We start from the raw sequence: 57,671 nt of genomic DNA on the forward strand, positions 1-57,671 counted from the left end.
CAAAATTAATTTAGCCTTTAACGCCATTAGAAAGAATTAGTGCCATTAGGCAAGACTGAATGGCAAAGCGCCTGCTAAACAACAAAATTAAACAGAATCATTAAGGAATACCCATGACAAAGCTTAAGTTAGACCCTTATTTTGGTGAATATGGCGGCATGTATGTGCCACAAATTCTAGTACCTGCTCTTAAGCAACTAGAAACTGCTTTTGTTGATGCTCAAGAAGATCCTGAGTTTCAAAAAGAGTTTACTGATTTACTGAAAAACTATGCAGGCCGCCCAACCGCGCTGACATTAACCCGTAATTTAAGCCCTAACCCGATGGTAAAAATTTACCTAAAGCGTGAAGACTTACTCCACGGCGGCGCCCATAAAACTAACCAAGTATTAGGTCAGGCATTACTTGCAAAACGTATGGGTAAAAAAGAAATAATTGCAGAAACCGGAGCCGGCCAACATGGCGTGGCATCGGCATTAGCCTGTGCGTTATTAGGGCTTAAATGTAAAGTTTACATGGGCGCGAAAGACGTTGAGCGTCAATCACCTAACGTATTTAGAATGAAGTTAATGGGCGCGGAAGTTATCCCTGTCACCTCAGGCTCAGGCACCCTTAAAGATGCTTGTAATGAAGCCATGCGTGACTGGTCTGCAAGTTATGACAAAGCCCATTACTTATTAGGCACAGCTGCTGGGCCGCATCCATTTCCGACAATTGTACGTGAATTTCAGCGCATGATTGGTGAAGAAACTAAACAGCAAATTCTTGAAAAAGAAGGCCGTTTACCAGACGCAGTGATTGCCTGTGTCGGCGGTGGTTCAAACGCCATTGGCATGTTCGCTGACTTTATTGATGAAAAAGACGTTGAGCTTATTGGCGTTGAACCGGCAGGTAAAGGCATTGATACGCCAATGCACGGCGCGCCGTTAAAGCACGGTAAAACCGGTATTTTCTTTGGTATGAAAGCGCCGCTAATGCAAAATAGCGATGGCCAAATTGAAGAATCATACTCAGTGTCAGCAGGTCTTGATTTTCCATCTGTTGGCCCACAGCATGCTTACTTAAACTCAATTGGCCGCGCTCGATATGAGTCAGCAACCGATGATGAAGCCTTAGAGTGTTTCCAGTTATTGGCTCGCGCCGAAGGGATTATCCCAGCATTAGAGTCAGCTCACGCGATTGCTTATGCTGTGCGATTAGCAAAAGAAGCAACCAAAGAAACCATTTTAGTGGTTAACCTTTCAGGCCGTGGTGATAAAGATATTTTCACCGTCTCGGATATTTTAGAACAACGTGCTTCAGCTGATGCTGCGAAATAAGGAAATCAACATGTCTGTCAATAATACCAATCGTTATCAAGCTGCTTTCGCTGAGTTAGCCGCTAAAAAACAAGGCGCTTTTGTTCCTTTTGTGACCTTGGGCGATCCATCGGTTGAAGTATCACTTAACATCATTAAAACCCTAGTGGATAACGGCGCTGACGCATTAGAGTTAGGCTTTCCGTTTTCAGATCCATTAGCAGATGGCCCAGTGATCCAAGGCGCAAACTTACGTGCCCTAGACTCTGGCACCACAGTGGCTGATTGCTTTGCCCTGCTCACCCAAGTGCGAGAGTTATACCCAGATATGCCTATTGGCTTATTGCTATACGCAAACCTTGTGTTTGCCAATGGCATTGATGCGTTTTACACCAAAGTGCAACAAGCCGGTGTTGATTCTGTGCTGATCGCAGACGTGCCCGTTGAAGAGTCGGCTCCCTTTAGTGAAGCGGCTAAAAAACACGGTATTTCGCCAATTTTCATCGCCCCGCCTAATGCTGATAACGACACCTTAAAAATGGTCAGCGCTGAAGGTCAAGGCTATACCTATTTGTTATCTCGTGCTGGGGTTACAGGTACAGAGTCAAAGGCTGGTCAGCCTATTGAGCAAATCTTGGCAAAGCTTGCTGAATATGATGCGCCGCCACCGTTATTAGGTTTTGGTATTGCTGAGCCAAGCCAAGTCAGTGAAGCCATTAACGCTGGCGCTGCTGGCGCTATCTCTGGTTCTGCTGTGGTGAAAATCATTGAGAAAAACCAGCACGATGAAGCGGCATTGCTACAACAGTTGGCTGAATTTACCCGTAATATGAAAGCGGCGACTCATAAAGCCTAATTGAGTGAGCTTACAAGTTAACGGACAGAAGCTAACGTTAAATAAAGCAAAAAATTGAAACTAAAAATGCCGTAATCCAATAGGATTACGGCATTTTTCATATTAATGGCGCCAAACACCCACAGCGCCAATACCAGTCCTCAACGATCAATAAAAACTTATCAAAATTTCCCCAAGTTCAGCCGAACGACGGCGAATCAACTTCATATCAGTTGCGGTAACTGCTACACTTTGAGCCATTATTTTCCTGTAGCAAACGGACTGCTAACACTTACTTTTAGGTTATTGCATCTAATGAAACAACTGCTTGATTTTCTGCCATTGGTTATCTTTTTTACCGTCTATAAATTTTATGATATTTATACTGCAACAGGTGCGCTAATTGCTGCCACAGCCGTGCAGCTTATTGTGACTTATTTGCTCTATAAACAAGTCGAAAAAATGCATTTAATCACCTTTGCCATGGTGACCTTCTTCGGCACCTTAACCTTAGTGTTCCATGATGACGCATTCATTAAATGGAAAGTCACCATAGTCTATGCCTTCTTCGCCATCGCATTACTTGTCAGCCAGTTAATTGGCAAGCCAATTTTAAAAAGCATGCTTGGCAAAGAAATGAAGTGTGCAGATAACATTTGGGCCAATGTCACTTGGTATTGGGTTACCTTCTTTGTTGCCTGTGGTTTGGCTAATATCTATGTTGCCTTCAGTCTGCCGCTAGAAACTTGGGTCAACTTTAAAGTCTTTGGCTTAAGTGCATTAACACTGGTCAATACTGTTATTACCGTTGTGTATCTGTATAAACATATGGAACATGACGAGTCTGAACAAGCAAAATAAACTTAAGGAAACTTACTTATGTGGTACATGATTTCGTCACAAGATGTTGAAAACAGTTTAGAAAAGCGCATGGCTGCCCGCCCTGCTCATTTAGCTCGCCTAGAAGCTTTGGCTGGCGAAGGTCGTTTACTTGTTGCAGGCCCTCATCCAGCTATTGATAATGAAAATCCAGGTGAAGCAGGTTTTACTGGGTCATTAGTTGTTGCTGATTTTGAGTCATTAGTTGCTGCACAAGCTTGGGCAGATGAAGACCCGTATATTGCAGCGGGCGTTTATGAAAAAGTTATCGTTAAACCATTTAAAAGAGTATTGGTTTAATGAAAATAGTCTCATTTAACATTAATGGTCTGCGTGCTCGGCTTCATCAATTGCAAGCATTAATAGACAGCCACCAGCCAGACGTTATTGGTCTGCAAGAAACTAAAGTACATGACGAAGCGTTTCCTGTGGCTGACGTTGAAGCCATGGGTTATCACGTACATTATCACGGTGGTAAAGCCCATTACGGTGTAGCAATGCTCTCAAAGGCTGAGCCAGTTGAAATTATCAAAGGCTTTAGTGGCGATGCAGAAGATGCCCAGCGCCGGATGATTATGGGTAAGTTTACTCAAGCTAATGGCAGCATTCTTACTGTGATAAATGGCTATTTCCCACAAGGGGAAAACATCAGTCATGATACTAAATACCCTGCTAAACGCAAATTCTACCAAGACTTAATGCAGCATTTAGCTGACAACCATACCCCAGATGAAGATATCGCTATTATTGGTGATATTAATATCTCGCCAGTTGATTTGGATATTGGTATTGGTGAGGTTAACGCCAAGCGCTGGCTTAAGAGCGGTAAGTGCAGTTTTCAACCTGAAGAGCGTGAATGGTTAGCTAAGCTTAAAGATTGGGGCTTTGTTGACAGCTTCCGTGAATTGCACCCTGAGCGCAGTGAACGTTACTCGTGGTTTGATTATCGCAGCAAAGGCTTTGTGGATAACCGCGGCCTGCGTATTGATGTGGTGATGGTGACCAAATCTATGTTACCAAGATTGACTGAATCTGACGTAGATTACGATTTACGTGCTATTGAAAAACCATCAGATCATGCGCCGATTTGGAGTACGTTTAGCGACTAATTTAAGTCTTAGAACGTAGATTAATTAAAAATGCTCAAACCTAGGTTTGAGCATTTTGTTTTGCGGCATACATTGGCTAATTTAAATAAGCCACTCAAATTTATTTTTAATAGCTCGCTACACCTTCAACACTTTATTCAGTGGTAAATCACGATAACGCTTACCGGTAGCAGCAAAAATCGCATTGGTTAAGCTGGGCGCCACTGGCGGCACGCCAGGCTCACCCACACCAGCGGGTTTTGCACTTGACGCCACCACAATGGTTTCAATTTCAGGTGATTGGCTCATACGTAATAGTGGGTAATTATGGAAGTTTGATTGCTCCACTTTACCATCTTTGTAACTAATTTCGCCCATCATCGCTAAACTTAAACCAAATATAACCGCGCCTTCTGTTTGAGAGTGCGCTCTATCAGGGTTAACCACTGTGCCAGCATCAATAGCAGCGATACTTTTTAAGACCTTGAGGTTATCGCCGTTTACTTCAACTAATGTCGCGACCGCCACGTAACTGACAAAGCTACGATGCACTGCAAAACCCCAGCCTTGTCCCGCTTTGACTTTAGGCTGCTTTGCCATTGCCTTTTCTACCGCATCGATAACCCCAAGAAAACGGCCGATATCGATGGGGAAATCATCTAAGGTTTCGCCATAGTTACCGTATTTGACGACTTGGTTCTCAAGCTTTTCATAGCGCGGCGTACCGAGCAGCTCACGCCACATTGCAATACAAGGTTTACCTGCATTGACCGCCAGCTCATCGACAAAGCTACCAATACCAAACCCGTGTTGAATATTACACACAGAGCGCATCCAACCGATACGAGAGTGAGCCGTGGCTTTCACTGACTCTAATTGAATTTGAGGTAAATTAAACGGCATATCGGAAAAGCCCAAGTCCAATTCGCCAGCCGATGGCATATCAACCCCTTCAGCAAAGGTTGAGCTAATAGACGGGAAACCACTGCGAGCCAGTAACGCCTGCGGGGCTTTGTTGCTATCTAACTTAGCTTGATAATACTGAGCGCTAATTGCATGGTAATAGCCATTTTGAATTTCATCTTCACGGCTCCAGCTGACTTTTACTGGTTTATTCAGTTGCTTGGATAATATCGCCGCTTCTACACTAAAATCGGGCTTGGACTTACGCCCAAAGCCACCACCAAGAAGGGTGACATTGACTTTAACTTGCTCGTCTTTAAGCCCTAAAGTGCCGGCAACATTTTTCTGAGTGCTTTGGGGCGTTTGAGTTGATGCCCATAGCTCGCAGCCTTCTTTGGTAACTGAAGCGACAGCCACTGGAGGCTCCATCATCGCATGGGTGAGATACGGCACTGTGTACACCGCTGATAAGCTATTATCTTTATCCCAATCAGTAACGCTGTCACCCAATTGGCGAATAACTTGTCCAGGTTGGCCAACCCGAGTCACTAGTTGCGCTAAATCTGCATCCGAGTCATAACTGCTATTAGCTGATCCGGTCCAAGTTACTTTTAATGCTTTACGACCTTGAATTGCGCTCCAGGTGTTACTCGCAATAACAGCTACCCCGCCAAGGGCTTGAAATAACGGCGCGCCTTTGGCAATAGGAATTTGAATAACATCTAGGACTCCTGCAACCGCCCTTGCTGCGCTGTCATCAATGGAGGCAACATCGCTGCCTAAAACCGGTGGGCGGGTGATTGAGGCGTAAACCATGCCTTCAACCTTAATATCATAACCAAACACCGCTTTACCGCTGAGCATGTCATCCATATCAACAATTGCCGGAGATTTACCAATGTGGGTAAATTTTAACGCAGGTTTTAAAGTCACACTATCAAGTGCTGGAGTAGTTAATACACTTGCTGCTAACGCTAAATCACCAAAGCTTAACGACTTTGAGGAGGACTTAAGATGGACTTTACCCGCCTTGGCATACACTTGCGATGGCGCTACTTTCCACTCATTCGCAGCGGCTTGCTCAAGCATAACCCGGGCAGTAGCGCCCATTTGACGCATTCGCTGATAATGCTTACGTATACTGCGACTGCCATCGGTATTTTGACTGCCAAACTCTTCGTTAGCTAAACCCTGAACCACAACGATTTGTTCCCAGTCAGCTTCTAATTCATCTGCTAATACTTGAGGAATACCCGTTCTGATCCCTTGGCCCATTTCAGAGCGGTGACAGGTCAAATACACTTTATTGTCTTCACCAATGGCAATAAACAAGTTTAGCTGCGCTTGTTTGCCTTCTGCCATGGCCATTGGGCTCCAAGCAAGCCCTGATGCACCAAGGGCTAAACCACCTCCTACGGCGCCAAATAACTTCAACACCCCACGGCGACTCATATTTTCTACTGCGGTAAAGGTAGTCATAATTACGCCTCCGCTTTGCTGTTAGCGGCAGTAAAAATAGCTGCCTTAATACGTGGATAGGTGCCGCAACGACAAATATTACCGGTCATCGCTTTATCAATTTGTGCTTCTGTGGGATTGGCTGTCGTGGTTAATAATGCCGCCGCCGACATTAACTGCCCTGCTTGGCAATAACCGCATTGCGGTACGTTATGTTCAACCCAAGCCGCTTTTAACTTGTCAGCTTCAAGGCCTTCAATGGTGGTAATTTGCTTACCTGCTGCTTGCTTAATACTGGTCAGGCAGCCTCTAACCGGTTTGCCATCAAGGTGAACAGTGCAAGCGCCGCATAAGCCAGCGCCGCAACCAAACTTAGTCCCAGTTAAGCCTAAGATATCGCGCAGCGCCCATAAAATGGGCATATTCGGGTCGGCATCAAGGCTAAAATTTTTGCCATTTACCTGCAACGTTTGTGTTTGTTGTGTCATAACTTACTCCTTGTTGACCAACCACTGCTTGAGATCGGTTTGAGTATCAATATCAATTGCCGCTTGCGCTAATGGCAACACAGTCAATTGTTGCTGTTCTAAATGTCGTGTTAATATTTTTTTCGCGCCGCTGTCGCCTTCAAGTTGCTGTAATGCTTCAAAGTCACTGGCGAGAAAGATGGCTGGTACACCGGGGCTTTGCTGGTAATAAGCCGCTGTGGTTTTACCAAATTGGCAAAAAAGCCCATACAGGCTTACATAATCTGAATGAGAGATGGCAACTTGATCCGCTAATGTCAGCAGTAGTGCATCAGCCTGTTGTGATTGCGCATAACTTGCCGCCATAGCCACTGAACTTGCCAAACCTGATTGCCAGTTTTGATTGGTTAATATCTCAATATCATTGGCGAGTAATGGGCTAAGTACGTCTTTATGGCCGCCAAGTACCAAAACTGGAGGCGATAGAGCTAACTCGGTTGTCGCCTTACTCAATATTGCATAACTCTGTTGAATTAGGCTTTGCGAGTTATTATCAGCGCTTAACGTTGCGGCAAGTTTTGCCCCATTAAAGCGAGTACTGCCCCCTGCGGCTAACATCACGGAGACCACATTAGCGGGAGTAGAAAAAATATTCATCAAAGCATGACCTTATCAAGATTACTTAACTCACCTTGCCGCTTAAGCCCGTGGTGTAATACCCCGTGGCATTGAGACAAGATGCTTAAGGCCACAGAACTTGGTAGTTCTCCGCCTAATGCCAGCCCTGCAGGGGCAGAGAAAAAGCCACTAAAATCATCAGTTGAAAGCTGACATTTTAGCAACACCTTATCTCTTCGATGAGTTGGCCCTAAAAGCGCGATATAAGCGAGGCTTGTTCCTTGCAATAAGCTTAATGCTGCAGCGTCCATATCCAAGTTATGATTCATGATAACGGCCGCATCAAGATGTTGTAATTCTGACGCCTCTATTTGCGTCAGTGTTTTTTTACAAATCTTAGCATCAGGAAAGTCATAGCCTCTTGCATATGCTGAGCGGCTATCAAATACGCTAACTTGCCAGTCAAGCTGCTGCGCCATAGCCACCAAAGGCTGTGCATCCAAGCCGCCACCAAACACTCCTAAATGAAATGGGCTTCTAACAGGGATACGTAGCAAATTGAGTTTATTGCCAGTACTCACGTCAGTAACAATATCAGTAATAATATCTGCTGCCGTTTGCTTGTAAGCTATGTCATCAGCAACGAACTTACCTACGACTTGGCCAGCATGGCTATGATGCTCAACTATCGATAAATGGTACGAGCCTTTTTTACCTAGCGTCAGCTGCTGATGCAACTCGGCTAAGCCAAGGTAATGATTATCACTTAATAGCGGCACCATCATGATGTTGACCAAACCACCACAGCCTAGTTGGTAACTGGTATCATTTTCATCAGTGGCATCATAGGTTAATTGCTGAACTTGCTGGGTTTGTATGGACTTTTGTGCGTGACGACGTAAGTCTGCTTCCAAGCAGCCACCACTTAACATGCCTAAGGTTTTTCCCATAGGGTCAAACAGCATAATGGCGCCAGGTTTGCGGTATGAAGAACCTTCAACAGAAGTAATGACAGCTAAAGTCCAGTCTTGCTGCGGTTTATCAGCCCAAGTGTCTAACAATGATAATAAATGATGTGCCATGAGTCCCTGCCAGCATGCTGATTGATATGAAAACACCGCTCAGCAGTAATTAATCAAAGCAGCATAAGTGCTTTTAGTGACTATAAGCTAGCAAAGCCGCTAAAGAATGCAAAGCCTTATGGCACTTACTAAAGTATTAACTGTATTGATTTAAGGACTGGGATAACAATGTCTGAACCAGCAAGTCAGGCTAGTCGCTGGTTTAAGGGATATGAAGCTAGTTTAAGGGATGTGAAGCTGGTGTAAGATAAAATGTAACGGTTTATGCCAATTTAGCTAGCACTCTGGTTTACATTACAGTGAGTGCTAGCTTGCTGGGTAAGCGAGCGCAAAATATTCCCAGCAGCTAAATGAATACGCTTGAGCCTAACCCAATAATTGATCAGCCACAAATGGGTTATGTTGACGCTCTTCTTCAAAAGTCGACATAGGGCCATGACCGGGTATAAAGGTGACTTTTTCCCCTAAAGGCCATAATTTTTGAGTAATTGAGTGGATCAGTTGTTGATGGTCCGATTGCGGAAAATCGGTGCGGCCAATGGAGCTTCTAAATAGCACATCACCAACCCATGCAAGGTTTGATTCATTAGAGTGAAACACCACATGCCCTGGCGTATGACCGGGACAATGCACTACCGATAAACGCTCTTCACCAATGCTCACTTCATCGCCTTCGTTTAAATATTGGGTCGGTTCAAACGAGTCAACATGCGCAAAACCAAAGTTCTGGCTTTGCTTTGCCAGCCCTTGTAACCAAAATTGATCAGCGATATGCGGGCCAATGATAGGAATATTAAGCTGATTAGCCAGTGTTTTCGCACCGCCAACATGATCAATATGGCCATGGGTTAATAGGATCTTATCTAAGCTAAGACCTAACTTATTCACTTCAGTAATAATACGCTCGATGTCACCACCGGGATCGACAACTGCCGCCAGTTTGGTTTTTTCACACCAAATAACACTACAATTTTGTTGAAACGGGGTGACTGGAATGATTTGGTACTTCATTACTTCTATCCTCAAATTGAGAAAATACTCGCGACCAAGTTATTATGCGTTAAAGCTTAATAAAATGTTTGATCTATCTATAAGAATCAAAAAATAAAACCAATTAGTTGGCTTGAATACAAGTATTTTCACTGAGCTTGTATCGCAGCCCAAACAAATGAATGATTTAACATCACCACTTCATTTAATTAGCATCATATTTTCATTGTGACCAAGGACTAACCTTCATACAATACTACCTTTCTGAACTCTATTTTCACAGGCACACCATGCAAATTGACAGTATTCTTTCTGGGATCGTTTCCACAAAACACTTTTTTAGCGTTCCATTAGATTATCAGCAGCCCGAAGGTGAGCAATTATCAATTTTTGTTCGGGAAATCGTCAGTACAGAAAACCAAGAGTTGTCCTTACCCTATTTAGTGTATTTTCAAGGTGGACCGGGCTTTGGTGCAGTGCGCCCAATTGAAAATAGTGGCTGGATAAAACGCGCCCTAAAAGAATATCGAGTGCTGTTACTTGATCAGCGCGGCACCGGTCTTTCAAGCTTACTAAATAGCGCCACACTGGCGCATTTAACCGCGCAAGAACAAGCCGATTATGTGTGCCACTTTAGAGCTGATAACATTGTTCGTGATGCTGAGGTGATCCGAGCTAAATTAACAAATAATCAGCCATGGAGTATTTTAGGCCAAAGTTTTGGCGGATTTTGTGTTTTACGCTATTTAAGCGCAGCGCCACAGGCACTGACTGAAGCCTTTATCACAGGTGGGATCCCATCATTAACCCGCCAAGCAGATGATGTTTATCAAGCGACCTATAAACGGGTACTTGCCAAAAACACTGATTTTTATCATCGCTTTAAAGATGCTGAGTCATTAACAGCAGAACTGGCTGACTATATTGCAGAAAATGACGTTTATCTGGCCACAGGTGAAAAACTCACCGTTGAGATGCTACAACTGCTAGGGGTTAATATTGGGATGGAGCAAGGCCCTGAAGCCATCTATTACCTACTTGAACAAGCCATGATTGATACTGCCCAAGGCCGCACAATCAACCCGCTATTTTTACATCAATTTAGTCAGTTTTTAGATTACAACACCAACCCAATTTTTGCGTTATTACACGAATCGATTTATTGCCAGCAGTTTCACCAACAAGGGGCTAATTGGTCAGCCCATAGAGTCAGAGCGCAGTTTCCTAAATTTAATTATCAACAAGGGCAGCGCTTACTGTTTACTGGCGAGATGATTTATCCATGGTTCTTTGAGCAATTTAACCAGTTAAAGCCTCTCAAAGAGGTGGCAGAAATCATTGCGAAAAAATCAGATTGGAGCAATTTATATGATGTGGACGTGTTACTGCAAAACACCGTCCCGGTCACCGCGGCTATTTACAGTGAGGATATGTATGTTGATATGAATTACAGCCTTGAAACTGCGCAGCTAGTGAATAACCTCAGCTACTGGATAACATCAGAATATGAGCACAATGGCATTCGTATGGATGGCGAGCATATTTTAGATAAGCTCATTTCATTGAGCCGTAAAAATAGCATTCGATAACAAATGTAATTCAATGTTCAGTTTTAAATTGATTAATATTGAAGTCGATCACACTCCACAACACGTCGACAGATTAAATTAATCTTCAGTTAAGTAAGTTCGGCCATAATCTAGCCTGTTCCGCCCTTTATGTTGTGAACTAGTGAATTTTTATGAGTAAACCTTAATTCGGTTTACTCATTTTTTTTACCTAAAATTCCGCTATTCCCTTTAAGAACAATCGAGTGCGAGCGATGCAATACCTGTATCCGATGATGTATTCATACAAACTCTCTTGTATCGGCTTATTTACTCGAGCTGCGCTTACGGGAAGTTTTCGCCGTAGAGGTTTTGCTTGCTGCACCTTTGCGCTTATAGCCACTACTGGCGCGGCGTTTTTTATAGCCTGGCCCTTTAATGCCCTCAAGCGCAGTAGGTAATTGATTTGAAGCTTGCTCAATCAACTGCTGTAATTGCGCTAACAATGGCTCCATAAAGGCATCATACCTAAGCTGCTTTTGACTAATGGCATCAAGGCTACTTTCCCACAGCGCAGTCATGTCGGGAGTGGTGGCGGTTTCAGGTAATGAATGTATCAAGCCAACGCCAACAGGGGTGGCAATGATTGATTTGCCCTGCCTTAATAAATAGCCGCGGTTAAACAGTAATTCAATAATGCCAGCTCGGGTTGCTTCGGTGCCCAAGCCATCAGTGTCTTTTAGGATCTTCTTCACTTCAGGGTTAGTGACATAGCGATTGATCCCCGTCATGGCGCCAAGCAAGGTCGCATCAGTAAAGTGTTTTGGCGCTTGAGTGATTTTTTCTAGTAATTCACCACGCTCACAATGGAGTTGTTGGCCTTTTTTAAGCGGCGGTAAAGTCGCTAAATTGTCGTCATCACTGCCATCTGCATTATCTTTACCCTGCATTTTCGCAAACAAACACTTCCAACCTAAAGACAGTTCTTGCTTAGCTTTAGTGGTGAACAAGCCACCCGCAATGATCACTTCAACTTGGGTTTCATCATAAATATAGGCGGGGTAAAACTGAGCTAAATACTGCCGTGCAATATGAGAATATAACTGCGACTCTTTGGCTGATAAGTTTGCCAAATTAGTGGTTTTTTCAGTGGGGATTATCGCGTGGTGAGCATCCACTTTACTGTCATTCCAAGCTTTGGACTTAAGCTTGGCATTAGGAGCATCTGCTTTAGCGGTTAAACCGGCATCATTACTTAATACTGCGCGAATAACTTGCGGCGCAAGGCCATGTTGCTCAGCAGGTAAATAGCGGCTATCTGAGCGCGGATACGTAATTAATTTATGTCTTTCATATAGACTCTGACAGGTATCAAGCACCTCTTTCGCGCTCATGCCAAAACGCTTGGCCGCATCTATTTGCAGGCTAGATAAACTATATGGCAATGGCGGGTTTTGACGCTTATTTTTTGACTCAAGCTTAGTCACTTCAGCAGGTTTATTGGTTATCCGTCCCACCACATTTTCAGCTAAGCCTTTGGCGAGCACTCGCCCTTCTTCATCCATATATGGCTGGCATGCTTCACTGGGTTTCCACTTAGCCGAAAAGCCTTCTTGGTTATCTGTCAGTAAATGCGCCAGTACTTCATAAAAAGCTTTGGGCTGAAAATTGGCAATTTCTTCATCTCGCTTTACCACTAACCCCAGTACCGGGGTTTGCACGCGGCCAACAGACAATACTCCCTGATAACCTACTTTTTTGCCTTGAATGGTATAAGCGCGGGTCATATTCATGCCATATAGCCAATCTGCGCGGCTGCGGGCTAAGGCTGAGGTAGATAAGGGCACAAACTCTTTATTGGTGCGCAATTGCCCTAACGCGCGTTTAACGGCCGAAGGGTTAAGATCGCTAATAAGCAGGCGCTGAGTTTTAGCAATCTTATCGGCCTTTACACCAGCATAGGAAATCACTTCATCCACCAGCAACTGCCCTTCTCTATCAGGATCGCCCGCATTGACTAAGCTCGACGCTTGCTTGATGAGCTTTTTTAAGGTGCTCAATTGTGAGCGAGTATTCGTTTTCGGTTTTAACTGCCATTTACCCGGCACTATGGGTAAATGAGCTAATTGCCATGATTTAAAAGCGGGATCATAAACGTCAGGCTCGGCTTGCTCTAACAAATGCCCTATACACCAAGACACGCAATCACCATTGGCGCTCATGATAAAACCATCACCTTTTTTATGGGGCTTTGGTAATACATCGGCAATCGCACGACCTAAACTGGGTTTTTCAGCAATATAGAGGATCATAGAATTAGCGGCTTATTTAAAACACTGTATGAAATTACAGTGTAATTTAGCGAATAGCAAAAATAAGTGCAACTGTTAATGCAATGGCAGGTTCCTTAGAAAGATAATCTGCCACGCAAAATACTAGGCTGAAGCATCAAACACCACGCTTATAAGGCGCTAAATTTAACCAAAAACAACCAATAAAAATTTACTTTAAATTGTGATCTTAATGCAAAAACACTTCGTGATATTAAGTTTAACTTCAGAATAACCCGCTAGGCGAGATACATTCAAGTTGCTGAATATAAAGAATTAAACCAGGAACACCCCTAATTTGTGACCGAGTCAACAGTTGCTAAGCAATCTTTACATTACGCTCCAATTGCCCATTAAGAGGTAAATAAAAATATTTTGGAGTATGAGATGAAATTAGTAAGCAAATGTCGTGTTGCTTTACTTGTTGCCGCAGCACTGGGGATGAGTGCTTGTAATGACGGTAAAGATGGTAAAGATGGCCTACCTGGCGAGCCTGGCGCGCCTTGGGTACCACCAGTAGTGACCACATCAGCAGTAGCAAAAGTCATGGAATGGCAATATGCCGATGGCGTAGTCAATGTTGAATTTTCGGTTGAGAACCAAGATGGGCTTCCAGTAGAAGATTTAGATAAAGTCCAGTTAATGTCAACAATCAAAAATGAAGCAGGTTTACTTGCTGACACTGTTGATGTGACTTGGGTTGCGGGTGATGATAACGCACCAGGTACCTTGACCCATGCTGGTGAGGGTATTTATAACCTTTCTATGCCACATGAAGCGGCCACGTCGGAGTCAATTGGTACTGGTTATATTCGTCCAGGTAATGGCGCAAATGGTATGCCACGTACTAAGCGTGTGATGTTTACTAAGAACGATAATTATGCACAAGTGAGCACCACTGACGATGCTAAATGTGTGGCTTGTCACGGTGAATTTGAAGATGCGACAGGCAACGCAACGTGGGGTTGGCATCAGCATCACCATGCAATCGACAATGACCAAGAAGTTATTGTTGTTGAAGCATGTCTAGTTTGTCACACTCAAACTGAACAAAAAGATGGCGGCTGGGCAAATAACACTATGGCAATGCTGGGTCATGGTTTGAAATATATTGATGGTGTTAAACAACCTTCTGGCCACGAAGCATTAGCTAAGAGAATGTCCTCAGAAGATCAAAGTAAGAGTGCTTACTCAATGGATAAGTACCGCTGTTCAACGTGTCACATTGATGATGTGGTATTTACAGCATCTCTCAATGGCTGTACGACTTGTCATGCTGATTTACAAGATGCAGATAAAGATTTAGCTGTTAATCACAGTAACTTTACCGATCTTGATTGTGCAAGCTGTCACAATCAGTACCAACATAAACATGAAAATGGTGCAAACCGTGATGAAGCATTAAACCGCTATAACTTTGAAGTTATTTCTGTTGTTCGTAGTGAAGATAAAGCGACGATTGAAGTCACTGCAAAAGCGACTGATAGCGAAGGTAAGGTTGTTGATATCTTAGCAATCGAAGCCACAGATGCACAACCAGCAGGTTGGGCTACTGTCATGAAAAACGGCGAGGCAATGTTGCCTGGTCGTGACGCAGGACATGTAGCACGTTCTATATCGACTCGTGCTGGCGACGACAATACCACGGTTTATATCATCGAACACGCTCTACCATATGAAGAAGGTGAAGTATTATTTGGTGGTGTCGATGGTAGTGTTCATTACACTCATCGCTGGGGATACCCTGCTAAAGCACCTATTTCAGTATCAAACGTTAAAGACGTACGTCGTACTAGCTCTGACGGTCTAAAGTGTCTTTCTTGTCATACTGAAGGTCTAGATGGGCACGGTAGTAAGCGTGGTGGCTTCGATTTAGGCGGTGACTCATGTGTACAATGTCATTCCGCTTATAACTGGGAACCTGCTAAAGAAGGTGAAGATTATGCGATGGCATGGGGACCATTGGTTCATAACATGCACTTTGGTGACTACAAAAAAGGCCGTGGCCTAAATGATATGCCAACCACAGACACAGGCATGCCGGTAGACTGTCAAGCTTGTCACACCGGTCAAATTGACCTTGATGACGTAGTGCCAGCGGTTGTGTTAAACGGTATGGATGAGAGCAGTGTTTACGGTATTACAGCCATTACCGCTAACTGTTCTACATGTCACACGGGTGACTCTGCTAAAAACCACATGATCCAACAAGGTGGTGATTTCAATGTGGCTATCACGCCAGAAGCTGATATGCACACGGGTGAAAGTGGCGACTTTGCCGTATTTAACCCTGCACCTATCACAGAATCATGTTCTGTATGTCACTCCCCAGCACGACTTGCAGAAGCTCATAATTATTAATATTTTTAATTAATGAGTTGATTTTGATTCATCATCAATAAACCGAGCAAAATGCCTGAAATTATTCAGGCATTTTTTTGGCTTTAATTTACCTACAACAACGTTGCTTTAAGCCGTTACTATTTTATTTAATAAGCCTATTTTATAAACTCATTTGATAAACCTAGTTTATTAACCTAGTTGATTAACCTAATTAATAGACCCACTCAATAGCCCTTTTACTGCTAATTTCTTGCTTAAAAACTAATGCCCTCGCTTACTGTTCTTTAATACCTGCTCTAATGGGTTATAGCCATCAGGAACGGGGACCAAGGCATTTTGTTTCTCATACTCGCCATAGGCGTTAATCAATTCATTGACTAACTTAGGCATTTTTGTCGCGAGATTATTCATTTCAGATGGATCAATACTAATATCATAAAGCTCCCAATCACCATTTCCTTTTGGTGCAGGGTTTTTAGACAGCTTGTATTTCCCTTGGAAAACCGCGCTACTGCCGGCAAGTTCGTAACCGATAATGGCATCATCGGCATGAACCTTCTCTTGTTTTCCGGTTAATACTGGCCAAGCGCTGGTGCCATCAGGGGTATGCACCTTTTTACCTTTATAGCTGCCATTAGGTTTTTCAACACCAGCAACTTCCAATAAAGTGGGATAAATATCTTTTACAAAGGCAAAGGTATTAGTTCTTTTACCGGCAGGAATACTACCAGGGAAACGCGCTATAAAAGGCACTCTTAAACCACCTTCGGTTGAAAAGGTTTTGTAGTAACTATTTGGGGTATTTGCCGCTGCAGCCCAGCCTGGACCATAATCCGCATAAGAGCCTTTTTGACCCATTTTGGAGTAATCACCCTTGTAATCTTCCATATAGGTATAAGGATAGTTTTTTTGATACCAAGGGCGATAATCATCTTTGGCAGACAGTAAATTAGGGTCGGTGCCGTTATCCGCCATAAAGATGATTAAGGTATTATCCAGCTCACCTATCTCCTTTAAATAAGCCAATAATTTACCAATATTGTGATCCATATTATCGGCCATACCGGCATAGGTTTGCATCCGTCGAGCATTAAACTTTTTCTCTTCTGCGGTTAATTTGTCCCAATCCGGCAGTTGCCAGTCTTCAAATGAGGTTTTTTCAAACTGTTGATCGAGTTGCACCGTCTCAGGAAATAGTCCCATGGCTTTTTGTCTTTTTAAACGAGCCTCACGCATCGCCGACCAGCCGGCATCATAAACACCGTTGTATTTATCAATAAACTCTATGGGTGCTTGATGAGGGTAATGTACTGCTTGGTATCCCAGCCAAGCTAAGAAGGGTTTGCCGTCTTTTCGGTTGGATTCAATATTATCGATAATACGCTGGGTATAAAAATCAGAGGAGTAATAGTCTTTGGTGGGCAGTTTAACTTCTTTGTCATTTTCAAAATAATGAACGCGTTCATACATTGGTGCGTAAGGCATTTCGACCCAATTATCAGCGCCGCTTTCAGCTAAAGCGAAAGACTGATCAAAGCCGCGCGCATAAGGAATTGACTCCTTGTTACTGCCCAAATGCCATTTACCCGCCATGTAAGTATGATAACCCGCATCGCGCAGCACGGTTGCAACTGTCACCACACTGGTATTTAAATAGCCTTCGTAGCCAGGCTTGCCAAATTGGTTATCGGCCATGATTTCATGCATATTGCCTAAACCCGCTAAATGGTTATCTACCCCACTGATCAGCATGGTGCGTGTTGGTGAGCAGGTCGCGCCCACGTGGAAATTAGTAAAGCTCATGCCTTCGTTGGCTAAGCTATCAATATTGGGGGTTTCAATTTCACTGCCATAGGCACCGATATCGCTATAACCCATATCGTCTGCAATCAATATGAGAATATTAGGGCTTTTAGTGTCGCTTTTTTTATCACTGGCTCCCGCCTCTTTAGATCGCTCTACATTTTTGAGTACTGACTTCTCAGTTGTAATATCAATGGCCTTAGCTAGATTTATCGTTCCGACAGGTAGCACCAATAGCGCTATTAGTCCCAATTGTATTTTCATGTGTAATCTTCCTTAATTAGTGTAAAAGCTGTTAGCTAATGCTTTCAGAGGCTGAATTTGCACACCATGACTGAAACTAACAATGAATAGACTGCAGATAATGTTTTCGCTGACAGGCAACCTACTTGGTTAAACCAGAGCATTCACAGTAGCAACATGAAAAAGTCGAAACAATCAGTCTTTTGTATACATAGGAAACAGTGCTTATCATTGAGTGAATTGATTACTCGCAGATATAAGTGAGGTGATTGAACGTTTTTGGAGGTATTTATAGCATTTAGTATGGCGCATAAAAAAGCCAGCGAGATGCTGGCTTTAATCAGTTACTTAGAAAGTATCTTTTTAGAAAGTATCTTTTTAAAAAGTATCGTTTATGGATGACAAACGTTATGCATTTCTAAGTTGGTGCCAATGTCTTTATTATTGGCTTTGGCATCATCATTTCTAAGTTGAGTGAGGTGATCCAAGTACGCTTGATCAACATCGTTAGTGATGTAGTTTCCATCAAATACTGAGGTTTCAAAGCGCTTAATTTCTGGGTTTTCCATTCCAACCGCTTCAACCAAGTCTGATAAGTCTTGGAAGATAATCCCATCAGCGCCAATGATTTTAGCAATTTCATCAGCATCACGACCATGAGCAATCAACTCATTGGTGGTTGGCATATCAATACCATAGACATTCGGGAAGCGAATTTCAGGTGCTGCTGAAGCAAAGTACACTTTTTTAGCACCAGCTTCACGAGCCATTTCGATAATTTGCTCAGAGGTGGTACCGCGTACAATTGAATCGTCCACTAGTAATACGTTCTTACCGGTAAACTCAGTTTTAATGGCGTTTAGTTTACGACGAACAGACTTTTTACGCTCTTGCTGACCCGGCATAATAAAAGTACGACCAATATAGCGGTTTTTAACAAAACCTTGGCGATATGGCAGATCCATTCCACGAGCAATTTCGAGGGCAATATCACACGAGGTTTCAGGAATTGGGATCACCACGTCAATATCATAATCTTCCCATTCTTTTTGAATTTTGGCGCCTAATTTAGCCCCCATGTTTACACGGCTGGCATAAACTGACACTTTATCAATGCTCGAGTCTGGACGAGCAAAATAAACGAATTCAAAAATACAAGGTGCATAGCTTGGCTCAACCGCACATTGGCGAGTAAATAGTTGACCATCAAGTGAAATATAAACCGCCTCACCTGGCGCAACGTCGCGCATCACTTCAAAGCCAACGGCATCTAATGCCACTGATTCAGAGGCGACCATGTATTCGGTACCTGTTGGAGTTTCGTTCTTACCAAGTACTAAAGGACGGATCCCAAATGGGTCACGAAATGCCACTAAGCCTTGGCCAATAATCATCGCCGCTGCAGCGTAAGCACCGCGAGTTTGTGCATGTACTTTTGCTATTGCATCAAAAACTTCATCAGCGCTTAAGGTTAAGCTGCGGGTTTCTTGCAGCTCATCAGCTAGCAAGTTTAATAGCACTTCAGAATCTGAGGTGGTATTTACATGACGGCGCTTTTTGATCAGTCCTTCAGCAAGCTCAACTGTATTCGTCAAGTTACCGTTATGGGCTAAGGAAATACCAAATGGTGAGTTAACATAGAATGGTTGTGCTTCAGAGGCGCTCGAGCTACCTGCTGTTGGATAACGTACGTGTCCAATACCTGCATTACCTTGAAGGCGTTGCATGTGTTTGATTTCAAATACGTCTTTAACGAGTCCATTAGCCTTACGTAAACGAAATGCATTTTTGTCCACGGTCACGATGCCTGCAGCATCTTGACCACGGTGCTGAAGCACGGTCAACGCATCATAAATGGTTTGATTAACCGATGACAGACCAACTATTCCGACGATACCACACATGGGTAAGCTTCCTCATTGTAAGATGTTTTATATTTATATTTATATTTTGGGTACAAAGCTGGAGGTATTTTCCAGATAGTCAAAAAACCACTGAATAACCACACCAAATTGGGGTACAAGCTCTGAATCCGTCCACCAGTCTTGACTTGAAGCACCGGTAAACGCATCCAGAAAAAATAATATTGCGCTGACGATTAACGCCCCGCGAAGCGCGCCAAAGCACAAACCTAATACGCGATCTGTACCTGATAAGCCGGTTTTTGACACCAGTTGGCCTAATATGTAATTAACTAAGGCACCAAGAATGAGAGTAGCGATAAATAAAATGGCAATGGCAACGCCATTTCTAAGCATTTCATCATTCATCTGCGTTAGGTGAACAGCGAGATCTTGATAAAATTGGCTGGCAACAAAGAAAGCAGCGAACCATACCACTAGCGACATGGCTTCTTTGGCAAATCCGCGTATCAAACTGATAACAGTTGATAGGCCGATGATAATGAGAATAGCGTAATCAATCCAAACCATTGAGAGAGGGATCCGGTATAGATGTTAAGACGGCGCGATTCTAACAGAGACTGAAAAGTTTCACACCTCTAGCAGAATAAATTGACTGTGCGCTGAAAAAAACAATAATGAATGGTTAGTTTTCTAGGGGATTGTATTGCACAATCTTGCCTTGAAGACCGGTTATTTTTTGTATTTTTTGTTGATAACTTTTCAGTTTATCTGCTGAGAGTTCAGGGCCGACAAACACTTTTGTTAAAGAGCCATCAATCGGTTTTGCCGGTAATGTATAAGCGGTAAAACCATTAGTGCGTAGCTTTTGAACTAGGCCCTCAACATTTTTAGCGTTATTAAAACCACCCAGTTGCAAGGTAAATCCCGCTTTGATGGGCTGAGCTTGTTTTATGGCTGATTTAGCAGTTTCAGGCTTTGAGGTGACTGCTGTTGATGCATTTGAGGTGTTGGCGCTTGTGACTGACTTTGTTCCACTGTCAGTTTTAGTCGCTGGCTTAGTGCTGGTTTTTTCTGAAACTTGAGCTAAGTCTTGGGTTGCTGCAATCTCTTCAACTTCAAAGGTTTCAGGAGTGTAACCCTCGCCTATTTGATCGCCGGCTTGCTCAGTAATCACTGGACGTAAAGGAATTTCTGTAAATTCTTCAACTTGGCGCTGCTTTTTACCGTCTAATAAATCAGGTAAAAATATAACCCCAAGAGCAACGATCACTATGGTGCCAACTAAACGGTTTTGAAATTGACCAGACAAATCTTTATCCCTTTTTTAATAATTCACTAAACGCTGCCACAGTGTAAAATGAGCCAAAAACAATTACTACATCATCTGCATTTATATTTGACTTAATACTGCGCCAAGCCAAATCCATTGACTCAAATTGTGATGCAGACAAGCTTGTATTTAACTGCTTGGCTAATGTTTTAGCATCATTTCCGCGCTCAACCGATAATGAAACAAAGTTCCATTCATCAATACTGTCTTCAAGCTCCTTTAACACTGCTGCGGCATCTTTATCTTTTAACATACCGCACAAGGCAATAATGCGCGCAGGCTTAAAGCCTTGCAGTTGCGTAGCAAGGTATTTAGCGGCATGGGGATTATGCGCTACATCAACCCACACTTGTGGTTGATCTAATACTTGCTCAAAGCGACCTGATAAGCTGGCATTGGCAATGCCCTGTTTAATATCGTTATCACTGAGCTGTGGAAAAGCCTGCTCAATAACAGCAATGGCTGTGGCGGCATTGGCTAAAGGTAATCTCGGTAATGGTATCGCCTCTATGCTGCGATTAGCACTACAATAGTGCCAAGTAGCGCTGTTATCAGTGCTAGTGTTATTTGTGCTAGTGTTATTTGCAATAGCATAGCTAAAGTCTTTATTAACACCATAAGCATGCGCATTAATCGCTTGGGCATATTCAATGATGGAATTCGGGCAATCAGGTTCACCAATCACCGCTAAGCGCGAAGCTCTAAATACTCCAGCCTTTTCACGGCCAACTAATTCTCTGGTATCGCCTAGGTACTCTTGATGGTCAATATCAATCGAGGTAATGACACTGACGTCAGCATCGATAATATTGGTCGCATCTAAACGGCCACCTAAGCCCACTTCCAGTAAAATAATCTCAGGTTTAGCCCGCTTGAAAATATATAAGCCGGTTAAGGTGGCAAATTCAAAAAAGCTTAATGAGATCTCAGCGCGGGCTTGCTCAATGGCACTAAAGGCTTCAATGATTTGCGCATCAGTCACATCAATATGATTAAGCCTTACACGCTCGTTAAACTTAACTAAGTGCGGCGAGCTATAAACCCCAACCGTTTTACCGGCTTGCAAAAATACCGCCTCAAGCATGGCGCAAGTGGTGCCTTTGCCATTGGTTCCGGCAACGGTAATCACTTTAGACTCAGGTAAGGACAATAGACTTAAACGCTCAGCAACAGCGGTGACTCGGGTTAAACCCATGTCTATTTCAGTGGGGTGAATCGATAATAAATAATCTAACCATTGGGACAAGCTAGCATCTTGTGCAGGCTTAACGGTTAATTGCGTGTCATTATCTGTCTTCATTGTATCCCTTTTGAATTTGTCCCAAGCTCACATTGTTGTTTCGTAAATTGTTGTTTCGTTAACAGTAAAAATGCGACTATTAGCGTTCAGTGCCAGCTAAGTGTCTAATCTTGCATAAATAGCGGCCCCATTGGCGGCTTAGGTAAGTTGTAGTGCTCTGGGTAAGTCACATCCACCAGATATAAGCCATTGGGCTTTGATGTCGGCGCGGCAAACTTTCTATCTTTTAATGCGAGAAGTTCGTTAACCCACTCAACTTTTTGATGAGACTGGCCGATTTCAAGTAAAGTGCCAACAATATTACGCACCATATGATGCAAAAATGCATTGGCTTTAATATCGATAATAATGAATGTACCTTGGCGAGTGACATTAACAAACTCAATGGTTCTTACCGGACTATGGGCTTGGCACTGTAATGCTCTGAAGCTGGTAAAGTCATGTTCACCAACAAACAATTGCGCGCCTTGATGCATCAAATTGTGATCAAGTGGGTAGTGATAATGGGTTAAGCCCTTATTTAAAATACCCGGTCTAAATTCACTGTTATTGATAATATAACGATATCGGCGTGCAGTCGCTGAAAAGCGAGCATGGAAAGTGTCATCCACTTCTTTCGCCCAGCGTATGGCAATATTATCAGGTAGCTTGGCATTAACGCCTAATGTCCACGCTGACATCGCTCGATTAGCTTGAGTATCAAAATGTATGACTTGACCTGTTCCATGTACCCCAGAATCTGTACGTCCCGCACAGATAATTTCAATCGGTTCATTGGCAATTGATGATAACGCCGCTTCGATTTGCGCTTGCACAGAATCAACTTCTTTCTGTCTTTGCCAACCAAAATATTGACTACCATCGTATTCGACGCCTAAGGCCACACGCATTGATTAAACCCTCTAATTTTAAGAGCGCGCATTTTATAACAAATTAACTGAATATGTAATGTAAAAGCGCTGCCCACAGCTTGAGTTTATATTCCTGAAACAAAAACGGCGCAGTTAACTGCGCCGTTTTATGCACTTTATGATTAGCTTATATCATTCAGTAGTTTTGCGGCTTCACTTTGTTGGCGTTCATTACCGTCAATTTTGACTTCAGTGAGTAATGCTTTGGCAGCATCTTCATCTTCAATCTCAATGTAGGCACGGGCCAGATCTAATTTGGCATTAACTGAATTTTCTTCGTCATCAACATCAATCATTTCCGCATTGCCAATAAGGGCATTAACTTCGCCCATATCCACTTCAACATCTTTGTACTGATCGCTTACTTCGACTATTTCATCGGCATCATTTAATAATACGTCGATATCGATGAAACCGTTTTCTTGCTCAAAGGTATTAAGAGTCTCTTCAGATGGTGTTGATTGCTTTTCTTCAGCGTCAAGGGCGGCAAGGGCTTCATCAACAGTTAAATTATCTTCAGTCAGTGAATAACTGCCATCATCTGCACTATTGACGTCATCAGCACTATTGACGTCATCAGCACTATTGACGTCATCAGCACTATCAACATCATCTTGATTGCGGGCTTGTTTAAATAATTCTGACTCCCAATCTAATTTGGCCGGCTCAGCTTTTTTTGACTTTAGATCATCAAAAAAGCCTGACTCTTTTGGCTCAAATTCAGGGTTTTCATTAAGCTTGCTGTCATAGTCTGTGTCTGTGTCTACCGCAGCATCAGTTTCAACTAACTCATCATCAATGGCAGACAAGCCTGCCAGCATGTTATCAAACTCAGCTTCTGAGCCTCTTTCGTCCTCCGAAAACTCATCGATTGAAAATAATGGCGGTTCATCATCCTCGGCGAGCTTATCGACATCAAAGTCTGCCAATAACGCATCAAGATCGTCGGCATCTGTATTGCTATCGTTATTAGACTCTGTTGATTTCTCAGCCGCTAATAACTGGTTAACGAGGGGATCATCGTGCTGATCATCATCTAGGCCAAGAGTGACATCATCACCAGAGGCAAATGTTAGTGGCTCGGCTTGGCGCGTATCTGTATCTGCAAGGCTGGCTTCTGGCTCATTATTCATGTCAGCAAGCAAGGCATCTAAATCGGCATCTGATGTGGTGGCGTGTTCGTGCTCGCCTTGTTCCTGCTCAAGCTCGGCGGCAATTTGCGCGGCGAAATCATCTGCCCCAGTAAATGACTCTTCAGGCTCTGCTGTCTGTTGAGGTAACTCGGTTTGTGTTTCTAAATCTGAAATAAGTGAGTCAAGATCGCTATTGTCGCTATCAATTTCAAGTTCTGATTCAATTTGGGCTAGCTCAGAAGCTAATTGCGGCTCGACATCGACATCTGAAGTGGCTAGCGGAGTAAACTCTTTTTCAGGATCGACTGTTGCCAGTAACTCATCAAGGTTCTCGCTGTCATCTAATGTCGTGGCAACATCACTTTCTAATTCAGCTGCAATTGCGGCAGAAAAATCTTCTGCCTCTTCAACATCATCAGTAACGTCGATGGATGCAAGTAAGGCGTCAATATCATCAACTGAATCATCAACTGAATCATCAACTGCGCTATTGGCAGATTCATCAGCCTGTGTATCGACAACATTTGATGCTTCAGGCGGTATACCAAAGTCAGCCATTAAGCTGTCGATATCATCTTGGGTATCGGTTTGAGTTAATTCAGCTGCTTGTTCAAAGCTTGGGTTGGCTTCATTGTCTGCTTCTGCTATAGGCTCATCTGCTGGTAAATCAAAGTCTGCCAGTAAACTGTCGATATCATCTTGAGTATCGCTTTGAGTTAATTCAGCTGCTTGTTCAAAGCTTGGGTTGGCTTCATTGTCTGCTTCAGCAATAGGCTCATCTGCTGGTAAATCAAAGTCTGCTAGTAAACTGTCAATATCATCTTGGGTATCGGTTTGAGTTAATTCAGCTGCTTGTTCAAAGCTTGGTTTTGCTTCATTGTCTGCTTCAGGTGTAGGCTCATCTGCTGGTAAATCAAAGTCTGCTAGTAAACTGTCGATATCATCTTGGGTATCTGTTTGGCTGACTTCTGCTGCTGGCGTTTGTGCTAAGTTAGCAATTTCAGATCCGCCATCTAATTCACGGCCTGCTTTACTTCCTGCTTCAATGCCTGATTCGGTAATAGCTTCATCTGCTGGTAAATCAAAATCGGCCAGTAAACTATCTAAATCTTCTTCATCTGTTTGTTTAACTTCTGCTGATTCATCAAGCCCCTCAAGTAAGCTTTCAAAATAGTCTCCTTCGTCTTCCATAGACGCCAATTCGCCTTCTTGCTCATCCATGGCTTCTGACCACAAATCATCTAGGGAGGTGCCTTCAGCTATTTGTTCGCTAGCCTTTTCATCTTCGATATACATATCAACATCGTCAGCACCATCTAAAGATAATTGCGTTTCGTTGGTGATATCTAGATCCAGCAAATCTTCTGTAGAGTCGTCTTCATCTAAATGAATCGCTAAGTCATTGAGATCGTCAATATCATCCGTAACGGCCAATGATTCAGCCACTGCCGCTTGTGGGCCTGCCATTGAGGCTAAGGATTCTGAACTTGTTTCAGCTTGAGGTGTTTCATTGATGCTTTCACCCTGCTCATTTTTACGGCGCATCAGCCAGAAAACAATCAGGAATAGTATAATAAGCGGTAATGCCGCGATAACGGCAAGCAATATCATGTTGTCAGCAATTGACCGCCAAAAGTTAGTTGGCTGCTCAATTACTGTTGGCTTAGCATTTTCAGCAACCAATAGCGCGTAGGCAGCTTCAAGTTCAGTGTGATTTTCAGAAAGTAGTTGTAACTCTTCTTGTGAGAGAGAAAGCTGCAAAGACAGCTCTTGTATCTTCGCTTTTAAGGCTGCGTTGTCGGCATCCTTAATCATTAACATATCTTCTGAACGGGCTAATTCATCGGTTAAAGATAAACTTTTACTCTGTGCGTTCTCGAGTTTAACGGTTAACTCATCAATGAGAGGTTGGTTAACCTCGACTGTATTTTTAAGTGGTTTTTCAGCAACGATGGCTAACGGTTTTTGAGCTGAAGTTGCTTTCGTTTGCCCAGCACTTACCGCAGGCTTTTGCGACGCTTTGACAGTTACATTGGCATTAGCGAAGCGTTTATCATTATCTTCAGCCCGAAGCTTGGCATCCGCTTTTGAGATTTGCGCCATCACATCTGCAGAAGGGACTAGCAGCGTCATCCCTCGCTCTAAAGAATTATAATTATCACTGCTAAAGGCATGGGGATTAGCATCAAAAAGTGCCGCCATGACTTGGTATATGGTGATACTTTGATTGGGCCTAACCTTTTGGGCAATACTCCAAAAAGTGTCAGCTGAAGTTGTAGGACCATATTGACGGGCAACGATGGAATTGACTTCGCCGTTGGGGCCAGTAATTTTTAGCGTCTGAGCATGAACAGGCCCAACCGTAGAAGCAGCAGAAACAGCGGCCAAAGCACAGGCCATTATGCCGACAAAATAAGCAGTACGAAGAATCATCAATCTTTCCTTTGAGCGCTATGGGGTTGTCATCATGACAACTGGCTTTAGGCAATTGTATTTATTAGTTTTAGTATTCATAAGACTATAAACCAGATTTAATTACCCTGCTACTGTGAACCACGCGAAAACGAAAAAAGCCTGCAGGCTGCAGGCTTTTTAATCTAAATAGCTCTATTTAAGGGATATTATCGAATTAATAATAATCTCTAATTAAGACTTCGGCTATTTGAACACTGTTTAAAGCAGCACCTTTACGGATGTTATCGGCAGTCACCCATAAATTTATACCGTAATCATGAGAAATATCTTTTCTCACACGGCCAACAAATACTGGGTCAGTACCTGCAGAGTCTGTCACTACCGTTGGATAATCTTCATCATTTTCAAATAACACGATACCTTCAGCATCACGTAATACAGCTTTTACTTCTTCAGCTTCAACAGGTTGGCGAGTTTCAAGGTGCACAGCTTCTGAGTGACCATAAAAAACGGGTACACGTACCGCAGTTGGATTAACCACGATATCGTGATCACCAAAAATCTTTTGGGTTTCCCACACCATTTTCATTTCTTCTTTGGTGTAGCCGTTGTCCATAAACACATCAATTTGCGGTAATACGTTAAAAGCAATTTGCTTTGGGTATACCTTATTTTCAGCAGGTAAACCTTGAAGTAGTTTGGCCGTTTGACCCGCTAACTCTTCAATGGCTTGCTTACCTGAACCTGAAACTGACTGATAAGTTGCCACGTTGATACGTGAAATACCAAATGCATCATAAATAGGCTTTAGCGCCACTAACATTTGAATGGTTGAACAGTTAGGGTTAGCAATGATATTACGATTACGGAAGTCTGCAATAGCCTGCGGATTAACTTCTGGTACCACTAATGGCACATCGATGTCATAACGAAAATGTGAGGTGTTATCAATCACCACACAGCCATGCTCTGCAGCAATCGGGGCCCACTTAGCTGATACGTCACCACCAGCGGAGAAGAATCCAATTTGAGCCGTGCTCCAATCGAACGTTTCCACATCTAGAATTTCGACTTGTTTACCATTAAAGCTAACGGTTTCACCTGCACTGCGGCTACTGGCTAATGGGTATAAGTTTGCAACCGGAAAGTTTCGCTCTTCAAGGATCTCAATCATAGTTTGACCCACTGCGCCCGACGCACCTAAAACAACAACATTAAATTCCTGTGACATAATTAACGCTCGACTCCTGAAAAACCTAATTTATAGACCCAATTTACCTTACAAGCACCCGTGTTGACTAGCGACAATGCACTAAATTCACGTCGATGAGTGTGATTTTTTCTCATATGATCGAAGCCATTGTGATTTAAAAAGGTTTTTCTAAATAATTCGTCATCATCGTTGAGGTTATAAACCAATCTAGCAAGGCTAAGTAACTGAGTTTCTGTTGGTTGCTCTGCCACGGATAATTGATTTAGAAAAAATGGCGGTAATAGGCTCGATACTGATTTATCATGGGGCAACTTTAGGATGTGACACAATTTTTCAAACAACATAAAGGTGCCTCGCGCTTTGCCTTCTAAGCTGTAGCCTGCAATATGGGGAGTGGCAAATTCAGCTAAAGGCACCAGTTCAGCCATTGGATGTGGCTCGCCTTCCCATACATCTAAAACCAGTTTTAAATCGTCACGTTGACGTTTAACTTTTATCAAGGCTTGGTTATCAATTACCTCGCCTCTGCAGCAATTTAATAACCAGGTATTTTCTCTTAGCTGCAGTAATCGAGCTTCATCGAATAAATACCAGGTTTTATCTGCGCCTTCTTTGGTGATTGGCACATGTAAACTGATGATATCGGCTTGCTCGATTATGGTATCTAATGACACGAACTGGCGTTCATCCGCAGCACTTTTTTGTAAAATAGGATCACATAACAGTACTTTCATGCCATAAGCGTTTAAGCACTTTTCTAATGCTGAACCGGTATTACCCGCACCAACAATGCCAACAACTTTATTTTTAATTGGCTGATTAAAGCGCTTAGCCAATTCAAGCATGGCGATAAAAGCATACTCGCCTACTGCTGTGGCATTGCAACCAGGGGCATTAGTAAAGGGGATATTACGCTGCTTAAGGTAGGTTAAATCAATATGGTCGGTACCTATAGTGGCACTGCCAACAAACATTAATTTGTTTGCTTTAGACAATAAGTCTTGATTGACCTTAGTAACTGAACGAACCAGCAGCACGTCAATATCAATCAGTTGCTCTGGCGCTAATAAGCGACCATTAACGCGCTCAATTGTCCCTAGGTGTCCAAATAAGGCTTCCACATAAGGCATGTTTTCATCGGCAACGATTTTCATAAGTGTAATTAGCCATAAATACTGTGAGTATCTGCTTATTCTATCAAGTTATTAGAATGCATAGGTATCAATGAATTAGAAATATTGTTTTTCGAGCTGGATTGAATAGTCTTGTGTAAAAATCGCTTTCATCTAGTTTAAAGGTCAAAAAAATCCACAAAAAAGCCTTCTCGTCTGTTGACGAGAAGGCTTTGATTACTTTAAACGAACGACTTATAAAGTCGCGGTAAAGCTTATTTATACTTACGCATAACCAAAGTGGCGTTGGTGCCACCAAAGCCAAAGCTGTTGCTCATCACAGTCGTTAGCTTAGCATCACGATACTCAGTGACTAAAGGAATACCAACGGCTTGTTCATCCAAGGTATCAATATTGATACTTGGTGCAATAAAGCTATCTTCCATCATCACTAAGCTATAAATAGCTTCGTGAACACCGGCTGCGCCTAATGCATGACCAGTCAATGATTTAGTTGATGCAACAGGTGGCATATCTGTCGGGAACACTTCACGCAAAGCTTCAAGCTCACGCACATCACCAACTGGAGTTGAAGTACCATGAGTATTGATATAATCGATTGGGGTATCAACATCAGCTAGCGCCATTTGCATACAACGCACAGCACCTTCACCTGATGGAGCAACCATGTCGTAGCCATCAGAAGATGCGCCATAACCGATGATTTCCGCATAGATTTTTGCGCCACGAGCTAATGCATGCTCTAACTCTTCAACGACAACAATCCCGCCGCCACCAGAGATAACAAAACCATCACGGTCAGCATCATAAGTACGTGAAGCCTTTTCAGGCGTATCATTATACTTAGTTGACAATGCACCCATAGCATCGAAGCCCATGGTTAGGGTCCAATCTAGTTCTTCAGCACCACCAGCAAATACCATATCTTGCTTACCCATTTGAATAAGCTCAGCCGCATGGCCAATACAATGTGCTGAAGTTGCACAAGCAGAACTAATTGAATAGTTCATACCTTTAATTTTAAACGGTGTCGCTAAACAAGCACTCGCCGTACTGGCCATAATGCGCGGTACAATATAAGGGCCAACACGTTTTACGCTTTTTTCACGTAAGGTATCAGCTGCTTGTACTTGGTTTTTAGATGATGCGCCGCCAGTACCGACCACTAAACCCACGCGATGGTGAGAATACTGCTCTTCTGTCAAATTAGCATCACTGATTGCTTCTTGCATTGCGATATAAGCGTAAGCTGCTGCGTCTCCCATGAAGCGTAATGCCTTACGATCAATATGCTCAGCAGGGTTTAATTTGATATCCCCCCAAACATGACTACGTAATTTCATTTCTTCAAATTGATCTGAATGGGTGATACCACTACGTCCAGCTTTCAATGACTCTGTCACTTCTTGCTTGTTATTACCGATGCTAGAAACAACACCTAAACCTGTAATTACGACTCTTTTCATTTTATGCTATCCATTTTGTACATGTCAGTACCTAATTTTGCTGTCGCAATGATATCCGCTTTAGATGAATAAAGTGGTCAGCTTTCAGCAAACACAGGTAAAATAATCTCAATTGAATCATTTTGAGTAACGAACTTTGACCAAATTAACCACTGACTTCCTTTTTATAGACCGAGATTGTGCAACATTTTCGGCCAAATATCCAAGTAGTTACTGTCAAAATCCTGATTATGCCTCTAGCATAAGGCATTATTATCAAACTGTCCTGTCTGATGCAGCAGTCTCAAATAAAACCTTATCGATTGCTCAAATAGGCTTCGGTATTGGTATGGAGCTAATGTCACTATGGCAATTATCTCTAAAAACAAACCAAAAAACACTGCTCAGCATATTTGAACCTAATCCAATAAATTCAGTTGAATTAGCCTCTTTACATCAACATCTTGATAAACAAGATCCATTTTATGAATTAGCCTTAGCCCTTCAGCAAGCTTGTATCGCCAAAATATCTGGCTGCCAAAGGTTGGTATTAGCCAAAGGTTTATTCACTGTTGATTTGTATTTCGGTTCATTGTTAGAAAATTGCCAAGGTATTCCCAACGCCGAAAAAATGTTGATTTCACACTGGCATTGCTTACCTGATACGATTACAAGCCAATATATCGATCAACACCTTAGTGAAAAGTTACTGTGGCAAATGGGCAGACTGAGTGAAGATACAGCCAACATTCACTATTTTGACTCTGCCAGTGACAATGATAACGCAACTCGCTTTAAACAACTGAGCCTATTAGCCAGCAAAACAGGCTTTGGCGTTAACAATATTTTTAACGCAAAAAGTGAATATCAACCAGATCCTCAAAAGCACGATATTATCGCCTTACAAGAGCGCCAAGCGCTGCGCCGCAGTACTGATAGCCATTACGCCTATTGCTTGAGCCCCTGCAGTGAACACCATCAAAGCAGTGACGACACTATCGCCATTATTGGTGGTGGTATAGCTGCGGCCCATTTGGCGTTATCACTGATTGAACGTGGGCAAAGTGTCACTATTTATTGCAAAGATAGCCAATTGGCTGATGGCGCATCGGGTAATAAGCAAGGCGCTATTTATCCCCTACTGACGCCTGATAACAATTTGATGAGTCAGTACTTTCAACAAGCTTTTTTATTCAGTCGCCGTAGGTTGCAGCAATTAACAGACTTAGGCCATCAAGTTGATCATCAATTTTGCGGGGTGTTACAAACTGGGTTTGATGAGCGCAGTGATGCCAGACTGAATAAAATTATGCTTGGTCAGCAGTGGCCAAAAGAAATCGCCTTTAGTGTTAATCCTGAGCAAGCAAATCAATTGGCAAAAATCGACATCAACAAAAATGGCTTTTACTATCCTTGGGCTGGTTGGATTTGTCCTTTTGAATTTGCCCAAGCAGCCATTAACCATGCCTGTTCAGTTGCAGAAAAAAATGGCTGCAAATTAGTGATTAAGCTTAACACTAAAATCAACAGCCTTGAGCGCGACAAAAGCTCAATACAAGACGACAAAGCGCCCTCCCAGCGTGCTTACTGGCAACTTAACGCCAGTCATGACAATGAGCAACATGATAGCTTTAAGCATAGTAAAGTCGTCATCGCTTCAGGGGCGCAATTAACTGAGTTTAAACAAACTAAGTCATTACAGGTCACAGGCTTTCGCGGCCAAGTGAGCCATATACCCACCCAAGGTGAACTGGCGCAACTTTCTACTGTGATTTGTGCCCACGGCTATCTCACCCCAAGTAATAATCAACGCCACTGCGTTGGTGCAAGCTATGTAAAGTCGCCCGATAATCTAGACTATTGCCCCACTGAGCAATTAGAAAACGCCCAAAAAATGCATCAGAGTTTTCCTGAGCGTAACTGGCTTAAAGATATTGATGTATCAGCTGCCAGCGCCAGAGTGGGCGTTAGAATGGTTACTCGTGATCATTGCCCTATGATGGGACTAGCCCCTAATGTTGAAGCCATTTATGCCCAATATAATCAGCAGCCATTAGAGCAACATCAGCATAGCGCCGCGAGCCGAAAATTTTGGCAGCAACACCAAGCGCCAAGCTATGATAATTTATTCATCTTGGGCGGACTGGGCTCAAGAGGCTTAAGTTCTGGGCCTTTAGCTGCAGAGGCATTAGCAGCAATGATATGCAATCACACGCCACCACTTAGCTATGACATGCTGGCAATGCTTAACCCCAATAGAATGTGGTTACGGAAATTACTCAAAGGTAAAGCATTAAGCTAACTGAGCCTTTTAATTCAATCGACAGAGATAACAATGAATCATCTAATCCACCAAGCTTACGAAGGCGAGATTTACGGCATTGCATTTTTTAGTTACTTTGAAAATGTTGATGATAATAGCGAGCAAAACAAGCTTTGGAAGGCGTTAGTTGAAGTAGAAACGGTTACCGCGGAGTTATTACTAAAACACCTTTTAACGCAGCCTCAAAAATATGTATTTAACACCGCTGAATTAACCTTTCAAGGTGATGAGGATGCCAAAAAGTGGAGCGACTTAACTTGGCCTGAACTAATGCAGACCTTAAGCCAATGGGTTGAACCTTATGAAGTAAAATACCGACAATGGTTACTGCAATGTCAGCTTCAAGATAGTCAAGAGAGCCGTCAATTAGCACCGATATTTGAACTTATAGCAGAACATGAGACTGCAATTTATCACTGCTTACAAGCTGAGCTAACTCGAGCCTATGCACAAGCAGCAACACAAGTAGCAAAACAAAAAAGTGGCTTGGAATATTTAAGCTCTTTTTTGAATAAATACAACAAATAGCCACTTAAATAGTCACTTAAATAGTCACTTAAATAGTCACTTAAGCATCTAAATATCAGATATAAAAAAGCTCAATAGGACTTTATCTTATTGAGCTTTAGTTACTATCAGGTGATTAACGCTGATCCAATTAACGGGTTACTTTTTTAGCCACGTTTTGACTTTGGTACGATTATTATTATCGCGACTTTCACGAATAAGTTCATCGTCAGCTGCTATTTGAGTACTTTTTGATAAGCGGTCATAAAGCAATACATTCACTGACGCAGCTAAGTTCATACAACCAACCGTTGGCACATAAACCACATCATCCGCGGCATCAATAATTTGCTGAGGGATGGTGCCATCTTCAGGGCCAAAAATATAAAATGCGTCTTGCGGATGCTCAAACAAAGGCAGCGGCGTAGCGCCAACCACTAAATCAACACAAATGATTTTGGCGCCTTGAGGCACTTGTTCAAGTAACGACTCTACCGCGGTGAGCGGGATGGTTTTAGCGGCATTTTTGGTATCGATGTCATATTGCGCTTCACCAGAACGTGCCGCCAATGCATAACGATTACCGGTGTAAAAAACCGAATTAGCTCGGTAACAGCCAGCAGCGCGCATAATGCCGCCAACATTGACTGGAGTCTTGGGGTTAACTAACCCAATTGAAACAGTTTGCTTAGTCATAGCTTATTTAATGTCGCTAATAATTTGACGAAGCTGCAGCCATGCAGCCTTTACTAGACTGAAATCTGCTTCATCTAGTTCATCGTTAGCCAGAGCTAAACAATCAACCATTTTATCATCTAATGCATCGATGCCAGAAGTCTGCTCTTGCTCAAGCTGTGACAATACAACAGCGATATGGCCTTGCAAATAACCACTGGCAAATAACGCATCATCATCGCCATGGGCAACGTTACTTTCAATCCATGACTCTAATGCAGCATCATATTTTTCTAACATGGTTTAGCTCTCCGATAAATCTGGATTTGCCACTTGGTACATCACGTAATCGTGGTATCCAGTAACAATTTTATAATAGCCCGTAAGCTCTCTATCTAATTCTGGGTCGCCACTATCCACAATTAATGGCCTGCCTTCAAGTGCTTTTAACTTAGTTTTTGTGGCAAGGATAATAATATTGTCTTTACCTACTTGTTTTATTAGCTCTGCAGACAACTGCTGATTACCTCGACCCAATATGTGGCCTTGACCGCCAATGAGGGTAATAACCAGTTTTGTGGGTTTATCCTGAGTAAGCTCAATTAACTGCTTGGCGGTAACATCACTGGCTACTAGGGTTTGATTTTTAATAACATCAACCCCTAATAAGGTGTTATCAATATTGAGCTCTTCCATTAACGCAGCAACAGTAGAGCCACTGCCAATGATATACAGCTCATCTTCCATCTGGTTAATCACGTCAGCGGCAATATCAGCTAACACCAGTTCATCGACTTCCTTGCCGCCCATCTTGACAGCTTGAATATAACGAGGCTCGGCAGGAACTTGCATTTCACCGTATCGTTTCGCTTTTACCACGCCTTGCCTGAACGCCACTTCATCAATATCCATCACGTCAGCGTCCATCAAGCTCACCAATTCACGCTTTAACAGCATTTCAACCACCACACCGGCAGCATGGGGCGTAATGGCATATACACCTGAGTGAATTTTAACCCCAGCGGGTACCCCTAACACAGGTAAAAGCGCAGTCTCATCTTGCTCAATGACACTGTAAATATCTCTGGCAGTACCGTCACCACCGGCAAATAACAGTAAATCTAACGATTCATTGATCAGTGCTTTAACCGCTAATTGAGTGTCTTTAGCTTCGGTTATATTCGCTGACTGATACACACATTCAGTATTAAACCCAAGCTGTTGGGCTAAATCATGCCCCATGGCACCTGAGGCGGTAATAATATCGATTTGGTCTTTAAATGGCAGCACAACCGCTAAAGCTTGTTGCATTCTAAGCTGCGCTTTGGGCTCAGCGCCTTTTGCAATAGCTTGCGCCGCAACGCCATCAGAGCCTTTTAACCCGACACTACCCCCTAAGCCAGCAAGGGGATTGATAATCAAACCTAAACGAAAACGCTTCACTAAATAACGTCCTTTTTGTTCTCTGAAATGGCCATAACGGCAAGCATAGATAAAAATGCACACATAGCGGCAAAAATCCAAGTATTGGTAGAGCCTGAACCATCACCCCAAATAAGCCCGCTTATCCAAATACCAAGTGCACCACCAAAACCAAAGCTGATACTGGCGTACATGGCTTGACCTTTGCTGCGATGGGCAATGTCAAAGTTGCGATGAATAAACTGAATAGAAGCCGCATGGGTTAAGCCAAAAGTGAAGGCATGCAGCGCTTGGCTTATGGATAATATCAAAATGCTATCAACCCCATAAGCTAACAACAACCAACGAACAGCCGTTAATGCCACACTGAGTAGCAGTAATAATTTAACCCCAAACCGCCCCAGTAGCCTTGGCGCTAACATGAACATTAATATTTCGACTACAACACCAAAAGCGACAAATAACCCCGCGCTCGCTTCAGAGTAACCCGCTTGTTTTAGGTAAAGTACGAAGAAGCCATAAAATGGCCCAACACTCATCTGCAATAATAAGGCTGAAACTAAAAACCAAAAAATGGGGGCGGTAATTTTTAGAGGTGGCCTTGACGATGCATCAGCAACTTTGACTCGATTAGCAGGAAGCGCCAAAGAACACAAAAACATACCGATGAATAACAGCATGCCAATTGAAGGTAATATGTCAGCGCCAAACTGGCTGATAGCAAAGCCACCAGCTACCACTAAACAGATATAACCGACACTGCCCCAGCTTCGAATCGCGCCATATCGATGTGCTTCAGCACCTAAACTTTCAAGGGTGATCACTTCTAACTGAGCGAGAATAGCATTCCAAAAAAAGGTATAGATAAACAAGCTAATGGCAAGATAAACCACTCCCGCATCAAAGAAAAAGCTGATGTAAGTTATCGCAGCGGCTGCCGCTCCAAATTTAACTAACTCACTGCGCATGCCCGTTCTATCAGCGACAAGCGCCCAAACGTTGGGGGCAATGATGCGTGTTCCCATGACGATTGCCATGAGAAAACCAATTTCTTGCGCATTGTAGCCTCGGTTATCGAAAAACACACCGAGATAAGGAACCATTAAACCGAGGATGGAAAAGAAAAAGAAATAACAAGCACTGAGCCAAACTGCTTTTGGCTCAGTGCTTAACAAATTAGGCATTACTTCATTCCGATAACAGGGGTTTGGGAAACCACGTCCTGATTTTGCGCGCGATGACGAAGTAAGTGATCCATCAATACGATAGCCAGCATGGCTTCAGCAATAGGTACAGCGCGAATACCAACACACGGATCATGACGGCCTTTCGTGACCACATCAGCTGTGGTGCCTTGGGCTGTCATACTTTGACCTGGCACTGAAATACTTGAGGTTGGTTTTAAGGCAATATGCGCGACAACGGGCTGACCAGAAGAGATACCGCCAAGTACGCCGCCTGCATGGTTAGACTCAAAACCCGCTGGCGACATTAAATCACGCCCTTCTGAACCTTTTTGGGTTACCACACCAAATCCATCACCAATTTCAACGCCTTTAACCGCATTGATCCCCATTAGGGCATGGGCAATATCAGCATCTAAACGGTCAAATACTGGCTCGCCTAAACCAACAGGAACACCTGTCGCTGCAACGGTAATTTTGGCACCGACTGAATCGCCTGATTTTTTCAAATCACGCATGTATTCGTCTAGTTGCTCAAGTTTACTGGCATCAGGGAAGAAAAAGGCATTTTGCTCAACTTCATTTAAATCAACTGATTCAGCGCAGATAGGACCGAGCTGAGACATGTAACCATGGATTTCAATACCATGAACTTGCTTTAAATATTTTTTAGCAACAGCGCCAGCTGCAACTCGCATCGCCGTTTCACGGGCAGATGAGCGTCCACCACCACGATAATCACGCAAGCCATATTTTTGCTGGTAAGTGTAATCAGCATGTCCAGGGCGGAATAAGTCTTTAATATTTGAGTAATCTTGGCTACGTTGATCGGTATTTTCAATCAATAAGCCAATCGATGTACCGGTAGTTTTACCTTCAAATACCCCTGACAAAATACGCACTTCATCAGCTTCGCGGCGGGCGGTGGTATATCGAGATGTCCCAGGGCGGCGACGATCGAGATCATGCTGCATATCTTCAACGGTTAATTCAAGCCCTGGAGGGCAACCGTCAATAATACAACCTAACGCGACACCGTGACTTTCTCCAAAGGTAGTCACTACAAAATTTTGACCAATACTATTTCCTGACATGCGCTCTGATTACCTCAGCTAAATTTTATGCTAATAGCTATTATTCACTATCCCTATTATTCACTATCTTTGTAGATGGCGAAAAGTGATTCATTTTCAACTAGCTGATCATAAGTCAGTACAAACACACCGTCGCCACCGTGTTCAAACTCAACCCATGTGAATGGTACGTCTGGGAACTGCTCAATCAAATGCACCATTGAGTTACCCACTTCAACCACTAATAAACCGTCTTTTGTTAAGTAGTCAGCGGCATTCGCTAAAATGCGCTTGGTTAAATCTAAACCATCACGACCCGATGCAAGCCCAATAGCAGGCTCATGATGATATTCATCTGGCATATCGCCAATATCTTCTTCATCTACGTATGGTGGATTAGATACGATCAAATCGTACTGCGGCCCTTTTGGGATAGCAGAAAAAATATTTGACTGAATAGGGAAAACGCGGTCTAACACATCTAAGGATTCAATGTTGATTTGGGCAACTTCAAGTGCATCTTCACTGATATCTAATGCATCGACTTCTGCATCTTCAAATGCATAGGCACACGCAATTGCGATACAGCCACTGCCAGTGCATAAATCCATCACACGATGAACAGGCTTGTTATAAAGCCAAGGGCTGAAGTTATTGTTGATCATTTCAGCAATTGGAGAACGTGGCACTAACACACGCTCATCAACGAAAAACTCTAAATCAGCAAAACGTGCTTTATTCGTTAAATACGGCACAGGTAAACGCTCACGTACACGGCGAATAATCAACTCAACAATTTTATGCTTTTCACTGCTGGTTAAATTGGCATGAACCACTTGCTGGCCGATTTCTTCAGGAAGGTGCAGTGCGTAAAAAACCAAAGCAATCGCTTCGTCCCAAGCATTATCAGTTCCGTGACCATAATAAATGTTGGCATCGTTAAAACGGCTAACGGCCCAACGTAACATATCGCCAACGGTTCTTAATTCGGTGACAGCTTCATCTACAAAGATTTTATCCAAAACATCGCTCCTGAAAAATTGTTCCCGCACATTGTAACTGAAGTCTATTAAGATGACCTAGAATTCAATACAATAGCAGCATGAATAAAGAAAATAACCCTGACTTTGCACTGTTTTCAGAGCACTTGGATGGTATTAGGCCATTAAACCAAGATAAGCATCATTTTAAACAGTCAGTCAAAACTAAACAACAAGTCGAAATCAAAGAACAGCAGGTTTATGCCGACAGTTATTTTTCAGATAACTATCAACCGCTACTCCCCGTTGAAGGGCCGATGCGCTGGTTAAACGATGGTGTTGAAAAGATTGAATTAAAACGACTTCGCCGTGGTGATTACCAACCTGACTTGTTACTTGATTTACATGGCATGCGACAAGCTGAAGCGAAACTTGAGCTTGCAGCCTTAATACAAGCCTGTGTGAAACAACATGTTATGTGTTGCTGCGTCATGCATGGTTATGGCTCTGGGATATTAAAACAGCAATTACCTATGTGGCTGGCCCAACACCCAAAAGTCAAAGCCTTTCATCAAGCCACCAAAGAATGGGGCGCTGATGCAGCACTATTAGTATTAATCGATATTGGTGAACATCCCCATAGAAGATAGCGGCTATTTACCGTTAATATCGACAAGCATTTAAATGATTAGCTTGAGTCAAAACTAAAAAAGAGCCTTAACAGGCTCTTTTTGTATATTAAACACTCAACCAAAATGCAATCACTGCAGTTACCAAGCACTCATTGGAAGAACTTAAGCGCTTATTTGAGTTGGGGTTTGCATTAGCTCAAAATGAAAACCGTGTTCGTTTTTATCAATCGATGCAATAGCCGATGTAGCAAATATCGGAGGCTCAATACCTGCAACTAATTCACTGACCATATAACCTAGAATAGGCATGTGAGCGATAACTAACACCTTTTGAGCATGGTAATGTTCAGCATACGCTAAAATAGCATCGACAGCGATTTGAGGGCTGCCAGAAGGCGTTATATCATCTAACACTAACCATTTGTTTGGTTCCGGTAGATGTTTTGCCACTTCTTGCCATGTTTGTTGTGCCCTTAGGTAAGGACTTACTAGCACTAAGTCGACACTGTTTACTTTCTGCGTTAACCAATTGGCCATGGTATTTGATTGATTACGCCCAACTTGAGATAACATACGCTCTCTATCAGATGGGGCGTCAAAACTTGCTTCACCATGGCGCATTAAAAATAGCTGCATACTTCTCTCGCTACTCATTATTATAGTGTTTATTGGCTAATTGTAGCCTTAAATAATTCATCCACAAAGAAACTATGAAGTAAAATTAATTAGTCTTTAGTCGATGTTTTTATGAATTTTATGCCTATTATTCTGAAAAGCTATTAAACTCTTCCAAGAGTGTGACTAAAAGTTGCTAAAAACCGCTAACAATATCACTATATATATTCAAACTACTTTTTTAATAGCTGCAAAGTGAGCAACAAAGAACCCAAGTAGTTACTCAAGTCGTTATACAGTGCCTTCTCATCTGGAGCATTATCTTGACCATAAAACCAGACACTACACAGCCTGAAATAGTGAAAAGCCCAAATGATCATCGCCAATACCAATATATGGTTTTGGAAAATGAATTGCGGGTGTTATTAGTTGAAGATACCAAGACCACCCATGCGGCAGCGTCCATGACCGTATCTGTGGGTCACTTTGACGACCCCACTTCACGACCCGGCATGGCGCATTTTTTAGAGCATATGCTATTTTTAGGCACTGAAAAGTATCCAGATTCTGGTGAATATCATCAGTTTATCAATCACCATGGTGGCACCAACAACGCTTGGACAGGCACTGAACAAACTAATTTTTTCTATAGTATTGATGCAGAGCAATTTGAAGAATCTTTAGACCGATTTAGTCAATTTTTTATTGCCCCTAAATTCGACTTAGAACTCGTTGATAGAGAAAGACATGCCATTGATTCTGAATACAGTTTAAAGCTTAAAGACGATATTAGACGGGTTTACCAAGTACAAAAAGAATCAATCAATCCAGCACATCCATTCAGTAAATTTTCAGTGGGTAACCTGCAGACCTTGGCAGGCGATGAAGCAGATGTGCGCCAAGAGTTACTGGATTTCTATCAAGAAAAATACAGCGCCAATATTATGACACTATGCCTAATATCGCCGCTATCGTTAGACCAGCAAGCTGAAAAAGTACAACACTATTTCAGTGCTATTAATAATAAAAAGATAATAAAGAGCTACCCTGATACTCCTTATTTAAGCCAAGAGTTATTACTAAAAAAAATTAATATCATGCCAGTAAAAGAGCAAAAGAGGCTCAATATTAGTTTTGCCCTGCCTAGCATGGAACCTTTTTATAAAACCAAACCACTGACTTTCATTAGTCACTTATTAGGCAATGAAAGTCCTGGTAGTTTGCTGTCATATTTAAAAGAGCAAGGTCTAGCCAACAATTTATCGGCAGGTGGTGGGGTCAGTGGTTACAACTTCAAAGATTACAGCATCAGTATTCAGCTAACCGATAAAGGCTTAACTCAAGTTGATGAAATCGTAACCTGCGCATTTGAATACCTTGAGTTAATTAAAGAGTCAGGCATTGAGCCTTGGCGTTATCAAGAAAGAGCAAGCCTGTTATCTACAGCCTTTAAATTTCAAGAACAAATCAAAAACCTAGATCTTGCCAGCCACCTTAGTATCAATATGCAGCACTATGATGTTGAGGATGTGGTTTACGGTGATTATCGGATGGATAAACTTATTGAGACAGAAACTCTTGAGTTACTTCATTATTTTAAACCTAATAACATGCGTATTCAGTTGCTTTCAAAGGAAGTAAGTACTGACACTCAGGCGCAATGGTATTTTACCCCCTACTCTATCGAGGCCATCTCAGCAGATAAAGTGGCCCATTGGCAGCAGGTAAAACCAAGAAAAGAACTAAAATTACCCCTTAAAAATCCTTTTATCGTTGACGACCCACAAGCTAGAAGTGAACTAAGTGCCAGTGCTGTGCCGACCATAGTGGCTGAGGATGAAGGTTACCGTTTTTGGCATCGTAAAGATGATGAGTTTAACGTACCCAAAGGACACTTATATCTATCCTTGGACTCAGATCAAGCTAGCCCCACCCCAAAGCATGCCGCGTTAACAAGACTGTATGTTGAGATGGTGCTAGATTATCTCGCTGAAGCCACTTATCAGGCTGAAGTAGCAGGACTAAATTATAATATTTACCCTCATCAAGGTGGCATAACACTTCATCTAACCGGCTTTACCGGTAATCAAGAAACGCTATTAGCTTTAGTCATTGAAAAAGCCAGAGAGCGAAACTTTACCCAAGATAGGTTTAAGCTTATCAAAAAGCAGCTTATCCGCAGTTGGACTAACGCCGCCCAAGCCAAACCCATCGCGCAACTCTTCACTAGCTTGACTGTGACACTGCAAAAACGCTCTTACGAACCGGCTAGAATGGCAGAAATGCTAGAGGAAGTGACATTAGATGAGTTACATGAACACGTTGGGGCGTTTTATGAAAAGATTTATGTTGAAGGTTTAGTCTATGGTGACTGGTTAGCGAGTGAAGCCCAGCAGCTAGCGAGACGCTTAAAACAGGTACTATCATTAGTAACAAAGCCCAGTAACGAATCTAGTCGCGAACTCATTAACCTGTCAAATCGCGGCATGTTAATGCGTGAACTCAACATTGAGCATCAAGACAGCGCGATCATTATTTACTACCAATCAAAACAAACAACTCCCCATCAAATTGGGCTGTTTAGTTTATTAAATCATACGATGTCTTCGACATTTTTCCATGAACTCAGAACAGAAAAACAACTTGGCTATATGGTCGGAACGGGCTATTTACCTTTAAACCGGCACCCGGGGATGATTTTCTACATTCAATCACCCACAACTGCGCCACGCAAGCTCCTTGAAGCCATCGATGAATTTATCGCTGACTTTAACTATGCCGTCATGCAGATCACCAAGGGCCAGTGGGAAGCTACCAAGCAAGGCTTGATCAACCAAATTTCAGAAAAAGATGCCAGTTTAAAAAGCCGAAGCCAACGATACTGGGTTTGCCTTGGTAATCGAGATTATAATTTCGATCAAAGGGAAAAAGTAATTGAGGAAATTAAAAAGCTCACCCGCGCTGATTTGATTAAGTTTATCGTAGAGAATATGCGCTCAAAGCACAGTGACCGATTAGTGTTATTTAATGTTGGAGAGCAACATCAACAACTTGAGCCAATCGCCAACACCCATGTGATCACTGACTTGAAAGGCTTTAAACAGCATGCAGAAAAGTTTAATTTTTGAAAAGCATGGTATTTGGCGGCATTAAAATAATCTCGTAAATAATTGTTACTATTTTACAAAGCTATATACAAAAGACCTACAGCAGTGGAATCTGCTAAAAATAACACTAAAATTAGATAATCAGGGAACAAATGTGACCCAAGAAACACTAAAAGCCGCACAAATAAAACACAAAACCAAACATGCGCAACCCTGAAGACCAACCATTTTTTGACAAAGGCTTAACTTTCTGAAAAAGTGGTACTTTATTGTAAATAATTATCAATTGCAGCAGACAAAAGTATCCTTAATATGTCAATGATTAGACCGTTGTTAATATGCGCATTTTTTATTCTTCAAAGCATTTCACACTCTGCTATGTCTGCTGGCGCAGATGACTATGAATTAGTCCTAAATACCGATCGATATAATGTTGAAGACGGCTTATCACAATCAAATGTCACTAGTATTGTAGAAGATAGGCAGGGTTATATATGGCTTGGTACCGTCAATGGGCTTAATCGGTTTGACGGTGTCAATTTTAGACATTTCTATGCAGATGACAGCCAATCCAGTTTACCTAGCTCATTCGTAAAAACATTGCTAATTGATAAAAAAAATAGACTCATTGTTGGCACAGACAAAGGGCTTGCTGTCTTTGATGAGAATTCTGAAAAATTTAACCCTATTTTAATAGAAGGTGAAAAAATTGATGAGCCTATTTGGTACCTATCTCATTTGCCTGAAGGCATTGCTCTCGGACTCAATAATAAAGTTATCATTCTCGACGAAAAATTAAATAGAGTAATTTGGAGCTTTGAAAGTAAAGTATTACATGAAGTAAAACGAATAATTCAAATTGGTGATATTTTTTACATCCGAAACTATAATGGTACAGTATTCAAATTATTCGAGAATAACTTAACGGTTATCGAGCACCAATCAAATGATATAGGACAGTTAAACGAAGAACTTATCATTTCATCCAACAATGGTTTATATAGTTACAAGAGTGATATTAAAAATAAATTCTCAAATTTGGTTTTAACATATTTAGAAAGGTCTCATAATGAAAATGAACTTACCTCTATAGCAGATTCAAGCATTGTAAAACTACTAAAAAACAAAGAAATAAAAAATGTAGGATACATTAATAAAGAAGGTTCAATAAAACGCCCTTTGATAAAAGAAACCAAATCAGCAATTTTCGTAGCTGATGTCCATGTTGGTTTAATCATAATAAAAAGAAGTAAAAATCTGATAAAAAACTCGAAACTAATAACAAGTAACATTTGGTCAATAACCAAGAACAATGAAAATATTTTTATTGCAATGGACTCATCTGAAGTAAAAATATTAGACAGTACACTCAAAGAACAGTCATCGATAATACTTGATGATACTGCAGGACCTAAAAGTATTGGACTACTCAATAGAGAACTATATATAGGTAGTATAAATGGCCTCAGCACAGTAAATCTAGATACATTAGCAATAGATATGCTACTTGACGAGCCGGTCACCTACATAACAAGCGATCCTGGTAGGCAATTAGTCTACATATCAACAGCTAATGGTAAGATTTTAGTTTTAAAAAATAATCAAGTAATAAAATCGATGTCAACAGGTGAACGTTACCCTATATTTCAATTATTAAGGAAAGGTGACACTTTCTGGGTTGCTAGCCAAGGAGGTTTATTCAGAATAACTGATGATAAATCCGAAAAGATATATAACGAAAGTATGGTTACAAGCCTTGTCATGGATGGAGAAGACTTACTATTTGGAACTAGACATTCGTTGATGAAACTGTCCACCAAAACCCTTAACCAACAGACTATTTTTAAAAATAACAAATTGATATTTTCCATTGAAGTTTTAAATAACTTTATAATTTCTTCTTCTGCCACAGAAATAAATATCACAAACAAAATAAATCTTTCAAACACCACTGTAACGGACAAAAATGGTGCTCAAAGTGATTATAACTCTGTCGGTTCGATAATCATTAATGATTATAGCTTATTCATAGGTTCTAATGGCATTAGTATTATTAACCCTAATGAGATTTATAAAGAAATTATTAGTAGCAGTTCTTCAAATGTCGCACTAATTGATTTTCAACTGTTCAACATCCCAGAGAAAGTTGGAGGAAGAGTATTATCAAAACCAATTAATAACCAAGAAAATATAACATTAAAGTACTCAGACTACCCCTTCTCTTTTACCTTTACAGCTCCAGGAAAGTCTCTAGAAGACTATAAATTCTTTTATCAAATGGAAGGCCTGAATGATGATTGGCTACCAGCACAAAACACTAATTCAGCTACGTACACGAATCTATCTGCTGGAATTTATTTTTTTAATGTATATGCAATAAATAAATTATCAGGTAAACAAGGTGCTACAAAATCTATTAAAGTTATTATTACCCCACCTTGGTATCTATCTTTTGAAGCAAAACTATCCTATACCGTATTGGGATTATTAATATTACTACTCATAGCCAAAACAATTTTACGTAGACGAGAAGTACAAAAACAAATCGCCCTTAGTGAAGAAAGATTAAAATTATCACTATGGGGTAGTGGTGATGAAATGTGGGATTGGGATATTGAAACCGGTGAAATTTACCGCTCCAATATCTGGGGAACATTAGAGTTTCCTCAAGATGGCCATCGCTCAGGAAAACCTGGTGAAAAAAGTAATATTCACCCCCTCGATCAAAATAGAGTTAAAACAGCCCTTAACGACCACTTTAAAGGACTAACAGATCATTTTGAAGTTGCATACCGTGTTAAAAGCCTTGAACACAAATGGGTTTGGGTACTTGATAGAGCAAAAATTGTTGAAAGGGATCACAAAGAAAACCCGCTGCGTATGACGGGTACCATTAAAAATATTAATAATATCAAGCAAACTGAAGAGCAATTAAGACTATTTGAAAGAGCAATTGAAAACATTTCTGAAGGCATGTTTATTCTCGATGACAAATTCCATTTTGTTGAAGTCAACGATGCTTGTTGCGAATTAACCGCCCAAAGCCGAGCTGAATTTCTCGGGCAGTTATTTAACTTTACTCGTTATCCTGACAGCTACTCCTACCAAATTCACGCCACTTTAGCCCAACAGGGCAGCTGGAGTAATGAAGTAGAAGCTAATCGCGGCGATGGTAGTTTTTTCTTAATGGAATTGACGATTGATGCGATATACAACGAGCAAGGCGAAACCAGTCATTACGTAGGGGTGTTCTCAGATATTACTCGCCGTAAACAGCAAGAAGAAGAACTACGCAAATTAACCAATAGTGATTTGCTCACAGGGTTACCTAATCGTTCTAGTTTACAAGTAACCTTGAACAATCTAGTGAAAAAAGACGTCCACCATACATTAATGGTATTGGATTTAGATAATTTTAAACGTATAAACGACTCGCTAGGCCACCAAACCGGTGATGCGTTACTTATTGATGTCGCTCGTAGACTCCAAGAAAATATTCCAAATCACGTTAGTTTATATCGTCTTGGCGGTGATGAATTTGCCATCTTAGTTGACCATAATCCTGATATTGGTTCATGCGCGGCTATCGCCTCTCGAATAATAGACTCATTGAAACAAGAGTTTAAACTTGATAACGAATCCCTTGTTATTAGCTTAAGTATAGGGATAGTTTTGTACCCTGAAGATGAGCAAAATGAACAAGCCCTATTAAGAAAAGCAGATATCGCTATGTATCATGCAAAATCAGGGGGTGGCAATCGTTACCAATTCTATTCAGAGTCTTTAAACAAAAATGCTCTACGCCAATTAGAAGTAGAAAACTTGATCCGAGAAGGATTAAAAGAAGATTATTTTGAAGTTTATTACCAACCCAAAGTCGATTTAAAACAAGACAGCCTTGTTGGTATGGAAGCGTTAGTTAGATTAGTTCATCCGGAATTTGGTGTCATCCCGCCAAATGAATTTATTCCGCTTGCTGAAGAAAATGGCTTGATTGTCGAAATTGGAGATCTGGTTTTACGTAAAGCCTGTTTTGCAGCACAAAAGTGGCGTGAACAAGGTGTATTTAACGGCCGTGTAGCCATTAACTTATCTTCAAGACAGTTTGCCCTACCTGATTTACAGCAACGTATATTAAGTGTGTTAGAGCTAACAAAGCTCCCAGCTTGTCACCTTGAATTAGAAATTACTGAAAGTACCATTATTAAAAATCCAGATAATGCCATCAAAGTCATGAATCAGCTTGCCCAAATGGGGGTGACCTTAGCCCTTGATGATTTTGGTACTGGCTATTCATCGCTTTCATACCTTAAACATTTCCCGATTCATTGTTTGAAAATTGATAAATCATTTGTGGATGATATTGATAAATCAGATCGTGATTTAAAAATGGTCGATAGCATTATTACTATCGCACATAACATGGGCTTATCTGTTGTCGGTGAAGGTGTAGAAGAAACAGCTCAATTAAATATATTAAAAGCCTTAAAGTGTGAAGAAATTCAAGGCTACATCTTTAGTAAGCCTGTACCAGAAAAAGAATTTACTGAATTACTAAACATCAATTTAAAAAAACAAAGTAAAAAAACCGCCATTTAGACAACATTGGCACAACAACTGCAAATCTCCATTCAGATGTCAAATAAAAGTTAAAACTTTAATTAACCCTGAATAGAGAGATTAAACAATGATTAATGGAATTATCGTAGCCGCAGTAATGTCTTCAACTTCTAACGCCGCTATTAATACAACGGAAACAGTATTAGTTAACCTACCTAACCAAGGTCAATATATTGGCACCCCATATAGCAAACACTTAAAATTAAAAACTAAGCTAGCTCATAACCCTTATATCAAGTACTCAGAAGCAACAACTGAGTTAGTTCACAATCCTTATATCAAGTACTCAGAAGTAACGACTGAACTTGCTCACAACCCTTATATCAAGTATTCAGAAGCAACGACTGAACTTGCTCACAATCCTTATATCAAATATTCAGAAGCAACGAATGAACTTGCTCACAATCCTTATATCAAGTACTCAGAAGCAACGACTGAACTTGCTCACAACCCTTACATCAAGTATTCAGAAGCAACGAATGAACTTGCTCACAATCCTTATATCAAGTACTCAGAAGCAACGACTGAGTTAGCTCACAACCCTTACATCAAATATTCAGAAGCAACGAATGAACTTGCTCACAATCCTTATATCAAGTACTCAGAAGCAACGACTGAGTTAGCTCACAACCCTTATATCAAGTATTCAGARGCAACGACTGAACTTGCTCATAATCCTTATATMAAGTATTCAGAAGCAACGACTGAACTTGCTCACAACCCTTATATCAAGTATTCAGRAGCAACAACTGAGTTAGCTCACAATCCTTATATCAAGTATTCAGAAGCAACGACTGAACTGGCTCACAACCCTTATATCAAGTATTCAGARGCAACGACTGAACTTGCTCACAACCCTTATATCAAGTATTCAGAAGCAACGAATGAACTTGCTCACAATCCTTATATCAAGTACTCAGAAGCAACGACTGAGTTAGCTCACAACCCTTATATCAAGTATTCAGAAGCAACGACTGAGTTAGCTCATAATCCTTATATCAAGTATTCAGRAGCAACAACTGAATTAGCTCATAATCCTTATATCAAGTATTCAGAAGCAACGACTGAACTTGCTCACAACCCTTATATCAAGTATTCAGAAGCAACGACTGAGTTAGCTCACAATCCTTATATTAAGTATTCAGAAGCAACAACTGAATTAGCTCATAATCCTTATATCAAGTATTCAGAAACAACAACTGAATTAGCTCACAATCCTTATATTAAGTATTCAGAAGTAACGACTGAACTAGCTCACAACCCTTACATCAAGTATTCAGAAGTAACGACTGAACTAGCTCACAACCCATACATCAAGTATTCAGAAGCGACCACAGAATTTGCCCATAATCCATACATTAAATACACCAATTCAAGCATCGCTTAAGGAGATAAAACTATGTTTGACTCTTTATTAAAAGCACTAGGAATTGCTCAGCCGCAACGTAAGAAAGTTAAATTACCTGAAGGCCTTGAGCATCTAGAGGTCATCCCAGCTAAAGCATGGTGGAACTAAGTCTTGTCGTGATATTTTACAGGCAAAGAAAAAGGGAGCGTTAGCTCCCTTTTTAATACGCGGAATTTGTTAAAAGTATTGTTGCTGTTCATTACTAGCCGCGAGTTTACGGGTTAATAAATATTTATGACTGTTGAACAATGGATAAGCCAGAGGACCCATCAACAAACCGGCAAATGACCATCTTTTTACCGCCATACCTTGAGCAAAAGCACAATTGCCAAGATAAATCGCCGATAAGATTGAAATAATAATGATTAGAAATACCACTGAAACCTCTACAATTCATTCAGTTAACATCATTTCTTAAGCTCTTAGCATTCAGTTTTTGTATTCAATGCTAGCTTTGGTCACATTATAACCAAGCCAAATACTCAAAGCTATGCGGATTTTTAATTGAGCCACAGTCAAAACATTCCGCAGTGTACACAAAACAGGCAAACCTCTGCCACTTTAGAATGAAAAAGCGGCATCTTATTGCCGCCTTGTTAAATGTACAATCCTTTAAGTCTTAGTTTAGACTAATAAAAGCTCGCTCCCTCATCAGCCATTTTGACTAATCTTTCACAAGGGGCAAATCTTTCGCCATGTAATTGCTGATACTGACGTAATTTTGACACTAGATTATTGATCCCCATGCTATCCATATAACGGAAAGGACCGCCTAGGAATGGCGGGAAACCAATTCCGAAAATAGCACCAATATCACCGTCTCGTGCATTGGCAATAATGCCTTCATCTAAACAACGAACAGCTTCATTTAGCATCTGCACAACACAACGCATCGAAATATCGCTTTCACTACCACTTAGTTGGTTATTAATACCCAGTACTTGATATACACTTTCATCCACTAGCTTAGCTTTATTTTTCTTGTTGCCGTATTGGTAAAAACCTTTACCGTTTTTGCGGCCTTTACGGTCATCAGCAAGTAACTTATCAAATGCACTTGGGGCTTCAAAGCGCTCACCCAGTTCTTTAGTTAAGATCGGCGCAATCTTAGCACCAACATCAATACCGACCTCGTCTAGCAAAGTAATCGGTCCTACTGGGAAGCCAAACTTAACTAACGCTTTATCTAAAAATTCAATTTTTTGACCTTCAAGAAGCACTTGCGCAGCTTCATTCATATATAAAGCTAAAATACGATTTACATAAAAACCGGCTCCGTCTTGAACGACAATCGGTGTCTTACCTTGCTTACGAGCAAAGGCCACTGTCGTAGCAATGGTTTCTGGAGAGGTTTTCTTGTGCGCAATCACTTCAACTAACGGCATTTTCTCAACTGGCGAGAAATAATGCAGACCAATCACATTTTCAGGTCGGCTTGCAGCCTCTGCAATTTGGCTGATCGGTAATGAAGAGGTATTAGATGCAAAAATAGTATTTTCATGACATTCACGTTCTACATCTTTAACCATTTGATGTTTTAGTGCTAAATCTTCAAATACTGCTTCGACTACGATATCAGCATCTTTTACGCCGCTATATTCAGTCGTTGTCGTCATTAACGCCATTAGATTATCTCTAACGGCCGGAGTCATATGACGGCGCTTAACGCCTTTAGCTAACAACTTATAAGCATAAGCCAGCGCATTACTTAAACCGGTTTCATTGATATCTTTAACACGAGCAGGAATTTTAGCTTTGGTTGTTGTCACAGAGGCTATTCCGCCACCCATTAAGCCACCACCAATAACCAGTGCCTTGTTCACTTTGCGAGGTTTGCCGCCTTCTGCACCGGTTTCTTTTTTCATTTCGGTGGTTGCAAGGAATATACTTCGAAGTGCTTCTGACTCTGGTGACATAATAAGTTCAGCAAAATGACTTGCTTCAACTTCTAAGCCTTTGATCATGCCCTTATTCATACCTTGCTTAACACAATCAATGATTTTAGCTGGAGCAGGATAATTGCCCTGGGTTTTCTTCATCACTTGTTTAGCAGCTTGATCAAAAATAATGTCACGAGTCGTACTGGTTGATTCAAGAAACTTGTTTAAAGCAGACTTTTTAACCACTTTAGCAGCAGACTTACCTTTTTTTGCCATGGCAACCGCAGTCTCAAGCAAAATAGACTCTGGAACAACATCATCAACTAATGCCATTTTAAGTGCTTGTTTCGGACGCAGCTGCTTACCGGTTAACATCATATCAAGCGCAGTAGTAATACCGACTTTTCTTGGTAATCGCTGGGTTCCACCGCCACCAGGTAATAACCCAAGTTGTACTTCAGGCACACCCATAATGGTTTTCTTACTGTCACTGCACACACGTAAATGACACGCTAGCGCTAGCTCTAATCCACCACCTAAGCAGGCACCGTTAATAGCAGCAACAACCGGTATAGTGAGGTTTTCTAATTCATTGAAAACCACATGCCCTTGTTGTGATAGTTCTTTGGCAGCAGCAACACTGGTACAGGCATCTAACATGGTGATGTCAGCCCCAGCAACGAAAGAGTCAGATTTACCTGAAATAATCACTAAACCTTTAATGCTAGCATCAGTTTTTATCTCTGTAAGAATGTCACTGATTTCAGGGCCGAATTCAGCTTTCAATGTGTTCATGGTTTCACCAGGAACATCCATAGTTAAAACTGCAATTCCGTCTTCACGGCGTTGTAAATTAAATGTCTTTTCCATCAGAATTACTCCACTTCTACTATCATTGCAGCGCCAAGACCACCTGCCGCGCAGGCTGTTGCTAAACCGGTTCCACCACCACGGCGTTTAAGTTCACGACATACTTGCGTGATTAAACGCGTACCCGTAGCCGCAAATGGATGCCCATAAGCTAATGAACCACCGAGTACGTTAAATTTACTCATGTCGATTTCACCAATCGCACGATTTTGGCCTAATTTTTCTGCAGCAAACTTTTTAGAGCCAAACATTTGCATGTTAGCTAAGGTTTGCGCTGCAAATGCTTCATGCATTTCAATTAAGGTTAAATCTTCTAACTGCATACCAGCACGCTTTAGTGCTAGCGGCGTAGCGTAAGATGGACCCATTAACATATCTTGCCAAACATCAATGGCAGTAAAGGCATAGCTCTTAATGTAACCAATAGGCTGATAACCTAATGCTTTGGCACGGCCTTCACTCATTAAGATAATTGCTGATGCACCATCTGTTAGTGGCGTACTATTGGCTGCGGTAACTGAACCATGTTTGCGATCAAAAGCCGGACGTAATTTTGCGTAAGACTCTAAAACTGAGTTTTCACGAATGTTGTTATCACGATCAATAAACTGCTTATAAGGAGGCACGTGAGCCGTCATCACTTCATCACGTAAATTACCTGAATTCCAAGTTTCTGTTGCCAGAGTATGCGAGCGATGAGCCAGTGCGTCTTGATCGGCGCGGCTAATTGAATAGGTCTTCGCCATTTGCTCAGCCGTTTGCCCCATTGACAAACCTGTAGAATATTCTGCAACCGCTGGCGGTACCGGCATTAAATCTTTTAAGCCTAAACGACGTGCAATAGCGAATTTTTGTTTAAAGGTGCGGGCCTTATTTAAATCCACTAGCGCATGAGCCAGCTTTTTAGACACGCCAATCGGTAACACAGAAGATGAATCTGCGCCGCCAGCAATACCAATTTCAACATTACCGGTCATGATTGACTCAGCCACATTCACTGCCGATTGAAAACTGGTCGCACAAGCACGAGTAACACTGTATGCATCCGTTGATACATCCATGCCAGTGCCTAATACGATTTCACGAGCAATATTTGGCGCAGCAGGCATTTGCACAACTTGACCATAAACTAATTGCTCAATGGTCTTTGGGTCTAACTCTGAGCGAGAAAGCAATTCATTAACCACCATTTTGCCCATATCTAAAGCTGAAACGCCATGAAATGCGGTGGCTTGTTTGGCAAAAGGCGTTCGTAAACCCGCTACAATTGCAATGCGCTCGCCGCGGGCATTGGTTACTTGTTGTCTATCACTCATTGTTCACCCTCTTTTAATTGTTTAGCCTTTATAGGCTTTTCAGTGAAAATCCATTTTGTCAGCGTTATCTGGTCTGACCATAAAAGTGTGATCTGATTCTAACTTTTAATTAGCAAGTTTAAAACACCCGTATGAAAATAACCCGACAATTCCCAACAAAATTAACAAGGCAATTAGAATTTATATATTAAATACAGCAGGTTAAATTTTAGAGCATTAGCTTTATTAATATATTTAAGTGTCGAGTAAAGCTCGCTATCGCACCGTTAGCAGCAACTAATGAACACCACAAATAATTAAAAATGAAATTCTGTTAATGCTACTAGCCAAAGGCCAATAAAATTCATTAACATAGAGTGAATTAGATAACGTTTTTTAGACAATAAATTTGAGTATCATCATGCCTTTGAGTCGATTTCATTCTTTACGCGCTTATTTAGATAATGTCATTTTGGGACAACCGGTTTTAACTGAAAATATGCTCATCGCACTTATTGCCGATGGTCATTTACTGGTTGAAGGCCCTCCAGGTTTAGCCAAAACCCGTGCAGTAAAAGCATTATGTGATGGCGTTGAAGGCGACTTTCATCGCATCCAGTTCACGCCTGATTTATTACCAGCGGATTTAACCGGCACCGATATCTACCGCGCTCAAACAGGGACCTTCGAATTTGAAGCGGGGCCGATTTTCCATAACTTAATCCTTGCCGATGAAATTAACCGCGCACCAGCGAAGGTACAATCCGCTTTACTTGAAGCCATGGCAGAAGGACAAGTGACCGTAGGTAAACATAGCTACCCTCTGCCAAAACTCTTTTTAGTGATGGCAACCCAAAACCCACTTGAAAACGAAGGTACTTACCCACTACCTGAAGCGCAATTAGATCGCTTCTTAATGCACTTAAATTTAGATTACCCAAGTGCCGATACCGAACGTCAGATTTTGCGTCAGTCTCGTAACGAAGCACTGACTCATCAGTTACCGACCATCGAGCCTGTGGTGCAAGCAGATGTATTTTCTGCCCGTGAACAAGCGATGGAACTGTACTTAGCTGAGCCCCTTGAAAGCTATATCGTAGAAATTATTATGGCCACTCGTCAGCCAGCGCGTTATAGCCCAGAGCTTGCCAAATGGCTTGAATACGGTGTTAGCCCCCGCGCTTCAATTTCATTAGAGCGCTGCGCGCGAGCCAGAGCCTGGTTACATCAACGCGATTTTGTCTCACCTGAAGATATTCAAGCTGTGGCGCCTAATGTTTTACGCCACCGTCTACTGTTGAGTTATCAGGCACAGGCAGAAGGAATTAGTGCAGATCACGTCATAAATCATATTTTAAGCCAAGTGGCTGTACCTTAATGTTGAGTTATAGCCACTATGTCAGTAACCGCTATGTCAATTGAAAAAGAGTTGCCGCTATTTAGTAATGGCGTCAACCTTAATGAGCAAGAGCTAATAAGTTGCCAGAGTATTGCCCGTGCAATGCCTGAAAAACGTAGCCGCGCAAAAGCCAGCCTTGCAGGCCATAGAAGCAGCCTCATAAAAGGGCGTGGAATGGAGTTTGCCGAAGTGCGTCATTATCAAAATGGTGATGATGTGCGCACCATAGACTGGCGCGTTACGGCCAGAACAGGCAAAGCCCACACCAAATTATTTATTGAAGAACGTGAACGCCCTATTATCTTGCTGGTCGATCTAAGCCATAGCTTATTTTTTGGCTCGAGTTTACTTTTACAGTCTCTGCAAGCCGCCCATGTCGCAGCAACACTTGGCTGGAACGCCATTAACCACGGTGACCGTTTGGGGGCATTGATTGCCAGTGAAACCGAACATGTGGAGTTAAAACCCCGCAGTCGCCGGCAAGGTATTTTGCAGCTCACATCAGCATTAATCAAAGTGCATCAAAACCAGCTGAATCACTTTGATGAGTTACCCCAAGATCCCCAGCATATTTTACGGGCTTGCCAGCGATTACAACGCATCGCTAAACCCGGCTCACTGGTATGGATAATTACTGATGGCCAGCACTTTAGCCAAGAATGTTTAGCGGCACTCACCGAGCTTAAACGCCATTGTGATGTCGGTGCCTTCGTTATTACTGACCCATTACGACAAGGTACATTAGCGTTACCGAAGCGATTTTCACTGCCTGTTCGTGATGGTAAGCAACAACTGACCTTAACTCGCCATAGCTACGATGTGTGGTTAAATGAACAGTTAGCTCGCCAACAGCAATTTATTGAATTAATGAAAATGCTCAAAGTTCAAACCCGCTTTATCGATGCAGGTAAGAGTCTTAGCGATCAATTGGAACTATTACGTTAGATGAATGCTCCTCAAATCAATCCCGCATTAATGCAAATGGAAGATATCGTGCTGCCGCAGCCAATATCACAATTGCCCATTGCCCCCGGTTATTGGCTAGTGGCGATTATCATTATCGCGGCTGCTGTCATCACCTTTATCAAGCTGCGAAAACGAGCCAAATATCACGCCCCGAGAAAGGCCGCATTAGCACAATTACAGCAACTTGATATAAATGACAGTCAATACCCAAGCCAGATTAATACCTTACTAAAACGCACCGCCTTGAGTTATTTACCCAGACAGGATTTTGCACAACTTGATGGCGAGCAATGGTTCAAATGGCTTGAGCTTAGGTTACCGCAAACAGAGCAAGGCCAAATTGGCTTGTTATTAGCCAAGCGTTATCAAGCTTGTGGCTTAAATTCAGCTGAAAAGCAGCAGTTATTTAGTTTAACCAAGTCTTGGTTAACTAAAAAAGCTCGCTTTGCGCCACTTAATGCCATCAAAAGCATCGCTAACAGCGCAAATACTCAAGCAAATAGTCCACAGGAGGCATCATGTTCTCAATAGCATGGCCGTGGTTATTGCTGTTATTGCCATTACCTTGGCTATTAAAACCAAAGCGCGTTTCAAAAAATAACGGCGGTCACCTGCAGCTTCCAGGTATAGCCAATGCTGATCAGGTCATATCAAGCCATCCTGACAAACCATCCCGTAAATTGTATTGGCTAATGTGGGCATGCTTATTGTGCGCACTTGTCAGGCCCCAATGGTTAGGCGAGCCTATAGAGCTGCCATCTGAAGGGCGCGACTTAATGCTGGCGGTAGATTTATCCGGCAGTATGCAAATTGAAGACATGGTCGTTGCAGGTAAAACTGTTGATCGATTAACCCTTATCAAACATGTGATTGGCGATTTTATCGAACGCCGTAATGGCGATCGCCTTGGGTTAATTTTATTTGCCGATCACGCCTATTTACAAGCGCCACTGACCCAAGATAGACGCTCGGTGGCCAAGTTTCTCGCCGATAGTCAAATTGGCCTAGTGGGCAAACAAACTGCCATTGGTGAATCAATTGCATTGGCGGTAAGGCGCTTTGATAACGTCAACGACAGTAACCGAGTGCTGATTTTACTCACCGATGGCTCAAATAACGCGGGTAATATTGAACCTGAAGTCGCAGCTCGCATCGCTGCGGAGCGCAATGTCACTATTTATACCGTCGGCGTCGGCGCTGAAATACTGGAAAGACGCAGTATTTTCGGCACTGAAAAAGTAAACCCGTCTGCAGATCTTGATGAAGCGCAATTACAACAGCTTGCTGAAATGACTAATGGTCATTACTTTAGAGCCCGTAATAGCGAGGAGCTTGAACAAATTTATCAAAAAATTGATGAATTAGAGCCAGTCAGTCGCGACCAATTAACCTACCGCCCCCAAAGCGAGTTATTTTACTGGCCATTATTGTTAGCGTTATTAATCAGTTTAAGTATTAGTCTACGTAGTCAAATGAATTTACCTAAAAATCTGACTTCAGCCTTTAACAAGGAGGGTAAATAATGAGTTTGCATTTTATCCGCCCTGAATGGCTATTGGCCTTAATTCCATTAACCATTATTGGACTATTTTTGTGGCGCCAGAGTAAAAATAACTCTGCATGGCAACACTATATTGCCCCTCACCTTGCTAGCACCTTGATCAGCGAGTCTGCACACATCAAAAAACAACCCAAATGGTTATTAATGCTGTGTTGGTTTATTGCGGTTGTGGCCATATCGGGCCCTGCTGTGAATAAGCAAAGCCTACCTGTGTTCGCGAGCGAGCAAGGGCGTGTGCTGGTAATGGATATGTCTTTATCCATGTATGCAACCGATCAAAAGCCTAATCGACTATCCCAAGCCAAATATCGCGCCACTGACTTTTTAACCAATATAAAAGAAGGTGAAACCGGGTTAATCGCTTTTGCAGGAGATGCATTTACTATTAGTCCGTTAACCCGTGATAGCTCTACCCTATTAAATCTGCTACCAACCTTAAGCCCTGACATTATGCCCGTTAGAGGCTCAGATTTAGCTGCAGCCCTTACCCTTGCCCAACAGTTATTAGGTCAAGGCGGGCATATT

44 protein-coding genes and 1 pseudogene (2 of these 45 cut by a window edge) are annotated in these 57,671 nt (G+C 41.9%); 19 read left to right on the top strand and 26 right to left on the bottom strand.

What is annotated here, in order from left to right; all coding sequences use genetic code 11:
* The 6 genes from trpCF to xthA form a co-directional block, all read left to right on the top strand.
* Positions 1–40, top strand: the 3' portion of a protein-coding gene (gene trpCF / locus BM739_RS02945) for a bifunctional indole-3-glycerol-phosphate synthase TrpC/phosphoribosylanthranilate isomerase TrpF (protein WP_076537100.1). It extends 1,412 nt beyond the left edge of the window; the window shows 40 of its 1,452 coding nt (coding positions 1,413–1,452); its start codon lies off the left edge, out of view; it ends in the stop codon at positions 38–40.
* Positions 41–113: 73 nt separating this feature from the next.
* Positions 114–1,319, top strand: coding sequence for a tryptophan synthase subunit beta (gene trpB / locus BM739_RS02950; protein WP_076537102.1), 1,206 nt, complete (start codon positions 114–116; stop codon positions 1,317–1,319).
* Between the two features lie 4 nt (positions 1,320–1,323).
* The gene (trpA, locus tag BM739_RS02955) at positions 1,324–2,154 is read left to right on the top strand and encodes a tryptophan synthase subunit alpha (RefSeq protein ID WP_076537338.1); all 831 of its coding nucleotides are present in this window, start codon (positions 1,324–1,326) and stop codon (positions 2,152–2,154) included.
* A 294-nt stretch (positions 2,155–2,448) separates the two neighbouring features.
* Positions 2,449–2,994, top strand: coding sequence for a septation protein A (locus tag BM739_RS02960; RefSeq protein ID WP_076537104.1), 546 nt, complete (start codon positions 2,449–2,451; stop codon positions 2,992–2,994).
* Positions 2,995–3,012: 18 nt separating this feature from the next.
* The gene (locus BM739_RS02965) at positions 3,013–3,312 is read left to right on the top strand and encodes a YciI family protein (protein WP_076537106.1); all 300 of its coding nucleotides are present in this window, start codon (positions 3,013–3,015) and stop codon (positions 3,310–3,312) included.
* Positions 3,312–4,121, top strand: coding sequence for an exodeoxyribonuclease III (gene xthA, locus BM739_RS02970; RefSeq protein ID WP_076537108.1), 810 nt, complete (start codon positions 3,312–3,314; stop codon positions 4,119–4,121). The genes BM739_RS02965 and xthA overlap by 1 nt, the downstream gene beginning before the upstream one ends.
* 117 nt (positions 4,122–4,238) lie before the next feature.
* On the opposite strand, the gene BM739_RS02975 is transcribed toward xthA, so the two are convergent.
* The 5 genes from BM739_RS02975 to BM739_RS02995 form a co-directional block, all read right to left on the bottom strand.
* On the bottom strand, positions 4,239–6,482 hold the full coding sequence (locus tag BM739_RS02975) for a xanthine dehydrogenase family protein molybdopterin-binding subunit (protein WP_076537110.1): 2,244 nt from the start codon (positions 6,480–6,482) through the stop codon (positions 4,239–4,241).
* 2 nt (positions 6,483–6,484) lie between these two features.
* Positions 6,485–6,949: a (2Fe-2S)-binding protein gene (locus BM739_RS02980; protein ID WP_076537112.1), complete on the bottom strand. Its 465-nt coding sequence runs from the start codon at positions 6,947–6,949 to the stop codon at positions 6,485–6,487.
* Between the two features lie 3 nt (positions 6,950–6,952).
* Positions 6,953–7,585 carry a nucleotidyltransferase family protein gene (locus tag BM739_RS02985; protein WP_076537114.1) on the bottom strand — a complete coding sequence of 211 codons (633 nt, stop codon included), beginning with the start codon at positions 7,583–7,585 and terminating at the stop codon, positions 6,953–6,955.
* On the bottom strand, positions 7,585–8,628 hold the full coding sequence (locus BM739_RS02990) for an XdhC family protein (protein ID WP_076537116.1): 1,044 nt from the start codon (positions 8,626–8,628) through the stop codon (positions 7,585–7,587). Before BM739_RS02990 ends, BM739_RS02985 begins: the two co-directional genes overlap by 1 nt.
* A 366-nt stretch (positions 8,629–8,994) precedes the next feature.
* On the bottom strand, positions 8,995–9,639 hold the full coding sequence (locus BM739_RS02995; protein WP_076537118.1) for an MBL fold metallo-hydrolase: 645 nt from the start codon (positions 9,637–9,639) through the stop codon (positions 8,995–8,997).
* Positions 9,640–9,908: 269 nt separating this feature from the next.
* Between BM739_RS02995 and BM739_RS03000 the strand changes: the two genes are divergently transcribed.
* Positions 9,909–11,207: an alpha/beta fold hydrolase gene (locus tag BM739_RS03000; RefSeq protein WP_076537119.1), complete on the top strand. Its 1,299-nt coding sequence runs from the start codon at positions 9,909–9,911 to the stop codon at positions 11,205–11,207.
* 284 nt (positions 11,208–11,491) lie between these two features.
* Here BM739_RS03000 and BM739_RS03005 read toward each other — a convergent pair whose 3' ends face one another.
* Positions 11,492–13,477, bottom strand: a complete 1,986-nt coding sequence (locus BM739_RS03005; protein WP_076537121.1) for a DNA topoisomerase III — start codon at positions 13,475–13,477, stop codon at positions 11,492–11,494.
* A 405-nt stretch (positions 13,478–13,882) separates the two neighbouring features.
* Between BM739_RS03005 and BM739_RS03010 the strand changes: the two genes are divergently transcribed.
* A complete protein-coding gene (locus tag BM739_RS03010; protein WP_076537123.1) occupies positions 13,883–15,856 on the top strand; it encodes a hypothetical protein in 1,974 nt (657 codons plus the stop codon).
* Positions 15,857–16,099: 243 nt separating this feature from the next.
* Here BM739_RS03010 and BM739_RS03015 read toward each other — a convergent pair whose 3' ends face one another.
* From BM739_RS03015 to fabB, 10 genes are all read right to left on the bottom strand, one after another.
* Positions 16,100–17,905 carry a sulfatase-like hydrolase/transferase gene (locus tag BM739_RS03015; protein WP_083698046.1) on the bottom strand — a complete coding sequence of 602 codons (1,806 nt, stop codon included), beginning with the start codon at positions 17,903–17,905 and terminating at the stop codon, positions 16,100–16,102.
* 371 nt (positions 17,906–18,276) lie between these two features.
* The gene (gene purF / locus BM739_RS03020; RefSeq protein WP_076537125.1) at positions 18,277–19,788 is read right to left on the bottom strand and encodes an amidophosphoribosyltransferase; all 1,512 of its coding nucleotides are present in this window, start codon (positions 19,786–19,788) and stop codon (positions 18,277–18,279) included.
* 39 nt (positions 19,789–19,827) lie between these two features.
* A complete protein-coding gene (locus tag BM739_RS03025) occupies positions 19,828–20,316 on the bottom strand; it encodes a CvpA family protein (protein ID WP_076537127.1) in 489 nt (162 codons plus the stop codon).
* Positions 20,317–20,431: 115 nt separating this feature from the next.
* Positions 20,432–21,058 carry an SPOR domain-containing protein gene (locus tag BM739_RS03030; RefSeq protein WP_076537130.1) on the bottom strand — a complete coding sequence of 209 codons (627 nt, stop codon included), beginning with the start codon at positions 21,056–21,058 and terminating at the stop codon, positions 20,432–20,434.
* Positions 21,059–21,062: 4 nt separating this feature from the next.
* Entirely contained in the window at positions 21,063–22,379 is a 1,317-nt protein-coding gene (folC, locus tag BM739_RS03035) for a bifunctional tetrahydrofolate synthase/dihydrofolate synthase (protein ID WP_076537132.1), read from the bottom strand.
* 104 nt (positions 22,380–22,483) lie between these two features.
* Entirely contained in the window at positions 22,484–23,269 is a 786-nt protein-coding gene (gene truA, locus BM739_RS03040) for a tRNA pseudouridine(38-40) synthase TruA (protein WP_076537134.1), read from the bottom strand.
* Between the two features lie 143 nt (positions 23,270–23,412).
* Positions 23,413–26,856, bottom strand: coding sequence for a FimV/HubP family polar landmark protein (locus BM739_RS03045; RefSeq protein WP_076537136.1), 3,444 nt, complete (start codon positions 26,854–26,856; stop codon positions 23,413–23,415).
* A gap of 196 nt (positions 26,857–27,052) precedes the next feature.
* Positions 27,053–28,069 (bottom strand): aspartate-semialdehyde dehydrogenase, encoded by a 1,017-nt coding sequence (locus BM739_RS03050; protein ID WP_076537138.1) that lies wholly within the window; start codon positions 28,067–28,069, stop codon positions 27,053–27,055.
* 2 nt (positions 28,070–28,071) lie between these two features.
* A complete protein-coding gene (locus BM739_RS03055; RefSeq protein ID WP_076537140.1) occupies positions 28,072–29,205 on the bottom strand; it encodes a 4-phosphoerythronate dehydrogenase in 1,134 nt (377 codons plus the stop codon).
* Between the two features lie 233 nt (positions 29,206–29,438).
* Positions 29,439–30,650 carry a beta-ketoacyl-ACP synthase I gene (gene fabB, locus BM739_RS03060; protein ID WP_076537142.1) on the bottom strand — a complete coding sequence of 404 codons (1,212 nt, stop codon included), beginning with the start codon at positions 30,648–30,650 and terminating at the stop codon, positions 29,439–29,441.
* Between the two features lie 136 nt (positions 30,651–30,786).
* Between fabB and mnmC the strand changes: the two genes are divergently transcribed.
* The gene (mnmC, locus tag BM739_RS03065) at positions 30,787–32,931 is read left to right on the top strand and encodes an FAD-dependent 5-carboxymethylaminomethyl-2-thiouridine(34) oxidoreductase MnmC (RefSeq protein ID WP_254843449.1); all 2,145 of its coding nucleotides are present in this window, start codon (positions 30,787–30,789) and stop codon (positions 32,929–32,931) included.
* Between the two features lie 33 nt (positions 32,932–32,964).
* Entirely contained in the window at positions 32,965–33,480 is a 516-nt protein-coding gene (locus BM739_RS03070; protein ID WP_076537144.1) for a hypothetical protein, read from the top strand.
* 138 nt (positions 33,481–33,618) lie between these two features.
* Here BM739_RS03070 and BM739_RS03075 read toward each other — a convergent pair.
* The 6 genes and pseudogenes from BM739_RS03075 to prmB form a co-directional block, all read right to left on the bottom strand.
* Positions 33,619–34,140, bottom strand: a pseudogene (locus BM739_RS03075) (RNA methyltransferase); the annotation flags it as partial.
* Positions 34,141–34,158: 18 nt separating this feature from the next.
* Positions 34,159–34,434 (bottom strand): YfcL family protein, encoded by a 276-nt coding sequence (locus BM739_RS03080; protein ID WP_076537149.1) that lies wholly within the window; start codon positions 34,432–34,434, stop codon positions 34,159–34,161.
* A gap of 3 nt (positions 34,435–34,437) precedes the next feature.
* Positions 34,438–35,577 carry an ATP-NAD kinase family protein gene (locus BM739_RS03085; RefSeq protein WP_076537151.1) on the bottom strand — a complete coding sequence of 380 codons (1,140 nt, stop codon included), beginning with the start codon at positions 35,575–35,577 and terminating at the stop codon, positions 34,438–34,440.
* The gene (locus BM739_RS03090) at positions 35,577–36,740 is read right to left on the bottom strand and encodes an MFS transporter (RefSeq protein WP_076537153.1); all 1,164 of its coding nucleotides are present in this window, start codon (positions 36,738–36,740) and stop codon (positions 35,577–35,579) included. Before BM739_RS03090 ends, BM739_RS03085 begins: the two co-directional genes overlap by 1 nt.
* Positions 36,740–37,834, bottom strand: a complete 1,095-nt coding sequence (gene aroC / locus BM739_RS03095; RefSeq protein WP_076537155.1) for a chorismate synthase — start codon at positions 37,832–37,834, stop codon at positions 36,740–36,742. Before aroC ends, BM739_RS03090 begins: the two co-directional genes overlap by 1 nt.
* 56 nt (positions 37,835–37,890) lie before the next feature.
* Positions 37,891–38,835 (bottom strand): 50S ribosomal protein L3 N(5)-glutamine methyltransferase, encoded by a 945-nt coding sequence (gene prmB, locus BM739_RS03100; RefSeq protein WP_076537157.1) that lies wholly within the window; start codon positions 38,833–38,835, stop codon positions 37,891–37,893.
* Positions 38,836–38,915: 80 nt separating this feature from the next.
* On the opposite strand from prmB, the gene smrB reads away from it, so the two are divergent.
* Positions 38,916–39,443, top strand: a complete 528-nt coding sequence (gene smrB / locus BM739_RS03105) for an endonuclease SmrB (RefSeq protein ID WP_076537158.1) — start codon at positions 38,916–38,918, stop codon at positions 39,441–39,443.
* A 144-nt stretch (positions 39,444–39,587) separates the two neighbouring features.
* On the opposite strand, the gene sixA is transcribed toward smrB, so the two are convergent.
* A complete protein-coding gene (gene sixA, locus BM739_RS03110; protein WP_076537160.1) occupies positions 39,588–40,061 on the bottom strand; it encodes a phosphohistidine phosphatase SixA in 474 nt (157 codons plus the stop codon).
* Positions 40,062–40,435: 374 nt separating this feature from the next.
* Between sixA and BM739_RS03115 the strand changes: the two genes are divergently transcribed.
* From BM739_RS03115 to BM739_RS03125, 3 genes are all read left to right on the top strand, one after another.
* Positions 40,436–43,168: an insulinase family protein gene (locus BM739_RS03115; protein ID WP_076537343.1), complete on the top strand. Its 2,733-nt coding sequence runs from the start codon at positions 40,436–40,438 to the stop codon at positions 43,166–43,168.
* 357 nt (positions 43,169–43,525) lie between these two features.
* A complete protein-coding gene (locus BM739_RS03120) occupies positions 43,526–47,746 on the top strand; it encodes an EAL domain-containing protein (protein WP_254843450.1) in 4,221 nt (1,406 codons plus the stop codon).
* Positions 47,747–47,834: 88 nt separating this feature from the next.
* Positions 47,835–49,154, top strand: coding sequence for a hypothetical protein (locus BM739_RS03125; RefSeq protein ID WP_076537163.1), 1,320 nt, complete (start codon positions 47,835–47,837; stop codon positions 49,152–49,154).
* Positions 49,155–49,352: 198 nt separating this feature from the next.
* Here BM739_RS03125 and BM739_RS03130 read toward each other — a convergent pair whose 3' ends face one another.
* The 3 genes from BM739_RS03130 to fadI form a co-directional block, all read right to left on the bottom strand.
* Positions 49,353–49,553 (bottom strand): hypothetical protein, encoded by a 201-nt coding sequence (locus tag BM739_RS03130; RefSeq protein ID WP_076537165.1) that lies wholly within the window; start codon positions 49,551–49,553, stop codon positions 49,353–49,355.
* Between the two features lie 251 nt (positions 49,554–49,804).
* The gene (gene fadJ / locus BM739_RS03135; protein ID WP_076537166.1) at positions 49,805–51,925 is read right to left on the bottom strand and encodes a fatty acid oxidation complex subunit alpha FadJ; all 2,121 of its coding nucleotides are present in this window, start codon (positions 51,923–51,925) and stop codon (positions 49,805–49,807) included.
* Positions 51,926–51,930: 5 nt separating this feature from the next.
* Complete coding sequence (gene fadI, locus BM739_RS03140; RefSeq protein ID WP_076537168.1) at positions 51,931–53,241, bottom strand: acetyl-CoA C-acyltransferase FadI; 1,311 nt, start codon at positions 53,239–53,241, stop codon at positions 51,931–51,933.
* A gap of 400 nt (positions 53,242–53,641) precedes the next feature.
* On the opposite strand from fadI, the gene BM739_RS03145 reads away from it, so the two are divergent.
* The 5 genes in view from BM739_RS03145 to BM739_RS03165 are tightly spaced (at most 18 nt apart) and all read left to right on the top strand, a layout consistent with a single transcriptional unit that may run on beyond the window.
* Positions 53,642–54,598 carry a MoxR family ATPase gene (locus BM739_RS03145; RefSeq protein ID WP_076537169.1) on the top strand — a complete coding sequence of 319 codons (957 nt, stop codon included), beginning with the start codon at positions 53,642–53,644 and terminating at the stop codon, positions 54,596–54,598.
* An 18-nt stretch (positions 54,599–54,616) separates the two neighbouring features.
* The gene (locus tag BM739_RS03150) at positions 54,617–55,564 is read left to right on the top strand and encodes a DUF58 domain-containing protein (RefSeq protein ID WP_076537171.1); all 948 of its coding nucleotides are present in this window, start codon (positions 54,617–54,619) and stop codon (positions 55,562–55,564) included.
* Positions 55,565–56,116, top strand: coding sequence for a DUF4381 domain-containing protein (locus BM739_RS03155; RefSeq protein ID WP_076537172.1), 552 nt, complete (start codon positions 55,565–55,567; stop codon positions 56,114–56,116).
* On the top strand, positions 56,104–57,108 hold the full coding sequence (locus tag BM739_RS03160) for a VWA domain-containing protein (RefSeq protein ID WP_076537174.1): 1,005 nt from the start codon (positions 56,104–56,106) through the stop codon (positions 57,106–57,108). The genes BM739_RS03155 and BM739_RS03160 overlap by 13 nt, the downstream gene beginning before the upstream one ends.
* Positions 57,108–57,671, top strand: the 5' end (the start) of a protein-coding gene (locus BM739_RS03165; RefSeq protein WP_076537175.1) for a VWA domain-containing protein. 1,446 nt of this gene lie beyond the right edge of the window; the window shows 564 of its 2,010 coding nt (coding positions 1–564); the start codon lies at positions 57,108–57,110; the stop codon falls past the right edge of the window. Before BM739_RS03160 ends, BM739_RS03165 begins: the two co-directional genes overlap by 1 nt.

It is taken from the genome of Shewanella sp. UCD-KL21, from assembly GCF_001957135.1.
In the GTDB taxonomy this organism is placed as follows: Bacteria; Pseudomonadota; Gammaproteobacteria; order Enterobacterales; family Shewanellaceae; genus Shewanella.

Excerpts from the sequence above, each read along its gene's own strand:
- BM739_RS03025 (WP_076537127.1), bottom strand. The coding sequence starts at position 20,316 with ATGGTTTGGATTGATTACGCTATTCTCATTATCATCGGCCTATCAACT.
- BM739_RS03000 (WP_076537119.1), top strand. The coding sequence starts at position 9,909 with ATGCAAATTGACAGTATTCTTTCTGGGATCGTTTCCACAAAACACTTT.
- fadJ (WP_076537166.1), bottom strand. The coding sequence starts at position 51,925 with ATGGAAAAGACATTTAATTTACAACGCCGTGAAGACGGAATTGCAGTT.
- BM739_RS03015 (WP_083698046.1), bottom strand. The coding sequence starts at position 17,905 with ATGAAAATACAATTGGGACTAATAGCGCTATTGGTGCTACCTGTCGGA.
- fadI (WP_076537168.1), bottom strand. The coding sequence starts at position 53,241 with ATGAGTGATAGACAACAAGTAACCAATGCCCGCGGCGAGCGCATTGCA.
- BM739_RS03120 (WP_254843450.1), top strand. The coding sequence starts at position 43,526 with ATGTCTGCTGGCGCAGATGACTATGAATTAGTCCTAAATACCGATCGA.
- BM739_RS03115 (WP_076537343.1), top strand. The coding sequence starts at position 40,436 with ATGGTTTTGGAAAATGAATTGCGGGTGTTATTAGTTGAAGATACCAAG.
- BM739_RS03150 (WP_076537171.1), top strand. The coding sequence starts at position 54,617 with ATGTCAGTAACCGCTATGTCAATTGAAAAAGAGTTGCCGCTATTTAGT.
- BM739_RS02990 (WP_076537116.1), bottom strand. The coding sequence starts at position 8,628 with ATGGCACATCATTTATTATCATTGTTAGACACTTGGGCTGATAAACCG.
- purF (WP_076537125.1), bottom strand. The coding sequence starts at position 19,788 with ATGTGTGGTATCGTCGGAATAGTTGGTCTGTCATCGGTTAATCAAACC.
- BM739_RS03145 (WP_076537169.1), top strand. The coding sequence starts at position 53,642 with ATGCCTTTGAGTCGATTTCATTCTTTACGCGCTTATTTAGATAATGTC.
- BM739_RS03005 (WP_076537121.1), bottom strand. The coding sequence starts at position 13,477 with ATGATCCTCTATATTGCTGAAAAACCCAGTTTAGGTCGTGCGATTGCC.
- folC (WP_076537132.1), bottom strand. The coding sequence starts at position 22,379 with ATGAAGACAGATAATGACACGCAATTAACCGTTAAGCCTGCACAAGAT.
- trpB (WP_076537102.1), top strand. The coding sequence starts at position 114 with ATGACAAAGCTTAAGTTAGACCCTTATTTTGGTGAATATGGCGGCATG.
- aroC (WP_076537155.1), bottom strand. The coding sequence starts at position 37,834 with ATGTCAGGAAATAGTATTGGTCAAAATTTTGTAGTGACTACCTTTGGA.
- BM739_RS02995 (WP_076537118.1), bottom strand. The coding sequence starts at position 9,639 with ATGAAGTACCAAATCATTCCAGTCACCCCGTTTCAACAAAATTGTAGT.
- xthA (WP_076537108.1), top strand. The coding sequence starts at position 3,312 with ATGAAAATAGTCTCATTTAACATTAATGGTCTGCGTGCTCGGCTTCAT.
- BM739_RS03010 (WP_076537123.1), top strand. The coding sequence starts at position 13,883 with ATGAAATTAGTAAGCAAATGTCGTGTTGCTTTACTTGTTGCCGCAGCA.
- BM739_RS02975 (WP_076537110.1), bottom strand. The coding sequence starts at position 6,482 with ATGACTACCTTTACCGCAGTAGAAAATATGAGTCGCCGTGGGGTGTTG.
- BM739_RS03080 (WP_076537149.1), bottom strand. The coding sequence starts at position 34,434 with ATGTTAGAAAAATATGATGCTGCATTAGAGTCATGGATTGAAAGTAAC.
- BM739_RS02985 (WP_076537114.1), bottom strand. The coding sequence starts at position 7,585 with ATGAATATTTTTTCTACTCCCGCTAATGTGGTCTCCGTGATGTTAGCC.
- BM739_RS03090 (WP_076537153.1), bottom strand. The coding sequence starts at position 36,740 with ATGCCTAATTTGTTAAGCACTGAGCCAAAAGCAGTTTGGCTCAGTGCT.
- BM739_RS03045 (WP_076537136.1), bottom strand. The coding sequence starts at position 26,856 with ATGATTCTTCGTACTGCTTATTTTGTCGGCATAATGGCCTGTGCTTTG.
- BM739_RS03070 (WP_076537144.1), top strand. The coding sequence starts at position 32,965 with ATGAATCATCTAATCCACCAAGCTTACGAAGGCGAGATTTACGGCATT.
- fabB (WP_076537142.1), bottom strand. The coding sequence starts at position 30,650 with ATGAAAAGAGTCGTAATTACAGGTTTAGGTGTTGTTTCTAGCATCGGT.
- truA (WP_076537134.1), bottom strand. The coding sequence starts at position 23,269 with ATGCGTGTGGCCTTAGGCGTCGAATACGATGGTAGTCAATATTTTGGT.
- BM739_RS03055 (WP_076537140.1), bottom strand. The coding sequence starts at position 29,205 with ATGAAAATCGTTGCCGATGAAAACATGCCTTATGTGGAAGCCTTATTT.
- BM739_RS03155 (WP_076537172.1), top strand. The coding sequence starts at position 55,565 with ATGAATGCTCCTCAAATCAATCCCGCATTAATGCAAATGGAAGATATC.
- BM739_RS03160 (WP_076537174.1), top strand. The coding sequence starts at position 56,104 with ATGTTCTCAATAGCATGGCCGTGGTTATTGCTGTTATTGCCATTACCT.
- BM739_RS03050 (WP_076537138.1), bottom strand. The coding sequence starts at position 28,069 with ATGTCACAGGAATTTAATGTTGTTGTTTTAGGTGCGTCGGGCGCAGTG.
- BM739_RS02960 (WP_076537104.1), top strand. The coding sequence starts at position 2,449 with ATGAAACAACTGCTTGATTTTCTGCCATTGGTTATCTTTTTTACCGTC.
- BM739_RS02965 (WP_076537106.1), top strand. The coding sequence starts at position 3,013 with ATGTGGTACATGATTTCGTCACAAGATGTTGAAAACAGTTTAGAAAAG.
- BM739_RS02980 (WP_076537112.1), bottom strand. The coding sequence starts at position 6,949 with ATGACACAACAAACACAAACGTTGCAGGTAAATGGCAAAAATTTTAGC.
- smrB (WP_076537158.1), top strand. The coding sequence starts at position 38,916 with ATGAATAAAGAAAATAACCCTGACTTTGCACTGTTTTCAGAGCACTTG.
- sixA (WP_076537160.1), bottom strand. The coding sequence starts at position 40,061 with ATGCAGCTATTTTTAATGCGCCATGGTGAAGCAAGTTTTGACGCCCCA.